Source organism: uncultured Candidatus Kuenenia sp. (assembly GCF_900696675.1).
Lineage (GTDB): Bacteria > Planctomycetota > Brocadiia > Brocadiales > Brocadiaceae > Kuenenia > Kuenenia stuttgartiensis_A.
In genome coordinates this window covers 1-51,392 of the sequence record NZ_CAADGZ010000013.1, presented here as the reverse complement: position 1 = coordinate 51,392, position 51,392 = coordinate 1, and the positions used below count along the sequence as shown (strand labels likewise).

The 51,392-nt window shown below is 40.8% G+C and carries 41 protein-coding genes and 2 riboswitches; of the genes, 23 read left to right on the top strand and 18 right to left on the bottom strand.

Annotated features, from left to right (window positions below):
* Nucleotides 1-114 precede the first annotated feature (114 nt).
* The 6 genes from QZT26_RS03960 to QZT26_RS03935 all read left to right on the top strand — a co-directional run bounded on the left by QZT26_RS03960 (nt 115) and on the right by QZT26_RS03935 (nt 6,409).
* Nucleotides 115-405 (top strand): hypothetical protein, encoded by a 291-nt coding sequence (locus QZT26_RS03960; RefSeq protein WP_157820572.1) that lies wholly within the window; start codon nt 115-117, stop codon nt 403-405.
* 316 nt (nt 406-721) lie between these two features.
* On the top strand, nt 722-2,632 hold the full coding sequence (locus QZT26_RS03955; RefSeq protein WP_295100807.1) for a sulfatase-like hydrolase/transferase: 1,911 nt from the start codon (nt 722-724) through the stop codon (nt 2,630-2,632).
* A gap of 207 nt (nt 2,633-2,839) precedes the next feature.
* Nucleotides 2,840-3,214 (top strand): hypothetical protein, encoded by a 375-nt coding sequence (locus QZT26_RS03950; protein ID WP_099325634.1) that lies wholly within the window; start codon nt 2,840-2,842, stop codon nt 3,212-3,214.
* A gap of 195 nt (nt 3,215-3,409) precedes the next feature.
* The gene (locus tag QZT26_RS03945; RefSeq protein ID WP_157820573.1) at nt 3,410-3,958 is read left to right on the top strand and encodes a CPBP family intramembrane glutamic endopeptidase; all 549 of its coding nucleotides are present in this window, start codon (nt 3,410-3,412) and stop codon (nt 3,956-3,958) included.
* A gap of 215 nt (nt 3,959-4,173) precedes the next feature.
* Complete coding sequence (locus tag QZT26_RS03940; RefSeq protein ID WP_099325636.1) at nt 4,174-5,337, top strand: RCC1 repeat- and reductase domain-containing protein; 1,164 nt, start codon at nt 4,174-4,176, stop codon at nt 5,335-5,337.
* 145 nt (nt 5,338-5,482) lie between these two features.
* On the top strand, nt 5,483-6,409 hold the full coding sequence (locus QZT26_RS03935) for a 3'(2'),5'-bisphosphate nucleotidase CysQ (protein ID WP_295100802.1): 927 nt from the start codon (nt 5,483-5,485) through the stop codon (nt 6,407-6,409).
* A 24-nt stretch (nt 6,410-6,433) separates the two neighbouring features.
* On the opposite strand, the gene QZT26_RS03930 is transcribed toward QZT26_RS03935, so the two are convergent.
* Nucleotides 6,434-6,835 (bottom strand): response regulator, encoded by a 402-nt coding sequence (locus tag QZT26_RS03930; RefSeq protein ID WP_295100799.1) that lies wholly within the window; start codon nt 6,833-6,835, stop codon nt 6,434-6,436.
* A 414-nt stretch (nt 6,836-7,249) separates the two neighbouring features.
* Between QZT26_RS03930 and QZT26_RS03925 the strand changes: the two genes are divergently transcribed.
* Together QZT26_RS03925 and QZT26_RS03920 are read left to right on the top strand one after the other, a co-directional pair.
* Nucleotides 7,250-9,709 carry an ATP-binding protein gene (locus QZT26_RS03925; RefSeq protein ID WP_295100796.1) on the top strand — a complete coding sequence of 820 codons (2,460 nt, stop codon included), beginning with the start codon at nt 7,250-7,252 and terminating at the stop codon, nt 9,707-9,709.
* Nucleotides 9,706-11,097, top strand: a complete 1,392-nt coding sequence (locus tag QZT26_RS03920) for a sigma-54 dependent transcriptional regulator (protein ID WP_295100795.1) — start codon at nt 9,706-9,708, stop codon at nt 11,095-11,097. Before QZT26_RS03925 ends, QZT26_RS03920 begins: the two co-directional genes overlap by 4 nt.
* A gap of 69 nt (nt 11,098-11,166) precedes the next feature.
* On the opposite strand, the gene sppA is transcribed toward QZT26_RS03920, so the two are convergent.
* Together sppA and QZT26_RS03910 are read right to left on the bottom strand one after the other, a co-directional pair.
* Nucleotides 11,167-12,132, bottom strand: a complete 966-nt coding sequence (gene sppA / locus QZT26_RS03915) for a signal peptide peptidase SppA (RefSeq protein ID WP_295100793.1) — start codon at nt 12,130-12,132, stop codon at nt 11,167-11,169.
* Between the two features lie 298 nt (nt 12,133-12,430).
* Complete coding sequence (locus tag QZT26_RS03910; protein ID WP_099325642.1) at nt 12,431-12,838, bottom strand: hypothetical protein; 408 nt, start codon at nt 12,836-12,838, stop codon at nt 12,431-12,433.
* 306 nt (nt 12,839-13,144) lie between these two features.
* Between QZT26_RS03910 and QZT26_RS03905 the strand changes: the two genes are divergently transcribed.
* The 5 genes from QZT26_RS03905 (at nt 13,145) to QZT26_RS03885 (ending at nt 17,889) form a co-directional block, all read left to right on the top strand.
* Nucleotides 13,145-13,630: a TlpA disulfide reductase family protein gene (locus tag QZT26_RS03905; RefSeq protein ID WP_099325643.1), complete on the top strand. Its 486-nt coding sequence runs from the start codon at nt 13,145-13,147 to the stop codon at nt 13,628-13,630.
* 682 nt (nt 13,631-14,312) lie between these two features.
* Nucleotides 14,313-15,386: a tRNA 2-thiouridine(34) synthase MnmA gene (gene mnmA / locus QZT26_RS03900; protein WP_099325644.1), complete on the top strand. Its 1,074-nt coding sequence runs from the start codon at nt 14,313-14,315 to the stop codon at nt 15,384-15,386.
* Nucleotides 15,387-15,448: 62 nt separating this feature from the next.
* Entirely contained in the window at nt 15,449-16,159 is a 711-nt protein-coding gene (locus QZT26_RS03895; protein WP_169703912.1) for an SLC13 family permease, read from the top strand.
* Between the two features lie 145 nt (nt 16,160-16,304).
* Nucleotides 16,305-17,606 carry a hypothetical protein gene (locus QZT26_RS03890; RefSeq protein ID WP_169703913.1) on the top strand — a complete coding sequence of 434 codons (1,302 nt, stop codon included), beginning with the start codon at nt 16,305-16,307 and terminating at the stop codon, nt 17,604-17,606.
* 142 nt (nt 17,607-17,748) lie between these two features.
* Nucleotides 17,749-17,889: a hypothetical protein gene (locus QZT26_RS03885; RefSeq protein ID WP_295100786.1), complete on the top strand. Its 141-nt coding sequence runs from the start codon at nt 17,749-17,751 to the stop codon at nt 17,887-17,889.
* 20 nt (nt 17,890-17,909) lie between these two features.
* On the opposite strand, the gene QZT26_RS03880 is transcribed toward QZT26_RS03885, so the two are convergent.
* Nucleotides 17,910-18,101 carry a hypothetical protein gene (locus tag QZT26_RS03880; RefSeq protein ID WP_295100783.1) on the bottom strand — a complete coding sequence of 64 codons (192 nt, stop codon included), beginning with the start codon at nt 18,099-18,101 and terminating at the stop codon, nt 17,910-17,912.
* A 168-nt stretch (nt 18,102-18,269) separates the two neighbouring features.
* Between QZT26_RS03880 and QZT26_RS03875 the strand changes: the two genes are divergently transcribed.
* The gene (locus tag QZT26_RS03875) at nt 18,270-20,072 is read left to right on the top strand and encodes an ABC transporter ATP-binding protein (protein ID WP_295100781.1); all 1,803 of its coding nucleotides are present in this window, start codon (nt 18,270-18,272) and stop codon (nt 20,070-20,072) included.
* 260 nt (nt 20,073-20,332) lie between these two features.
* On the opposite strand, the gene QZT26_RS03870 is transcribed toward QZT26_RS03875, so the two are convergent.
* From QZT26_RS03870 to QZT26_RS03820, 11 genes are all read right to left on the bottom strand, one after another.
* The gene (locus QZT26_RS03870; RefSeq protein WP_099325650.1) at nt 20,333-21,811 is read right to left on the bottom strand and encodes a pilus assembly PilX N-terminal domain-containing protein; all 1,479 of its coding nucleotides are present in this window, start codon (nt 21,809-21,811) and stop codon (nt 20,333-20,335) included.
* Nucleotides 21,811-22,578, bottom strand: coding sequence for a prepilin-type N-terminal cleavage/methylation domain-containing protein (locus QZT26_RS03865; protein WP_099325651.1), 768 nt, complete (start codon nt 22,576-22,578; stop codon nt 21,811-21,813). The genes QZT26_RS03870 and QZT26_RS03865 overlap by 1 nt, the downstream gene beginning before the upstream one ends.
* 8 nt (nt 22,579-22,586) lie before the next feature.
* Complete coding sequence (locus QZT26_RS03860) at nt 22,587-22,958, bottom strand: prepilin-type N-terminal cleavage/methylation domain-containing protein (protein WP_099325652.1); 372 nt, start codon at nt 22,956-22,958, stop codon at nt 22,587-22,589.
* Between the two features lie 20 nt (nt 22,959-22,978).
* Nucleotides 22,979-23,437 (bottom strand): type II secretion system protein, encoded by a 459-nt coding sequence (locus QZT26_RS03855; protein WP_295100778.1) that lies wholly within the window; start codon nt 23,435-23,437, stop codon nt 22,979-22,981.
* Nucleotides 23,438-23,579: 142 nt separating this feature from the next.
* Nucleotides 23,580-26,114, bottom strand: a complete 2,535-nt coding sequence (locus tag QZT26_RS03850; RefSeq protein WP_295100776.1) for a hypothetical protein — start codon at nt 26,112-26,114, stop codon at nt 23,580-23,582.
* 150 nt (nt 26,115-26,264) lie between these two features.
* Complete coding sequence (locus tag QZT26_RS03845) at nt 26,265-27,059, bottom strand: hypothetical protein (RefSeq protein WP_172953486.1); 795 nt, start codon at nt 27,057-27,059, stop codon at nt 26,265-26,267.
* Nucleotides 27,060-27,074: 15 nt separating this feature from the next.
* On the bottom strand, nt 27,075-27,980 hold the full coding sequence (locus tag QZT26_RS03840; protein ID WP_295100773.1) for a hypothetical protein: 906 nt from the start codon (nt 27,978-27,980) through the stop codon (nt 27,075-27,077).
* Between the two features lie 377 nt (nt 27,981-28,357).
* Nucleotides 28,358-30,091 (bottom strand): pilus assembly protein PilM, encoded by a 1,734-nt coding sequence (pilM, locus tag QZT26_RS03835; RefSeq protein WP_295100771.1) that lies wholly within the window; start codon nt 30,089-30,091, stop codon nt 28,358-28,360.
* A 55-nt stretch (nt 30,092-30,146) separates the two neighbouring features.
* The gene (miaA, locus tag QZT26_RS03830; RefSeq protein ID WP_099325658.1) at nt 30,147-31,106 is read right to left on the bottom strand and encodes a tRNA (adenosine(37)-N6)-dimethylallyltransferase MiaA; all 960 of its coding nucleotides are present in this window, start codon (nt 31,104-31,106) and stop codon (nt 30,147-30,149) included.
* A 340-nt stretch (nt 31,107-31,446) separates the two neighbouring features.
* Nucleotides 31,447-31,980, bottom strand: coding sequence for a CvpA family protein (locus QZT26_RS03825; protein ID WP_295100770.1), 534 nt, complete (start codon nt 31,978-31,980; stop codon nt 31,447-31,449).
* Between the two features lie 38 nt (nt 31,981-32,018).
* Nucleotides 32,019-32,912, bottom strand: a complete 894-nt coding sequence (locus QZT26_RS03820; protein ID WP_164995531.1) for a tetratricopeptide repeat protein — start codon at nt 32,910-32,912, stop codon at nt 32,019-32,021.
* Between the two features lie 335 nt (nt 32,913-33,247).
* Nucleotides 33,248-33,327: riboswitch (cyclic di-GMP riboswitch) on the bottom strand.
* A 213-nt stretch (nt 33,328-33,540) separates the two neighbouring features.
* On the opposite strand from QZT26_RS03820, the gene QZT26_RS03815 reads away from it, so the two are divergent.
* On the top strand, nt 33,541-33,771 hold the full coding sequence (locus QZT26_RS03815) for a hypothetical protein (RefSeq protein ID WP_164995530.1): 231 nt from the start codon (nt 33,541-33,543) through the stop codon (nt 33,769-33,771).
* 318 nt (nt 33,772-34,089) lie between these two features.
* Nucleotides 34,090-34,169: riboswitch (cyclic di-GMP riboswitch) on the bottom strand.
* Nucleotides 34,170-34,253: 84 nt separating this feature from the next.
* On the opposite strand, the gene QZT26_RS03810 is transcribed toward QZT26_RS03815, so the two are convergent.
* Entirely contained in the window at nt 34,254-36,743 is a 2,490-nt protein-coding gene (locus QZT26_RS03810) for a DNA internalization-related competence protein ComEC/Rec2 (RefSeq protein ID WP_295100768.1), read from the bottom strand.
* A 93-nt stretch (nt 36,744-36,836) separates the two neighbouring features.
* On the opposite strand from QZT26_RS03810, the gene QZT26_RS03805 reads away from it, so the two are divergent.
* On the top strand, nt 36,837-37,166 hold the full coding sequence (locus QZT26_RS03805; protein ID WP_230405704.1) for a DUF433 domain-containing protein: 330 nt from the start codon (nt 36,837-36,839) through the stop codon (nt 37,164-37,166).
* Nucleotides 37,156-37,395 (top strand): hypothetical protein, encoded by a 240-nt coding sequence (locus tag QZT26_RS03800; RefSeq protein WP_099325664.1) that lies wholly within the window; start codon nt 37,156-37,158, stop codon nt 37,393-37,395. Before QZT26_RS03805 ends, QZT26_RS03800 begins: the two co-directional genes overlap by 11 nt.
* Here QZT26_RS03800 and QZT26_RS03795 read toward each other — a convergent pair.
* Nucleotides 37,377-38,024 carry a transaldolase family protein gene (locus QZT26_RS03795; RefSeq protein WP_099325665.1) on the bottom strand — a complete coding sequence of 216 codons (648 nt, stop codon included), beginning with the start codon at nt 38,022-38,024 and terminating at the stop codon, nt 37,377-37,379. The two genes, QZT26_RS03800 and QZT26_RS03795, sit on opposite strands and share 19 nt — an antisense overlap.
* 401 nt (nt 38,025-38,425) lie before the next feature.
* Here QZT26_RS03795 and QZT26_RS03790 point away from each other — a divergent pair, with 401 nt between their 5' ends.
* Complete coding sequence (locus QZT26_RS03790; protein ID WP_295100764.1) at nt 38,426-41,245, top strand: radical SAM protein; 2,820 nt, start codon at nt 38,426-38,428, stop codon at nt 41,243-41,245.
* A 107-nt stretch (nt 41,246-41,352) separates the two neighbouring features.
* On the opposite strand, the gene clpX is transcribed toward QZT26_RS03790, so the two are convergent.
* Nucleotides 41,353-42,615: an ATP-dependent Clp protease ATP-binding subunit ClpX gene (gene clpX / locus QZT26_RS03785; RefSeq protein WP_230405703.1), complete on the bottom strand. Its 1,263-nt coding sequence runs from the start codon at nt 42,613-42,615 to the stop codon at nt 41,353-41,355.
* A gap of 379 nt (nt 42,616-42,994) precedes the next feature.
* Between clpX and QZT26_RS03780 the strand changes: the two genes are divergently transcribed.
* The 5 genes from QZT26_RS03780 (at nt 42,995) to moaA (ending at nt 50,955) form a co-directional block, all read left to right on the top strand.
* Nucleotides 42,995-43,582, top strand: coding sequence for a 4Fe-4S dicluster domain-containing protein (locus QZT26_RS03780; RefSeq protein WP_099325668.1), 588 nt, complete (start codon nt 42,995-42,997; stop codon nt 43,580-43,582).
* A gap of 165 nt (nt 43,583-43,747) precedes the next feature.
* A complete protein-coding gene (locus QZT26_RS03775; RefSeq protein ID WP_230405702.1) occupies nt 43,748-44,704 on the top strand; it encodes an Mrp/NBP35 family ATP-binding protein in 957 nt (318 codons plus the stop codon).
* Nucleotides 44,705-44,993: 289 nt separating this feature from the next.
* A complete protein-coding gene (locus tag QZT26_RS03770) occupies nt 44,994-48,575 on the top strand; it encodes a PAS domain S-box protein (protein WP_157820580.1) in 3,582 nt (1,193 codons plus the stop codon).
* Nucleotides 48,576-48,589: 14 nt separating this feature from the next.
* Complete coding sequence (locus tag QZT26_RS03765) at nt 48,590-49,972, top strand: sigma-54 dependent transcriptional regulator (protein WP_099325671.1); 1,383 nt, start codon at nt 48,590-48,592, stop codon at nt 49,970-49,972.
* A gap of 11 nt (nt 49,973-49,983) precedes the next feature.
* Entirely contained in the window at nt 49,984-50,955 is a 972-nt protein-coding gene (gene moaA, locus QZT26_RS03760) for a GTP 3',8-cyclase MoaA (RefSeq protein WP_295100754.1), read from the top strand.
* Nucleotides 50,956-51,392: the final 437 nt, after the last annotated feature.

Here is a 51,392-nt window from a genome sequence, read left to right as displayed (position 1 = left end):
GGCCGCGATAACACTGAATAGTTATAATTATCTTTTTGAGTAAATACAAACTGTATTACAAGAGGAGAAGAGCCGATCGCAGATAGAGATATATTTTAAAGTATTAAAGAGCGGTTGCAAGATAGAAGAGCGCCAATTGGAGACAGCGGAGCGTATCAAGCCGTGTATTGCTCTTTATATGATAGTGGCATGGGGGGTATGTTTGTTACCATGTTTGTAAGGGAATGCCCGGATTTGCCGTGTACAGCACTTTTAGAGGATGATGAATGGAAACCCGTGTATATGATTGCCAAAAACGAAGCTCCACCCGAAACCCCGCTATCGCTCGGAGGCTTTACCGTAATGGTACCAAGTCTGGAAGGATACTTAAATCGCAAATGCGATGGCCCACCAGTAAATTTTTAAAATCAGGTTTATTTGACTATAAGCCACAGATTAGGATAAGATTAAAAAGTTTTTTTATGTTTGCTAATCTGCAAAATCTGCGGAGAAAAAGTATTTTCAGGTGAAAGCTTCTGTATAATATTTTATATTTTTTGGCAGTAACCGTCATCCTGAACGGCGAGACCAGAATATCTCTTTCTTACGAATTGAAAAGGTTGGTTATGAATTTTTCGTGGCTACATGTATCGGTGCGTTGGATTATTTTTGTAAAGACCGAAGCGGGAGCAGTCCTCATTGCTGCAGTGCCTGTCTGCCTTTTTACGCATTCGGGGAAATCATGAAGAACAACCTGAGCGCAAAAAGAGTCTTATGGAGGTACTTTACTCTTAGTTACATCGCAGTACTTTTCAACACCCTGTTTTATCTGAAACAGATCCATTATAATGACACGGTCACGATCCTCTTTGGCCTTTCGATGTATCTCTTTTACAGTTTTTTGTACCTTTTCTTAGTATTCATTCCCGTCTTAATCCTTGAGATACTTGTACGAAAGGTGTTGAAAAGGCATGATCGATCACTTGTCAGAAAGCAGTGCCTTGCGGTTATTTTTGGAATTACCATCGTGTTGTTTACCTTGGTGCAAATCCTGATTTTTACCGACAAGCAACTCTTTCAACTCTACCACTTTCATATCAACGGCTTTGTCTGGAACCTTATCACCACACCGGGCGGTATAGAGTCGCTTGGCAGCAGCGATTCAACCCTTATCAGTATTGTAATGATCTTTGCCGGATTTTTTGCCCTGCAGGTGGCGCTTTTTGTCATGGCCAGGTCTGGGGTTTTGCAAAGGGTTTCTTTCGTCTCGTTAAAATTTCGCTATCAAATATTATTTCCCATTTTTCTGATTTTTCTTTTCGGCTTTCAGTCCTTCACATACGGTATTTGTCATCTGCAGGCCAAAAGTGCCGTTTTGAGTGCGTCAAATGCCTTTCCACTCTATATCCCGGTCACCTTCAGGAGTTGGGCCAAAAAATTTGGCATTTCACCGAAAAGAACAGTTCAACTGAAGTTCAATGAAAATGAAAATGATCTCCAGCTCCATTATCCTTTACAATCAATGCAATACACCTGGGATGCTCCGGACTATAACATCGTGTGGCTTGTTGCTGAATCATGGCGGGCAGACATGCTTGACCATGAGATCATGCCGCAAACTATGGCCTTTGCGAAAAAATCAACGTGGTTTCTCAACCACTATAGCGGAGGCAACGGCACACGAATGGGTCTTTTCTCAATGTTCTACGGACTCTACGGCAATTACTGGTTTGAATTTTTGCATCATCGAAAAGGCCCTGTATTAATTGACAGGCTTATTGACCTCGACTATCAGATGGAGTTGTTTACCAGCGCAAAATTTTCTTATCCGGAGTTTGACAAGACCCTCTTTGTCGATATCCCCTCGAAAAACCTGCATGAATATACCAAGGGGCTGAGCGGTTGGGAAAATGATCGCAGGCATGTAACGGCAATGATCGATTTTTTAGAGCACAGGGAAAAAGGCAGGCCTTTTTTTACATTCATGTTCTTCGAATCGCCTCACGCACAGTACTATTTTCCGGAAGAGTCGATCATCAAAACCCCCTTTCTTAAAGACATGAACTATGCAAGGATGGATCTTGAAAATGATATAACGCTTATAAAAAACCGTTATATCAACTCATGCCATCATCTTGATTCACAACTCGGCAGGATAATACATTATTTGGAATCAAATCAACTGCTTGAAAAAACCATTGTTATCATTACGGGCGACCATGGTGAGGAATTTATGGAAAAAGGACATTGGGGACACAACTCCGCCTATACGGAAGAACAGATCCGGGTACCTTTAGTACTCTGGCTGCCAAAGGGACAGCCTCAGCTCGTTACAAAAATGACCAGTCACCTGGATATCCCCGCAACCATAATGCCTCTCTTCGGTACGACAAATCCTGCGAGCGACTATTCGCTGGGACACAATCTCCTTGAACCTACCGGGCGAACATACACTGTTGTTTGCGATTGGGATAGTCTTTGCTATGTTAACCATGACTACAAGGCTGTTTTCCCGCTGCAATCGTATAATTTTCACAAACAAACCACTACCACCAGAACAGATCAGGAAATAGCAGACAAAAAAAGATTCTTTACGTCATCTAAAAACGATCTTGCACTTTTGATGACGGAAATCAATAAATTCAATCAATAAATTAGGCCTCCGGCAATTTTTTCATGTAGAGCGAAGTGTCATTTCACTCGTGACGAAGCAATCGTTTCGTCCTACAACATTGAAATTCCTAAACGTTAAATTAATGAGAATAGCTCCGCTATTTCAAAAGCGGTTCTCTCCATGGGTAAGTATTTTATTCCTTTTTCTTATGCTACTATTCCTTGGTTTTGAAGTATACGCCATGCTTTGGTATCACTTCAAAGGACACGAGGAGCTATCCCAGCTATCCGGAAATTTTTTGCACGTCAGAGAAGAATTGATAAGGGAAAAACCGAAGGAAGAATTCCGGTTTCCGTTATCGGCGATACGAAAAGTGCGGGCACCTTTGAGAAGATTGCCAGGGAACTGCGCGAAGAGCCCTTATCGTTCGTTGTCTTTCCCGGAGATTTTGTGCGTAGAGGCACAGAAGGAGAACATCGTTATTTCAAGGCGGAGTTTGCAGCCGAATTTGCATTTCCCTTTTCAGCATCTTTTCTTAATAGAATACTTTTCGCAAGCGTTGTCTGGTTAGGTATTGGGGTCGCCTCCCGACTATTGACGATGTTTGCACGCAATGCATAGTCAAATGAATCTGTTTTCCGAAAAACACCACAGACAAGAAATGTTGTATCTGACAGTAGATTATGGTGGAATGACATTAACAGAAACAGAGCAAAGGTAGTGCAGGGGCGAAGCATTTGCTGTAAATTGTCATAAATGCATTTATACCCAAACGTGTAAATGCTTCGTCCCTGCTTTTGCACGAGTGATTATGAAATGAAAAGATCAAAATTATTATTCTTTATTTTTATTACTGAGGGTTTTGCATTACTGTTGGCACTGGTTCTTGCAAAATATCTAAGAATTCAATTGTTGCCTCTGACTGAAAATATTTTACGTGATACTTTCACTGGCACTATTGGGGCTGCTATTCCTTTCTCTATCTTTGTGCTTCTTCTTTCGGAAAAATCGGGGAAGATGCCTTTCGCAAATTCACTGAGGCAAACGATACTGCATGACCTAAAACCTCTGTTTTCTCATTTAACGCTCCCTGATATGTGTATAATTTCTCTTTTAGCGGGATTTTCCGAAGAATTACTGTTTCGGGGAGTACTGCAAAATAAACTTGGCATTTTTGCAGCAAGCGTGATTTTTGGGCTACTCCACTTTATCTCACCGGCATATTTTGTTATTGCATTTTTAATGAGTATATATATCGGATTTTTATGTTACTATTTACAAAGCCTGCTTATCCCCATACAAATACACTTTGTTTACGATTTGTGCGCATTGATCTATCTGAAACATTTCAGGAGGTTTAAATAAAGGCAACACTATTTAGTTTTTAGAAAAAAATCTGCCGATAAGTGATAGGATTTGTAGTGCGACGAACCTGGTCGTACTACATTGTTGGAATTTTTCAAAAAACTAAAGTGTTACGAAAATTGAGACAAATATTTTCGATCAACAAGGGTGGCACGGACAAACTCTGTTTGTCCGTGTCATCCTTGCAATGAATTTTATTTAAAAGGAATACGATTATGAGAAATATTTTTTCCCATTTTATCTTCTCCGTATGTAAACTGTTTTTGTGCCTGGTTGTTGTGTTTCTCGTTTCAACACTGGCGGTCAAAACTTCCTTTGCTGTTCAGGTTGCGCCCAAAATAGCGGCTGGCGCATTTCATACCCTTGCGCTAAAACCAGACGGCTCTCTCTGGTCGTGGGGAAAAAATGAATACGGCCAACTTGGTGACGGCACCATCAAAAACAAACATTCCCCCGTGCAGGTAAAACACCTTAGCAGTATTATTGTAATCGATGGAGGAGCGTGGCACAGTATTGCTTTAAAATCCGATGGAACAGTGTGGGCATGGGGAGGAAATTGGGCGGGTCAATTAGGAGACGGTTCCTATAAAAGCAGCAACATTCCTATTAAAACAAAAGAATTAAGCGGCATTATCGCCATTTCCTGCGGAGGACAACACAATCTGGCGCTAAAATCTGATGGAACGGTATGGGCATGGGGCATTAATGACAAGGGACAGCTCGGCATTGGCGATGCTAAAAACCAACAGATTCCCATCCGGATACCAGGACTAAACAATATTGTTGCTATTAGCGCCGGGGGGTATCACAGCCTTGCCATTAAATCTGACGGGTCACTGTGGGCATGGGGCTCAAACAATATGGAACAATTGGGTGATGGAAGCGCTACCAACAGGTGTAGCCCTGTCCATGTAAGCAATCTTCGCGACATCATTGCCGTGAACGGGGGAGGCGATTTCAGCCTTGCATTGAAATCCGACGGCACAATCATGGCATGGGGGTCAAATGGCTTGAGTCAATTGGGCGATGGAACAACTACAAACAGAAACACACCCGTTAACGTATCTGATGTACGGGATATCATAGAAATAGCTGCTAAAGGGAATCATAGCCTTGCGCTTACCATTGAAGGCAAGGTTTGGGAATTTGGCAGCATAGGAGCGACTCCCACGGAAAAAGAAGTTACATTGCCTGCCTATCGCCCTGTTTTAGTAAACGAGATAACCGATGTTATTGCAATAGCATGCGGAGAATTCCACAATGTTGTGCTTAAAAACGACGGCAGTTTGTGGGTGTGGGGCATAAATAATTTTGGTCAATTGGGAGATGGCACTGTCGGCAGCAAAACAAAACCCGTTTTGATCTGCAAATGGTATTGAAGAAACATTCCCGTTGGCAGTCTACTGTCGGCAAATTGCAGATTGTGGACTGTGGGCTGGGCTAAGCCATGAGTGGCCGTTTACTGGGAACATATGTCGTCATGTATAATTTACAACGCACAAACCTTTCTTTTTATAAAAGACTATGAACACTATAAAATATTCCCAACATCTTTTCACCGCTCTTTCCGCCGCCGGTAAAGCGGGACGCGCAATCTTAGAAGTGTACTACACCGATTTTGCAGTTGAGCACAAAGACGATACATCTCCTTTGACGCTGGCAGACAAGCATTCGCATGAAGTTATTACAAAAGACCTGAAAACCCTGACTACCGGCAATAATTCCGGCAATGCCAATGCTGTCTCCTCACTGCCTGTATTAAGTGAGGAAGGGAAAGAGATACCCTATACCGAGAGGAGATACTGGGAATCTTTTTGGTTGGTTGATCCGCTTGACGGTACCAAGGAATTTATTAAGAGAAACGGCGAATTTACCGTAAACATTGCCCTTATCCATAAAAACAGGCCTGTTTTAGGTTGTATTTATGTGCCGGTCACGGATGTTCTTTATTTTGCATGCGAAGGATTAGGGGCATATAGGCGGGAAAACAATCAAGGCATAGCAAATGTTTTATCATTAAAAGAACTTGTTGATAGTTCGGAAAGATTGCCATCACGCCATACTCATAAAAAGAATGTTGAAAACAATCGTTCCCCGGACGAAGATGGAATTCATCTGACGGTTATCGGAAGCCGTTCACACCCTTCAGAGCAATTTGCAAAATTTGTGGAAAGTTTGCGTGGTGAAGGGCGGAAAATTGAAATCATCTCCGCAGGGAGTTCTCTGAAATTCTGCCTTTTGGCTGAAGGCAAGGCGGATATTTACCCAAGGTTTGGCCCAACAATGGAATGGGATACGGCGGCAGGACAAGCAATTGTCGAGCAGAGCAATGGGAAAATAATGGATGCAGAAACCAATATGCCTTTGAAATATAATAAGGAAAATCTGGTCAACCCGTTTTTTATAGGAATGGGAGAAAATAGTCCCTTACCACCCATTACAGGGCAATAGTTACCAAAATTCTTAACCTTCATGCTATGTACTAAAGATTTCGCTTACTTTATGAAATAATTTATCAGGAGTCATCGGTTTTTGCAGAAAATATACCCTCCCATCCCGGAGGTCTTTGTTTGTTAAAATATTTTCTGAATATCCGCTCATAAATAATGTTTTAATATCGGGTTTGATTTTTTTAGTACGGCCATATGCATCCCTGCCATTCATTCCCGGCATCATGATGTCGAACAGCCACATACCAATGCAGCCTTTATGACCCTCAAATTTATTTACCGCATCCTCACCGTCCACCGCTGAAATCACCTTGTATTCCTTGTTTTCAAGCAGTTTTTCCATTATTTCCCTCACGGCATATTCATCTTCGGCCACAAGGATTGCTTCCGGCTTTTCGCTGTCTGCGGCATACATTGTTTCCGGCACGTCTATTACCACTTTTTTGCAAAATACAAAGAAACTACTGATTAGGTATTATTGTATCAAACGATCGCTCCCGGTTCACTAAATTATTGTAGTCAAAATCATCAGATATTATTGCAGAAACATCTGCCTCCGGACGCATCCGTTCACATTCTATTTCCGCGAACGGCGACCGGCCTTCCCGCTACAATAAAGAATTGCGGCTTGATGTTCCCCATACCGTATAGTAAAATCAGACCCGGTATGACATTGTTTCCCAGTAACAATTAAAAACACTCGTTCCCAAGTAGCGGCAAGGTATGTCTTGCCGCTACTTGGGAACGAGCGCGTAATGACTAAATGATTTAAAATGCTAAACAAGCACATCTTTCATATTTCGCATCTCGAATTTCACCATTTCAGTCCGGAAAGTAGTGTATGATAAAAGGCGTCACCCTCTTTAGCGGCATTGGCAGAAAGCTATTCTGCTGGTTTTTGCTGTTATCTATTTTCCCCATCATAGTTGTCGCTACACTTACATATCGGTATGGTAAGGAAACTATTAAGAATGAACTCCTCAAAGAGGAAGCATTCATCGCCGAAGGGATCAAAAACCACATACTTACCATTCTTGACGCGGGTGAATATTCGGCACAATTTTTCGCATCTGACGAGTTTATCCGAAGGCATTTAGAGATGCTTAATCACAATCCTGACAACAAAAATGTCGTAAAAAAATTTAATGATTATCTGGTGTACAAGACGAACCTGAATAAGGATTTTTATGAAACCTTTGTTTTAAACCCATCGGGCATAGTTGTTGCCTCAAGCGACGAAAACAGTATCGGAAAGAAGGAATGCGATGTTGATTATTTTATTTATGGCAAAAATGGTCCTTATATTAAGGATATCTACATAGACAGGGATACGGGAGAGTCTTCTATGGCCTTTGCGTCTCCTATCATTAGGAAACGCGGACGAAAATTCCTGGGAGTTTTAGTGATCCGTTATAACGCAACGAAGTTAAATGAGATTACCACTGGCAAAAAGCTGCTTATAAAAGATTATGGCGGCACTTTCCTCAGAAGGGGAGAAACCAGCGAGGCATATATTATAAATAAAAACTATTTGATGATTACTGAATCAAGATTTAAAACGAATGCTATTTTAACGCAATCGGTTCCTTCTGAACCGGTCACTGCTGTATTTTTAAACGGGCATGAGTTTGTAGGGGTTTACAAGGATTACCGGGGTGTTAGTGTTATTGGCGCCGCACGGTACTTAAAGAGAATGGAATGGGTTTTACTGGTGGAAACAGATGCATCGGAGGCATATTATCCGATCTATAGATTAAAATACCGCGCAATCACCATGGTTGGCATATGCATTATCGGCGTGATATTTGTATCATTATTTGTTTCACGGGGGATTATCAATCCCATCCTCATGCTTGTTAGGGGTATGAAAAGAGTGGCAGCAGGCGATTTGGATTTTCGGATAAAAAACAACCTGAAAGACGAACTGGGAGAATTGACCGATTCGTTTAACAAAATGACGTATTATATTAAAGATTCCAGTGAAAAGATCCTGAACCTAAAGGAGTCCCTTGAAGAAAAAAAAGAATATTTAGAGGGCATTTTAACGTTTGCAAATGAATTGATCTTTATGCTCGACGCACAGGGCAATTTTACCTTTATCAATCCTAAGATAAAAGACTGGGGCTACGAAGAAGACGAGCTGATAGGGCGGCATTTGATTTCTCTTTTATTCAACAAACAACAAATGCAGGTGAACCAGATTCTTCATGCCGGTTCCAGCAGGAGAGTGAAAGTCGAAGCGGTGGATAAACAAAACAATGTACGAAATGTATTGCTCAGCACTTCCCGGATAAAAAACAAGGAGGGACAATTAATAGGCATATTGGGGGTTGCCAGCGATATTACTGAACTAAGAAGTCTGGAGCATAAACTTGTGCAATCGGACAGGCTGGCGTCCATCGGCCAGTTAGTGGCGGGAATTGCCCATGAACTAAATAACCCTATCGGCGTAATATACCTCTATAGCACAGAAAGTCTGAGGCTTTTTGAAAGGATTACCAACACTTTTAAAGAAAGCAACACACTTTCCATCATTGAAGATACACAGCGGCTGATCAAGGTTCTTTCTGCCATTGACTGCGGGTCGTTTGTTAATAAGGAACTGTTTGAACAGGAATTGTCCTCCATAATTGAAAACCTGAAAAATAACAGCAGGAGATTTGAGGAGACCTATAACGTTATCAGCAAAAACAGATTTCATTTACATGAATACCTTGAGGGTTCCGCAAAGGAATCCATTCGATGTAAAGAATTAATTGGCGGGTTGCTGGATTTTTCCCGGCAGAAAGAGCCGAGAATGAGCTGGTCAAATGTCAATAAGTTGATCGACAATATACTCAATATTGTGGAAAAGCAATACCGAAAAGAGAAGATTGACGTTGTGAGAAATTTTGATCCCCGTATCCCTGATACGATGATGGATAGCAGCCAGGTAGAGCAGGTTATTATTAACATTGCCAACAATGCCGTCTTTGCAATAAAAGAATCTCTGAAAGAAGCCTTGCGTGAAGACGTCCGCAAAAAAGGGATACTGACAATTGGCACACATTTTCACGCAGATAAGGAATCGATAGAAATATGCATAAAAGATAACGGCATGGGCATCAATAAGCATGATTTGGGGAAGATATTTGATCCTTTTTTTACGGCAAGAAAAGATGGAAAGGGGACGGGACTGGGATTAAGCATCAGCTACGGAATTGTAAAAATGCACGATGGAAGTATTGAGGCAGAAAGTATGGCGGGAAAAGGTACAACATTCAGGATATTCCTGCCGGTAAAGGGGAAAAAACCAAAATGAACAGAACTAAAATATTGGTCGTTGATGATGAAGAGGGATACCGAAAGGTGCTTTATAACGCACTCACCGAACGCGGATTCCAGGTCAAAACAGCAGCATCGGGAGAAGAGGCGCTTGCGGAATTTAAAAAAAACTCGTTCTCTCTCATTGTTATCGATATGAAACTTCCCGGCAGCATTGACGGGCTTGAATTGCTTCAAAGGGCAAAGGAAATGAATAATGCTTCCATCCTGATAATGACCGCCTACGGCGGGATAGACACTGCCGTAGAGGCAATGAGGCGAGGTGCGTTTAATTACATCACAAAGCCCTTTAGCATTGATGAAATCATGCTTAATATTGAACGCATGATTGAGCAAAATAAAATTATTGAAGAAAACAACTATCTTCATTCCGAGCTGGAAAAGGCATTTGGGCGAAAAACCATTATCGGGAATTCGAAAGAAATACAGAAGGTTATGGATATGATTTCCAGGGTTGCATTTAGCTCCGCCACCGTTTTAATCACCGGCGAGAGCGGCACAGGTAAGGAACTCGTGGCGCGGGCAATCCATTTTAACGGCAATAGAAAGCATAAAAAATTCGTAGTAATCAATTGCGCCACCCTGTCTGAGCATCTTTTGGAAAGTGAATTGTTCGGACATGTCAGGGGCGCCTTTACCGGCGCTATAAAAGATAAAAAGGGCCTTTTCGAAGAGGCAGACGGCGGCACCCTCTTTATGGATGAGATTGGAGATATTCCAACACCGGTTCAGGCAAAAATCCTGCGCGTTCTGCAGGAAGGGGAATTTATCCCGCTGGGAGATACCGTTGCACGAAATGTAGACGTCCGGATTATTGCTGCGACAAACCAGCACCTGCTCAAAAAAGTACGGGATAAGGAATTTCGCGAGGATTTATACTACCGGCTGAATGTAATCAATATAAAAATGCCTCCGTTGCGGGAGAGAAAAGAAGATATTCCGCTATTAATAAAACACTTTATCGAAAAATATAATAAAAAAGAAAACAAGCAGATAAAGGGGCTTTCTCCCGAAACGGAAATGGAATTATATAAATATCACTGGCCGGGTAATGTGCGTGAACTTGAAAACGCAATAGAAAGGGCCGTTACCCTTACCAATGAACCAATCATTCCGCTACATGTTATTTTACCCATTGTACGGAAAGAAGACGGCAACAACATGCTCTGGGACGACCTGCTTTCTCATCCTTACAAAGAAGCGCGAAAAAAGGCCCTTGATGTCTTTAATACTAAATATGTAATGAATATCATTAATAAAAATAGTGGTAACGTAACCAACGCAGCAAGAGAATGCAAGATAGAAAGACAATATTTGCAACGCATGTTGAAAAAATACGCTATCAAATCAAGGCAGATAATATAATTGCCAACCTACAGTCGACAATCAGCAAATTGCAGATTGAGGATTGGGGATTGGGGATTGCTACAATAACTAAGGCATCCATATATACATAAACGAAGGGGCGACGGAATGGATAAACGTCTTTATATCAATGTTGAAAAGATTAATGTTTCCTGCGCCTGCGCCGGTTAATTGAGAATATATGTTGTTTTTATATGACCCGGGTCTGTGGTAAAGAATAACTCGCGCCTCCGTAAGATTAGTTTCTTTTTTTGCGATTGAAACCGCGTCATCCAGATACCCTATTTGATCAATCAGCCCATTCTCCAGCGCCTGTTGAGCGGAATAAATCCTTCCGTCCGCAAGTTCTCTTATCTTCTCCATCGAAATGCCCTCTCTGTTTTCCTCAATGACGCAAAGGAATCTCTCATACATAGCATTAAGTATCTCTGAAAATATCCTCCGATCCTCTTCTGTCATCTTCTTCAAAGGAGATCCCATATCCTTGTGTTCTCCGGTTTTAACAGAGGCGTCGGCAATTCCAACCTTCTGCAAAAGCCCTTCTATGCTAAGGTTGATCATAATGACGCCGATACTTCCTGTTACCGTTGTCGGGTGCGCTATAATTTTGTCTGCAGAAGCCGCAACATAATAACCCCCCGATGCACCAATATCCATAATACAGGCAATAACCTTTTTCTTCGTCTCCTCTTTAAACCGCATAATTTCATAATACATCATGTCCGATGCTGTAACCTTCCCGCCCGGACTGTTTATGCGCAGCAGAATTGCCTTCACTTGTTTGTCCATCTTCGCCAGCGTCAACTCTTCCTTAACACGTGAAACCATATCCAGCTCTTCCGTTAAACCGGGAAAGCCTGCCTTTTTTTCATCAGAAATAATTCCTGAAATATCAATAATGAGTATTTTGTCTTTCCCCCTTCCCGAAACGGTCTTTTCACTAAGCGGACCCACCGTAGGCACCAAAGAAACCGTTATAAAACTACAGCCTGAAATCAAAAACATGAGACAGGAAAGAAAATAAGGAAGTAACATGTGACAATGATTGTTTTTCATAATTGATTATGGGGACGATTTTTAATAATAATTTATGTACCTTAATAAAACAGGAGTATTACTGATTTTTTGTGACTTCCGCCATGTTTTAATAAAACGTTGCAGTAGTGTTAACCCTGACAGGGTTGTTTCGCCATAACCCCATTAACGGTTACAAAAAATCGGGAATGCACACTAATAAAACAGATACCGGTAACTTCTCAATAAATTGTAGTCCACAGTCTCCATTCGGCAATCTGCAATTTGCCGATTGCCGAATGCACAGTATTCCCCATTATCAGGGCAATACCGTCCAGCTTTCTTGTCCATTCGTAAGTATCACCTTTTTAATACCAAATCTTCTTAGCGTTGACATCATATCTTCCTGGTGTTCAAGCAATGAGACGGTAAAACGCTTCATATGCTCCCATTCCACCTTCAGACAGTCTTCCTCTTCATTTTCAGGAATCGATAACTGGATTTCGTATCCCTGTTCCGATATTTTGCGCTGGAGCAACGAAACGAACTCTTCCTTATCTTCCGCATTTGTTAAAATTTCCTCCAATGAGAGGTCGCCAATTTCATCGTAAAGAAACAATTCCTTATCTACAAAGGCCATAATAAAAATTATCGCCGTAAGAAGGGCTATTGCTCCAAGGATTATTACAACATCTTTATATCGTTCTTTTTGTTTACGTTTTGCCATAGTTTATGCCTTTGCGTATTTTATTTCTAGTCACTATATTGCGAAAGCGGGTTTTTAATGCATACATTTGTTCTTGTCAAAAATGTATTGAATCTCGCATCATCATGCATTACAGTAAACCTTATGATTTCTTAACCCCCACAACAGGCCGGAAGAGAGGTGCAAGGCAGTCTTCGCTTTGCATTTATTGATTGCCGGTAAGTTTGAAATTCACTGTATGTGCCGGCATAAATGAGAAACAAGTATAAATTTATATCATTGGGTAATAGACAAAAACAACCATAAAATAATTAAGGAGCAGAAATAATGAACAAGCAAAAATGGAACTATGTAGCGATTGTATGTGTGGCGGCTATTTTTTTTACCTTTAAAATGTCGATTGCCTCAACCGATACCGTGGAGCCAATAACAGTATCTGAATTAAACACCCTTTTGCATAATAATAAGGGGAAAATCGTAATAGTTGATCTATGGGCAACCTGGTGCCCTCCATGCAGAAAAGAAATACCGGGATTTGTAAACCTCTATAACAAATATAAAAACAGCGGGTTAGAGATTATTGGTATCGCCTTTGATGAAAATGGACGTGAAGTGGTGCCTGATTTCGTAAAAAGCAACGGCATTAATTATCCCGTTTATCTTGCGGGAAACGAAATCGCTATTTCTTACAACCTAAGGGCATACCCAACCACCATTATTTACGACAAAAACGGAGACGTTGCAAATAAACACATTGGATTTGTGACGGAAGACGCATTCGACCAGGAAATTGCCGCTCTGCTGAAAAAATAGCCCTCTGGCAGGCTTGCCTGCCAAGGCGGTGCACACAGCAGGCAACCTGAAATCAAGATGTTTGTTTGAATAATGGCGTCATGTACCGCGGTAAAATTCCAACAATGTAGTGTGACGAGGTTAGTCGCACCGTATTCAGTGCAGAGATAGTCGTAAAAAGACCGGCTTTAGCAATGACTTTAGGCTATTTCATAACCCTGTCATGGTTAAAGCCCGCCATTCTCCACACAGCGAAATGCATGGGGTTAAGCCTGGACTATGCGGCAAACATCGCTACTATTGGAATTTTTCAAAAAACTATAGCGTTATAAATATTTCTTATCGATTGAATGGAAGCAGGAGCTTCCATGACACGTACATTCCCAAGTCGGAACTTGGGAATGAGAATGGAATCAGGCCACCTTTGGCAACGACTTTATTCTGTTGTGGATATTAATGCAGAGACGCATTGCATGCGTCTCTACAAAAATATTGAAATTCCTAAGCTGGCATAGCCAGAAACAAACAAGTACAAAGCACGAAATACTAAACAAATTCCAAAATCTCTTCCCCCCTATCCCCCCTCTCCAAAGGGAAGAATGTCTCACGCTGGCGGGGGTGCAGGTGGTGGAATTAAATATTTTGCCCAAAAATGCAAAGAAATTACCGATAAGGTATCAAACATCAAGTATAAAGAATTACCATGAATACAAAGGTTATTATTGCCATGAGCGGAGGTGTTGACAGCAGTGTTGCGGCACACCTCCTGGTGGAGCAAGGATATGAAGTCGTCGGACTTTTCATGCGCCTAGGACTTGAAAAACTGGACGCCATGACGAAAACAAAGGTGTGCTGCAGTCTGGAGGACGCCAATGACGCGCGAACTGTTGCCGAGCAGCTAGGGATTCAATTCCATGTCCTGAATTTTAAAGAAGCCTTTGATCACATTATAGACCATTTCTGCACTGAATACCTGAACGGAAGAACGCCCAATCCCTGCATCATGTGCAATCAGGAACTAAAATTCGGAAAACTGTTGAATTTTGCAAAGATGCTAAACGCGGACTTTGTCGCCACGGGACACTACGCAAAGGTAGAAAAACACAACGACAGGTTTTTATTGAAAAAAGGTGATGATCTCAATAAAGAGCAGTCATACGTTCTCTTTTCACTCAACCAGGAACAACTCTCAAAAACCCTTTTCCCCTTGGGAACGCTGACGAAAGAATCCGTCCGCCGGATAGCAAAAGATTTAAACCTGAAAACAAAAGACAAACCTGAGAGCCAGGATATCTGTTTTGTGCTGGACAATAATTACCATTCCCTTCTTTACGAGAGATATGGCAACCATATTATTCCAGGCCCCATCAAGGACAGGCAGGGAAACATCCTGGGAGAACACCAGGGGGCGCCGTTCTTTACCATCGGACAGCGAAAAGGTCTCGGAGTTGCTTTTGGCTCGCCACGATACGTAGTCGATATAAACCCACGTGAAAATGCAGTAATAATCGGCACGGACAAAGATCTCGAGGAAACCGGACTGATTGCCTCCTCACTAAACTGGATTTCCGTTCAGCAACTGGAATTACCCATGGAAGTGCAGGCAAAGATACGTTATCATCATATGCCGGCGCACGCTACCGTATCCCCCTTTGGAACAGACAAGGTTAGGGTACACTTCAATGAACCGCAAAAGGCCATCACCCCGGGACAGGCAGTGGTCTTTTACGACAATGACACTGTTGTGGGGGGGGGATGGATTGACAGGAAAGATTAATCGCACGTAGTTTTATATTCATTATTCAACAAAATGAAAAGGAAAAAAGACAACGACTATTCTTGTCCTTTCAAATGTATTGCTGGCTTTGTGCCTGGCGTAGTATTTTTCTTTATCATGCTTATCATGCCGGCGCCGGAAGGTATGTCCCCGTTTGCCAAAAAACCGCCGCAGTAACCTTGTTAATGGTGTGCTGGTGGATATCGGAAGCGCTCCCCATCTTTGTCACTGCTTTGACGCCTCTTGCCCTGTTTCTGATCCTGGGGATTATGAATGGCAGGGAAGTTGCAATGCCCTATGCGGAAGACGCGGCATTCCTCTTCCTCGGAGGATTCTGTATTGCAATATCCATGCATAAATGGAACCTGCACCGGTGCATTGCCCTTTCTATTATAAAGATAATTGGCAATAAACCGAGGCAGCTTGTGCATGGTTTTATGATAGCTATAGCCTTTTTGCCTATGTGGCTTTCCAATACGGCAACAACTATGATGATGCTTCCCATCGGGATGGCGTTGATTACCCATTTTTGCGGTAGTCAACACGGCCAGAAGAGTAAAACACTTTGGCACTGCATTGATGCTGGGTATTGCTTACAGCGCAAATATTGGCGGCATATGGACGCTTGTTGGAACACCTCCAAATCTTGTTTTTGCCGGACAGCTAAAATCCTGTTTCCCCATGCGCCGGAGATTGGGTTTTTTCAATGGATGAAGGTTGGTGTTCCCCTTGTATGTACATTTATTCCCTTAACAAAGGTTGAAAACTCATAAACTAAAAGGGAACCTCAGGGATTATTATATCTTTTTATAATGGAATTTATAGAATTGTATTTTGAAGATTCCGCTGAATTTGTTAAATTTGCGGAAGAATTTCGTGAGAGTATAAAAAATATTATGAACAAAATATTTGATACAGATGAATAGACAAAATATGACCGGTTACAAACAAGTGCTTACAGAAATATCAAAAACAAGGGTTGTTTTTGCCGAACTCGATGATTTTTTCCGCAAGGCAGATGAAAATATTTTCCATGACCCGGATGACCTGCGGGACGGAATCGGCCGCCTCCCTGGCCCTGACCGGTTGATGCTCCTCATACCCTGTGTTTTCAACCGCCTTGAGGAAGATATATCTAAGTGCAGAGAATGTGAAAATGTCACAATAATCATAGAAAGTTTACAGGTGTTAAAAGAAGGCATAAATAGTATATTGACCTATTATCTTCGGGATGATGTTGAAGACGCAATCAATTTACTCAGTAACGTCCTGTCAAAGATGGACAAGCTTTCCTCCCAAAAATCTCAATCCGGCATCCGTTTCCTTAGCGACATAGCGAGAATTGCGCCAGACTTTCAAATTTTCCTTAATATGCTTGAAGGTTTCAGGGAAAACAGACGAATAAGACCCAGTGAACCGGAGGCCGATACATCGTGGTCGCCTGAATGCTGGCTGGATTATTACATGGAACAAGCCAGACTAGAAGAACCCATCATTGCTGTGGTTGACGCCGAAGGACTTTCAGTGGCAAGCCTTGAAAAAGGTATGCAACTTATGATGGAAGAAAGCGCACAAAGGGACAAGATGATGGAAAAACAGTTCATCGCTTATGAACTGATGAAAAAGAGGGACGCAGCCTTCAACCCCGAACACCCGGAAAGGTTTTTAGACATTTCATTGATTCCGGACATAAGAGAAGAGGATGGTGATGAAGATTATGAAGTCAGAGTTGTAGACCTCCGTTACGAGGAAATGGAAGAAGAGCCACCTGAACCGTGGGCTAGTTCCCTGCCGGAACTATGCGATTGGAATAAATTCACACATGAATCGTCCTTTGACGATTCGGAATTTTACCGCAAGGATTTTGAAGACGATCCGGTTTACAGTCTGCTTAAGCCTTTTGTACACAACCTTTTTAAATGCCTGAAACAGGACTATCTCCGTCAGGATAAAGAAAGCAAAAAAGAAGAACATCAAATGCGTTCTCCTCTGGAGCATTATTTAATACTTCTGGCCCTCAAGGCGCAGGTACGAATATCATCTTGTGAAGTATGGGTTGAAAGCGTTGGACACGAAGCGCCGAGAAAAGGGGTTTATCTGTTTGCGATGGAATGTCTGGGACGGATTGCTGAAGCCATAGAAAGATTCTCACCGGAACATCATTACCATCTTGCTACCGAAGCAGGAAATATCAAAAAACAGATTGAAAAAATATTTTAATCGCAGAGGACAAGGAAATATCCGGTTTATTCTATTAAGCCAGTCAAAAACAAATGGTGAAATCCGAAATGCTAAATTTCAATCCTCCCCCCTACCCCCCTCCAAGCCTGATCATAATACGCGCTTAACACCGGGAGTGAAAATGTTTATACTGTTCACTATGAGAATATGTGGACAAGAATTTTCTATTGGAATCCTTGATCGAATAGGTACAGCGATTGCCGGGATGCCTGACATTTCCAGGCGGGCCCTGTCGTGGAAGGTGTGCGAGTGGCTCAACTGACGTTCCTCCAACGGTAAACTTCAGGAAGGGGAACTGCCGTAAGGCGCGGAACAAACTGCAGCAACAAGGCATACAGAGCCTTCCTGCGGCAGAGAGCATAGCCGGTTTTCAGCAGGCAAGGCAACGTTTGGACATGAAGTGAACGAAAGCAACGATAGAGCGGATAAAAGAACATAATGTATGCCATTTTCAAACATATTCCTCTTCCTCATAAACAATTTTGTCCTTTCTCCGTCCCGCCCCTCCCTGAACCCACGGCGTTTGGAGTGGTTAAAGGTTAGCGTAAACGTGGAGGGAAGGGGTGGAGTGTAATCCAATACCAGTTGCCGAAGGTCTAATTTATTGTTACAAAATATTTTATTTAAAAGCAATACGTGAATATGCAAAATAAAGACTATTTCAGCAAAGACAGGACGCCAACGAGGGGTTTTAACAGGGTTGTGATAAGAAAACTGTTTTCTTATATTTTACGCTATAAGGCATTGGGCATATTATCGCTCTTCATTGTTATTGCAGGTACAATTCTTTTTTTAATGGGACCGTATCTTTTTGGTTATACGATTGACCATGGTATTGTCAATGGGGATATATCGCTATTATACAAAATGGCAATTGCGTTGTTTGGAATAAAAACGGTACGGCTATTGTTAATAGTAATTCAGAGCTATAATTTACAAATGATTGGGCAAAAAGTAACAATGGATATGCGCATGGAACTCTTTCGCCACATCCACTCATTGCCGGTCTCGTTTTTCGACAAAAATCCTGTGGGCAGAATTGTTACGCGGTTGACAAATGACATTGCTTCCATCAGCGAGCTTTTTTCTGTGGGCGTTATCACCGTAATAGGAGACCTGTTCATAATAGCAGGGATTATTGTCGCAATGTTTCTCCTGGATGTACAGCTTGGGTTGTTGAGTCTTTTGGCATTTCCAATAATGATAATATTGGCATGCTGGTTCGGCGCCCGTATGAAAAATTCGTTTCGTGAAATACGCCGCAAACTTGCGCAGATAAACTCTTATCTAAATGAAAATATTACGGGGATGAAAGTAATTCAACTTTTCAACCGGGAAGGGAAGAATTATAAGATATTTGGAGAAATCAGTGCTGACAATTTGAAGGAACAAGCAAAATACATTACATACTTTGCAATTTTTCAGCCATCAATTCACATGGTGAGCGGCTTTACCATTGCCATTATTTTATGGTATGGAGGAATGAGATACCTGGATGGTGTTCTTACTTTGGGAGTTTTAGTGACATTTCTGACGTATGTTCAAAATTTGTTTGATCCGATAAGGGATATAATTGAAAAGTATAACATTTTTCAAGGGGCAATGGCTTCTTCGGAGCGTGTATTCGGTTTAATGGAAGAACAGCAGGAACCGGATTATAGTATTGCAAATCCCTACAGGGAAATCCCAAAAAAGGAATTTAAGGGAGATATAATCTTTCGTAATGTCTGGTTTGCTTATAACGACAGCGATTTTGTATTGAAGAATATTTCCTTTCAGGTAAAACATGGCCAGTCTGTTGCGTTAGTAGGCGTAACCGGAAGCGGCAAAACGTCTATTGCCAATGTGTTGACACGGTTTTATGAAATTCAGAAGGGGGCGATTTTTATTGATGGGATTGATATTAAAAAAATTGAGAAGATTGGGTTGAGGTACATGATTGGATATATCAGTCAGGATGTTTTTTTGTTTTCGGGCACGTTGCGGGAAAATATTACGTTGTTCAGGCATATGGAGGATTCCGAATTGTTGTCCATAATTAATTCTTTAGGTTTAATGCCGTTTATTAATCGAATGCAAGATGGATTGGATACGAAAATTTCAGAGCGGGGGGCAAATCTTTCGGTAGGGGAGCGGCAATTTATTTCACTATCAAGGATTATTCTGTACGACCCTCAAATTATCATTCTGGACGAGGCGACTTCCAGCATGGACCCCATTTCAGAAGTTTTTATCCAGGAAGCGATGCATAAAATTACAAAAGGCAAAACATCTATTTTAATTGCACACCGGCTATCAACCATACTTCATTGTGATAAGATAATTGAATTAAACAGGGGAGAAATTATAGAAGAGGGTACTCATGAGGAATTATTAAAAAAAGACAGCCTTTATCGTCAACTCTATAAACTCTCTTTAAAGGGAAAATTTGTGGAATCCCGGTGAAAGTAGAGATGCACGGCTGTGCATCTCTACAGCAAATTCCCCTATTGGGGATGGGACAGGGGTGGGTAAAAATGGATACCGTTGGGTTTTTGTCTTTTAAAAACCCAACCTAATTTAATGATAAGTAAATTCAAGGTTGCAATTGTAGAGCGACGAGCCTCGTCGCTCTACATTGAGAAAGCCGCCAAAGGCAGTCTAATTTAAATAACTAAGCATGGAGTCCCCGGAATTCCGTCCAACGTGATAATCATGAAAGGCCCTCAATTAATTTCGCTCCAGGAAATAATTTCATAGCCTAAAACAGGATACCCTTCCAACCTTCCAAAAGCTTCATCGTAATGGAATTTTGCGTTTGAACGGCTCTTTATGTATTTTCCCCTGATTGCTCCCAGCGAATCGGAATTTGAGCTAATGTCAATTGCAGCGTTAGGGGCATAGATAGCGCCGGTTATAGTAGAATTTGAGCTTATGCTGATCTTATAGTCACTGTTACTGGAAGATGCGGCAGAAGAATATATCATAAGGTCTGTCGGCGCCCCCGGATTAACAATGGTATTGGATGAGATATCTAACTCGCCTGTAACATAAACAGCCAACGTTGAACCGCTACTCAATGTCAAACTGCTATTGCTAGCGTCTTCAAAGTCCCCGCTTACATAAAAAGTTACACTTCCATTTATGGTTAATGTTGAATTGGAATTGAGTTCAAAACTGTTGAAATGATAATTCCTGGTCTGTCCGGGACTTCCAAGAGAAAACGCATCGTTACTACTAAGGCTGAATGCCTTATTAGATGAATTATAAGGATTGTTGGTGGAAAGATTGACTATCTCAGCATTGTTATTGCTGTCCACAATATCATCTGCTTCATCAAAAATAGTCGCGGTATCTAATGGGTCACAATCGGTGGGTGGATTATTTTCGGTGGGGATTCCATAAATAACGGCATTAACGCCGGTGGTGTCCGGAGAGCCTCTATATCCGGTAAGATTTGCCGGGGTTCCCAGTCCAGTTACAGGAGAACCCGTTCCGGATGCCCCAACATATCTTGTTGCCCTGGCATTTCCATGTACCTGTGCATTGCCATCGACAGTTATATCGGCACCGGCATTGGCGGTACCTACATTTCCTTTATCCCTTGCCCATGCATTATTTTGGTTGTCCTTCCTGGTACCAACGGGAATTACCTGTGAATCATAAGTTCCAAGGTCAGAATCATAACTATCGGTAAAACCATTGCTTTCTATTGTTACACCGTCGCATCCCTCCAATGCCTTTGTGAAAGGAAGCGCATACACGAGGCGAACAACAGCTTCTATTTGCTTTATTGAAGACGAGCTGGAACCCGTTGATGTAATCAGAAAAAGGGGAGTGCCTCCGTCATCCGTCACAACACTGCTGTCAATAACCTGATGTGTTACGGTGAAACTATTGTTAAAACCGGTAGAAGAACCTGCAACGTTCCAATCCGGGTCTGTCTTTGCTCCATCATCTGATATGTTGCCATTCATTAATCGGCCAATTCCATCATATATCCCCGCCTCCGCCACATAGAATGCCTGGACGCTGGTCTTGTAATTTCCGCTTATTTTAATATCTGTTGTGGTTGTGTAAACAGCGACTGTGCTTACTATGGCTAAAATTGCTATTAATGCAAGAACAACAATAAGGACTAATCCCTTGTCCTGTCCACCCATCACGTTTAGAGAAAACTTTTTTTTGGATTGTTTTAATTCCATTATTGATTTCTCAATTTAATAATTGATGTGAGAGTTCCGCGCCGATAACCGTCTCCGGAATAATTTGGATCGATGTTAGCAGTACGTCCTGTTATAGCAATGGTAACGGTGTTTGTAGCTCCTGTGACGGTATTTGTACCATATGTTAAACTAATAAATTCAATATTTTCTGCAAGTGGCTGACTATTTCGATATATCTTTAAATTAGCCGTGTCATGACTAAAAGTAACATTTTCCACGGTACGAACGGTAGTACTCCCTGCAATGTATGAATACAATAAACCTGAGCTTAAATAAATCGGGTCTGGTTCACCTACCAGATGACTGGCGGAACTATCAGAAGGAATAACTTCTGTACGGTTTCCATCGGAAATATAGATATAATCAGTGCTTGCTATCGAATAATTACTATCTGGCGTTAAACTAACGAAAACTACGGTTGTTCCTGCATTGGCATTAGTAACAAGGGTGGCGGCAATGTCGCTATCAATATCGCCCAGGAAAGTAATTGTGCTCGTGCCAGAAGTCCTGATTGTGCTTGTACCTGTTACCATACAACCAGCCATTCTGATCTCGCGGGTCATTATGTCCATGGCTGACCGGATATATTGCTGCATCTCACTTACCTGCTCCTGGACACTAAATGCCTTCCGCTGTGAAATAAGTAACTTGACCGCTGTACTCAGAATAATAACAGTAAGGACAAGACCTACTAACAATTCAACTAACGTAAAGCCATATTCATTATCGTTGCGAAAAACTGACATTGGAATTCCTATTGTGTAAAAATAGTTTTTAATTGAACATTATGTACCGAAGTACTTGTTCCAGGATTCCAGTAGACGCTTACTGCTACGGTTTTTGTGTTTACGATAGGAGTGTCATTGCCAACAGTTACTTCCAGATAATAGTCAGGATTATTGTATATGGTGTATGTGCCTGTAATTTCATCATAATCCATATTCCTGAAGTCCTCTAACTTATCCTGCGCTAAGGTTACAGCCGTAGTTGACTTGTTGCTGTGGGCATTCCCTTTTACTACTATGATGAGTACGCTCATTACCGCAAATAATCCAATGGCAATGATTGCGATAGAAATCATTATTTCGATTAAAGAAAAACCTGCATTATCATGAGGATCGAGCATTTTTTTTATTTAAAAAAATATTAATTAATTTTAACCCGGCCGGTACGTGCAATTGTAAGAGATTTTTTCCCATGAGGATTTTCCAGGGTTATGGTAATACCGAAAGGCCAGTGCAATAAACCATTTGTGCCGAATATAGGATTTTGTGATGGGACAGGATTAAAGGTTATTCCGGGATATTTTCCATTTAAATCTTTTGTTATTATTTTTTCATTTAAATCTGCAGTTCCATTACTATTATCGTCATCTAAAATCTGATATTGGTACTCATTCAAAAAAATTATCCTGTATCTGTTGTTTTGACTGACTGCCTGCATTCTTGCCCACATAAGATCTCCCATTACCTGTCTTGCCGCACCATTCAGCCTTATTTGCGGTTTCATATTATTATAAACAGGCACTGCTATCCCGGTGGCAATGCCCATGATAGCCATGACAACGATCAGTTCGATAAGAGAAAACCCTTTTTGGTTTTGCATAATAATTACCTCAAGCGGGTTCAGGGTTGCAACCGGCATCGGCAATCTACAATCAGCCGTCGGCAGATTGCAGATTGCCGATTGAGGACTGGAAACTGCCGACTAAGAAAGCATGCTGAGAAGTTGCGAAAATCCTCGGCGCCTACTGCCTTTTTGTCTTTGAAACAGAAGGTACATAGGATTTTTCATTTGTCAGATGGAGAAACCTTTCCTGTTCCTCCTTAATGATGATTGTTGGTTTTAGCAAGATGATGAGATTCGATTTATTTCGTGTTTTCTGATCACGGGTAAACAGTCTTTTAATGATGGGTATTTTGGATAATACCGGAACTCCGCTTGTCTCATCCTTATTACTGAGAGAACCCAGTCCACCAATCATGAGTGTGCCTTTATCCGGCACATATACGGTCACAGACACCTGAGAGACATTTAACCTGGGAAGCTGTATTGTCTGTTCTGGAGGTATGTAAGTGGTGCCGTCGCCTCCACCAACACTCACCCCTTCTGATAATCCGCTAAACGTAAAGGATTCTATTTCTTCAATAGCAAAGACAGAAGGGGTTACTTCCAGGTAGACAAATTTTCTGTCAGCGCTTACGATAGGCCTTACGTCAAACGTTGTGCCTTCCGGCACTGTGCCGATAACCGGAGTGACTATCCCGTCTTCAACCGTGGTGCTCTGAATGTAATTTCTGGTTTGCAGTACGGCGATATTCCCGCGCTGCGTGTTTGAAAGCGTTATTCGCGGCGAGGTGAGCACTTCCGACCCTTTACTTTCCTGCACCGCCTTCAAAAAACCTTTTAATGCAGAATTTCCGAATATGGCAAAGTTGAGGTCAATACCACTGCCTAAGTCTCCCGCAATATCAGCTGCACCTGTACTGACGGATGTATTATCACTGAAAAACCGGGTTATATCTGTACCGATATCCTCTAAAAACTCATCCGTTACGGTAATAAAACGCGCCTCTATATTTACCTGCAGATTTTGAGAGGTTCTGAGCGACGCCAGCACGTCTTCAATTTGTTTATGAATGAACGTTGTGTTCACTACTACCAAATCTCCAGGTTGCCCCATTCGGGCGGTGATGCTCCCTTCTCCCTGCCCGCTTGTCCGGATGCTTCGTTGTACTCCGGTAGTAGGATTTCCAATAATTCCGGCATTGGCAGACCATGAAGAAGGTTCGATTGCTGTAACAAGCATCTCTATTAAATCCAATACTCTTTCAGAAGGGTCTCTTACCCTGGCAGACTCACCCCTTGTCATGCTTAACTGGCTGGATGTTGCGGCAGTGATATCGAATTCAAGGGGTTCTTTATCGTCGAGGTTGATTAATATGTCCCTTACATCATAAACCCGCAGCTCCATTTTCTGTTTGTATATATGCAATATGTCGCCTTCAACGAGATACTCATATCCTTTCGGAAGCAAGTAGTTCAACGCGGTTTTTACAGACACTTCGTTTAATCTTAACGTAATGGGAACATGCCCCGTATCTGCGTCAAATACCATATTTATGTTTGTTTTTTCCCGAATGAATGCAATGACGTCCTCTAATGATGTATCAATAAATTCAAAGGAAATAATGGTGTTTAAGGCGTCTTCAATTTTTTGTGAAAATTGTATTTCTGTGGGATTTGGTATTGTTCTCAGGAGTTCAGTCCTGGCCTTGTTTTCCTTTACCGATGCCGATAATTCAGGGAGTTTGCGGTTTGAAATACCGTCCCACTGTTTTTGATCCGGGAAACGAATAATATCCTGGTAGGGAACAGATGATTCCTTGAGATATTCCTTGCTTCGTAGTTTTTCCTGCGAATAGATTGCTTTAAGATTTTCATAATTCGATTTGTGCTTTGTTATATTTACCTTTTCTTTGTAATACAAAGCTTCTTCATTGTAAGGTTCTATTTCATCGAGTTCTTGTTCCAGATGCCTTCTGTTTTCTATAGAACCTAAAGCATATTGTTTCTGTCCGGTAATCATATCTCCGGAAAATGTTTCGGCAATTTCCAGGGTTTCTTCATAGGGCATTTGCAATAGTTCCTTATTTTTGGCAGCAGCGGAAACAGTTTGTGTGGAAGTGGTTTCACCTTCTTTATTAAGCAATTCAGGACGTTCGTTTTTGACGCTTCTGTCTATCGCTTCTTCTGCGTTTCTCTTTGTGACTAAAGGGTCTTTTTTCTCCGGCGTCACAGCGGGTGCTTTTTGTTTTATTTCCATCAGCCTCTTTTTAAAGTACAAGGCTCTTTTATTGTCAGGTTCTGTTTCAAGCACCTGTTCTATCAGTGCTGTAGCGTCATCGTAGCGGTTGTTTTCTGCCGCAGCACGTGCTAGTTTCAACAATTCTGATGTATCAATTGTTTTTGCAGGAACGGATGTTGCCGCCTTCGTTGTTTCGGGCAAGACGGCATCTTCTTTGAGGCGCGAAATGGCTTCATTTTTAAGTGCTAGCGCTTCCGCGTTACCGGGGTCTAATAAAATAGCGAGCGTCAGTTCATTAACAGCCCTTTGATAATTATTTAATTCAAGGTGTTTTTTTGCGGATTTAAGATAGTAATTGTCTGTGAGAGATGAATTATTTTCAGCGCTATCGTTATCTTGCGACCATGTTTTATATGTGCCAAGGGGCAAAAAAAACAAAAGGGCAAAAGTGGTAAACACAAATACACTTTTCATGTAGTTTCTCCTTTACCAGCGTGATGTATATGGGATTTTATTCTTTGACAACACTTAAGTTTTTTGAAAAAACAAAAACGCTCGTTCCCAGGCTCCAGCCTGGGAACGAGATCAAACCTGTTTCTCCTGTTGTACTCAATTAATTGCCAGTCATTGTATTTCAGAAAAACCGGTTGATACCGTTTCTGTCCCTAAATTTATCAATTCTCCCGCCCAAAGGTTGTACAGTTCTCCGTCCCTGTTTTTAAATAAGATACTGGATGATGTAATCATATGCGGTTCTTCCATAATGGTTGTTCCTACAAATTCGCCTTTTTCATTTTGTTGAAGAATGCGTCTTTTTATGATAATCGGTTTTTGAGCGGAGGGGATAATTTCCACAAGTTTGCAACGGGTATCAAAAGGTATAGTTTCTTTCCCGATGATCCTCTTTTCACCGATAGACATTCCTTTTGAAACAGTAAAGCTGCTTTCTTTCCAAACATCCCGATATAATTTTCTCACCTGAATCAAGGCGAGGTCTTCTGTGCCGCCTTTATAAATAAATTCCGTATCACCTTTTTCCGTTACCGTCAGACGGGAAGCGTCCTGATAGCGTCTCTTTTTTAGCAAATCCCTGAGAGTAATACCTTCACGGCGGTCTTTTATTGATGGAGTAAAAACAAACGCCCGTTCCAATATTTTTGGCTGGGGAGGCGTGGTAAAGCGTAATTCCATTTCCCGCGCGTTTGTTAATGATATTTCTACTTCAGGCGGTTTGCTTGTCAAAGGTTTTCTTTCAATTGCTTCGGATGACGCTTCCAAAGATGATACCATTTTGTGTGTTTTTGCATTCAACAGAACAAATGTGTGAAACATCGTATAAGAAAGACAAAACACCATGATGCCTGCAATACATTTTCCGCTATGTTTAATCTGTAAATTTCTTATATCCATCGTACTCAAAAAAATGTTTGCTCTTTATGTTTTAAAGTCAATCACATATGCATCAATAAGAATAGAAATTGTTGGCATTGCCGCTAAAGTATCCTGATTTTCTATCGGATTGCCGTCGTTTTTTCTGTAATTTATGCCGACTGTTTTTTTGCCGGTGCTTTCAATGTTTATATTTTCAATAACAAATGGAATACTGGCAGTGAGGAGATCATTCAATAAAAATGGTAAACGTTCTGCTTCAAGCGCTAATGAAATAGTTAAGGGGATGGTGGAATAAATCGGCAGGTGGGTATCGTCTTTGTTGTTAGGCGCAGTTTTGAAATAGATTTTTTCCAGATTTATTACGCCCGTATTTTTAAGAAGTGCGTTGACCAGCGCTTCAAGTATCCAGAATCTTTTTTGTTCGGGCAGGATTTCATCCCATGTAGGAATAGTGGTTCCCCAATCATAAAATGGCAAGGCGGATCCATGAAAGCCGATAGTGCTTTCTTCTAATTTTGCAAATAACCGGGAAACCTTTTTTAAATATTCCTGTCTCCATAAGGCTTCATCTTCAATCTTTACTATTCCCTTTCCTGGAATGTTCTTTAAGAAAAATGTTTCCAATTGACTATCCATACGATGTATCAGGGCGCGGCATTTTTCAATTTCCTCATTATATTTATCCGTCTCTGCCTCTTTTGCCTGTATCCATTTGCTATTGTACGTAATTTTTGACAGGGCATACCTCTCAAGCATGGATGACATATTTTCCAGGTCGTGGTGAATAGTAGCGTGTTGTTTTAAAAGAGAGTAGTTGAAAACAAAAAGAACAATTACCATCGCAAGAAAAACAGCGCCAATAATTGTCCAGAAATTGTACAGGGATGAAAGAACGCTTTCCGTATGTTTTTCACCTTTTGCAAGATTGTCGTTTATGCCGGAATCCATACAATATTTTTCACGTTTAATTGTTTAGCAGTTATTATTTACCAATACAGCTACATTTTATTCTTACGTCCTGCACAAAAATCGGCACGGCATTAACCCTGACAGGGTTGTTCTTTCATTTTTCAAGGGTTAGGCAGATTTGAAACCTGCCTATATCAAAAAATTGCTGCAGCATCTGAAATAAAAACGTCGCAGTAGCGATACTTTGTAACAGTTTGGATTTTAGAAAAAGCAAAAATGCTCGTTCCCAGGTAGCGACAAGGCATGCCTTGTCGCTACCTGGGAACGAGCGGTTTTTTTTATAGAACTAAAGTATTACGATACTTTTGATTCCGCCTTTTTACAATTTACGATTCAAAATCCCAAATCGTAAATTGTTACATTTTTTCCGATTCTGCGATAATTTCTTCCTGTGATTTTACCAGCCATCGTATTTCAAAGCTGATGCACTCTGTTGCTTCGGCTTCAGAATATACCTGACGGCAGGAGTTGGGGACAAGTTCTACATTTTTAAATGCCGCGATTTTTTGTCCGGAAAGCGTTAGATTCTTAATCGGTTGTAAAACATGCTCTTCGATATAACGTATGCCAGGTTCTCTGCTTTCTCCTCTTATGCCCATAAGAAGACATTTTTTCACGATACTATCCTTTTGATTTTTCTTCGCTTTGCCTTCGCCGATATTTAACGCATCAGGGTCTATCCAGGAAGATTGCAGGGAGTTTATCGAGACATTGTCTGGAATTGACGCCAGTAATTTTTCCGTTGATTCAATCCAAAAAAATCGCGCGGGGTCTATGGATGATATAAATTCCAGTTCGGACTTTTTTTCATTGAAGATTTTATCAGCGTTCTTATAAGTGTTTTCAAGGTTTTTCACATTTTGCAGCATCGCCTGGTGATAATTGCGTGCGTTGTTAAGTTTGGAAATATGGGTGCAAAGCCCAATGTATTGAATGGCTATTAACAGCGCAAAACATCCAAGGGCTACGACTGCATAGGGTTTCATTTTTGCAATTTGTGCGGCTAGTATTCGCTCTTTAGGCAGTAAATTAATCGCTGTTTTTCCCAGTCCGATGCCTTGAATGGCTAGCCCCAGCGCAACACTTAATGAAGCACAATTACCGGAGAAAAGGGCTTGATCAACTGTGCGGGAAATTCTTATGTTATTTAAAGTATTTAATAATTCAACCTTATAGGTGAAATTGTCCTGAATGGTTTTTTGTAATAACGGATCATTTGATTTATTCCCGACGAACAGGAGTTTTTCGAAATGGACAGTGTCTGTGCTTTTGCTCAAGGATTTATAATATTCCATAGACCGTTGTATTTCTTTTACAAAATCTGCATTTACCTCATGTAATGGAATAGTTCTCAGCCAGAAGTGCGCGTGATCAATAATGATAAGGTCGGTATTTTCTTCCTCTCTGTTGACGATGATGGTTGGGCCTTCCACGTGTTGATCGAAAAGAACCAGATTATATATTGCTAACGGTGAACTAAGTATGCCGGTCAGGTTGAACTCCGGGAAAGAGATATTGTTTATAATGGAATCAAGCGTTTCCCGTTTTGACGCAAAAAATCCAATTTCGATGCCTTCTTCATTTGGAGTTCGCCCGGATAATCGATGATAATCCCACACAACGTCTTTAAGGTCGAACGGTATCTGCTGTTGTGCTTCAAAAGAAACAAGGCTTTTTAATTGCTTTTTGCTCACTAAAGGAATAGTGCTGAATCTTGACAAGGCAAGCTGTCCGGGAACGGAGACCACGACGTCCGTTTTTTTACTGAAAGTATGCTTTGACAGAAAGATTTTAATTGCATCTCTGATGTGATGGGATTCCAGTAATTTTGTATTTGGCAGGGCAGCAGGGTACTCAATGATATCAAAGTCCACAACGGTTACTTCATTATTTTTTTTAATAATCTTTACTGCCTTTAATGCATTGTTACCAATATCAAGCCCCAATACTGTTTTTATATTGTGCTGTTTAAAGAGGGAGGGCCTTTTTTGCAAAGCAGGTTTACACGTATCAGCGTGTTTTCGTGATTTCAATAAATGCATCATTTTCATATTGCCCGGTAAAAACCTCGTTTTTGCGCTTTTTTTCATTGTGGACTCGGTGTGCTTTGTGAGTACAATCTTCAAAAAGATATTTTTTGTCTTTTCAGCAAGCAAGCGTTTTCTTCAGTGCAGGATTTTTCAGAGCAAAGTAATCCAGGATGTTTTCTGCAAGGGAATCGGCATTTTCAGGTGAATCTGCCGTGACCCAGTGAATATCGGAGAAACTTCTAAACCAGGTCATTTGCCTTTTTGCTAACCGGCGCGTGCCTTGTTTGATTGCATTGACTGCATCCGGAAGCAAATAATTCCCTTTCAGTAAATCAATAACCTCCTTGTATCCAAGCGCTTGAGAAGCTTGTTTACTTAATCCCAGGGGGTTACTTATCAAAGCTTTCACTTCATCAATAAGACCCCGCGAAAACATATCATCCACGCGCGATTCTATACGCCGGTACAATTCTTTGCGATCATGCATAATCGCAACAACAATGCAATGGTACTTCGGATTTTTATTCCCAAACTGGGTTTGGTAAGAAGAAATGCTTATCCCCGTTTGTTGAAAAACCTCAAGCGCCCTGATTATCCTTCTCTGATCATTGGAGTGTAACCGGCTGGCGGTCTTTGGATCAATTGTTTCAAGCATATGGTATAAAGACTCTGTTCCTTGTTCTTTTGCGATTGTTTTTAACCGGTTCCGATATTCCCAATTTGCCGGAGGACCGTCAAATAAACCATCCATGATCGCTTTAAGATAAAGCGCCGTGCCGCCGACAACAATAAAGGGTTTTTCCTGTTCATAAAGATTATTCGTGATGATTTCAAAGTCTTTTATATAATTTCCCACACTGTATTCTTCCCACGGTTCCCTAATATCTATTAAATAATGGGGAATTTTGGTTCTTGTCTCAGCGCATGGCTTTTCCGTCCCAATATCCATGCCACGATAAATTAGCATAGAGTCGGCGGAAACAATCTCTGCCCCGGTTTTTTCAGCTATTTTCAGGGCTATTTGCGATTTTCCACTGGCAGTGGGGCCGGTTAGTATGCAGATTGTATGTGACATAAAATTTTTATTTTCTGTTATCAAAAGCCAGGATGTTTTTATTATATTTTTTAGGGGACAGCCGTAACAGCATTATACAAAATGATTTATAATAAGCAAAATAAATGTAATTCCGGCTTGTTCCCAAAATTCGTTCTTCTAGTTCCTACGCCCTGCGTCACATCAAAGTAAAGGCCATCGAATAATATGAAGCCTGTGCCACCAGACATAAAGCGTCTTGAATTCACACCTCTCCCACGGTAATTAATCAACCTGGGTACTTTCTGACAAAAAAAACACTTTAAGAGTTCTGACATTAAGAGCAATAACCGAATAAAGTTGCTACCAAACCCAGCCTAATTTAAAATTCCGTACCCTTTGCCATTTTTGCATTGTCTGATCCTCTGTTTTTCTTTAACGGGTCAAAAAAATTGTTTGAGGTAATTGCTGCTACATTTTGCATTCCATTTCCCATTACCGTTGCTATTTTCGAGGTGCAAACCATTTCGCATGCCGGCATGGAGCATAAATTGAGGATGCCGAAGATGATCACACCACAGAGGATTGTCCCTTTAACAAATCCTAATACCGCGCACAATACATTATACCAACCGCCCATTTTCAAATTGTCGACCATGTTTTTGGGAAAATCTGAAATAATTGTGGTTATAAGCGCTGCAAGGCCGAACAGGATGAAATAACTCAATACATTGTGCAATGAAACCGAAAACACATTGCAGAAGATGTTGCTTATGACTGCATGGTAAAAAAGCGCCACACAAAAAGAGAGAAACAAACTACAGATTCTAAGAATTTGGCATATTGGTCCGTCAACAAAGCCAAAAATCACTGAAATACAAAGGACTACAGATAGTATTATATCAATCCAATTCATTTATAAAAATCCCCTCTGAACTCGCCAAAATGGTATTGCTAATTCAAAGCGTTTAAAATTTCCCGGCACATTTTATTATAGGAATACAATGAAAGGACAAAATGGATTCTGAGGATAATTTCCTCTTTTTTTGCTGTTTCGGGATTTGAACAATACTGTAAATATTGAGCGTGTATAATACTCACCTGTACATCCTCCTGAAACGGGTTTGATGCAATGGATTGTTTTAAGGCTTGTTCTGCGGCAGAATAATTTGAAATGAATAAATACATTTCCCCCAGTTTGTTGAGGATTATTACTTCCTGCGGATTCAATTCAGAAGCCCGTTTCAGAAGCATGATAGCCTCATTGCTATTCCCTAATTGGGCGTAAAGACTTCCCAGATTAAACATTGCCTTTACATAATGAGGGTCTTTTCCCAAAACAAGCTCATATTCTCTTATCGCATCGTCAAACATGTCATGTGTATCATAGAGAACTGCCAGGCAGAAATGCGGAAAAATGGCATCAGGGTAGCGTGCGATAGTCTTTTTATATTGTTCTATTGCTCCGTTGTAGTTACCTTCCAATTCCAGAATTTTAGCAATATTAACCAGCGCCTCAATATTTTCAGGATTTATTGTTAAGGCTTTTTTGTACATTTGTTTTGCGCTGGCAAACCGAAACATTTTTTCATAAACATAGCCAAGATTGTTAAGTGTTTCTGCGTTATCAGGTTCTAATGAGGCTGCTTTTTGCAGATAATGGAGCGCCTCGCCGTAATCGTTTCTGGCAAGGTAGATAAATCCCAGTTTTACATAGGCGTCAGTGAAGGCACTATCACTCTTAAGGCTTTGTTTGTAAGCATCTATTGCTTGTTCCGAATTGGGGAAAAGGCGGTCATATTTTTTCCCTTCCGCAAACAATTTTCGTGCTAATATTTTCTTGTTCATTGTGGTAGACATGATAATAGAGTAGTAAAAAAATTTACCGAAAAGTATGCAGCATACTTGCTGCCGTACCGGTATGATTTGATAGTATTCAGCAGCATATTAAAATCATTTTGCGGAAAAACCTCCTTTCATCAAAAGAAAAAGACCCGGGGCAGATATTGGCATCTTACGTCCGGGTCTTAGTTACACAATGAGAAGGTAAATACCTTATTATTTAAAGTTCATAGATCGGGTATTGCCGGATTCATTGTTACCGCCGCAATACCCGCGATAAAGCATACAAAAGCTATGCAAGATATGTTGTGAACATTAAATAAACTCTTTTACCGACTGAATTTGGCGACCTGGCATTCTTCTTTCCTGAAGACCCATGGCTTTGCGTCCCAGCCTCACAATTGGTTTGCCTTTTTTCAAATTGTTTTTGTTTTTTGTTACATTATATTTTTTTACAAGTATGTTTCATCTCCTTATCTGATAGTTGCAGTTATTGGAAGTAATCGGTAAACAATCGTAACGATTTAGTCTTTTGAAAAAGTAAAAACGCCGTTCCCAGATTCCGGCTTGAGAACCAGGGCTGAATCCGCTTGCCTTTGGCAGCGGCTTTGTTCCGTTGTATATGCTAGTCCGGTTGGATTTTAAAAATAAAAAACCAACGGCTTTTGTTTTTACCCACCCCTTAGTCCTCTCCGGGAAGGGGATTGCGGGAGGTTCTCCCAAGAGAGGACTTTCCCAATTTCCCTTATTGGCAGAACAAACGTTTACGCTTGTCATCGCAATGCCAGGCAAGTATGCCAGGTCTACCACAGGGGCAGGGGTGGGGTGGAGGTTGTTTTTTCACCAAAAAATCGTAACACTTTAGTCTTTTGAAACTGGAGATAATTATTTGTAGTGCAACTAGGTTAGTCGCATTGTCTTGAACATATACTATGCCTTATCGCACTGCTTTTTTTTGGTGCGACGAACCTCGTAGCACTACATTGTTGTAGTTTTTCAAAAGACTAAAGTGTTACAAAAAATCTGAAACAATTACACACTAAATATCCTTCTCTCCTTCAACCATAAAAAAAGACCCATGGCAGATTTAATATCTGACGCATGGGCCTTAGCATTTTTTTTACTTTGCAAAAAATAAAATAGCTTTACCTTTTAACAAAGCAAAAGTTCCTTTTACGCTAAATCTGGCAACCTGGCATTCTTCTTTAAGAAAGACCCATGGCTTTGTGTCCCAACCTCACGATTGGTTTACCTTTTTTCAAAATTGTCTTGTACTTACCCGTAGCTTCTATCACAAACAAAAAAGCAAATCAAGCAAAAAACTATAATGCTTTTATTGTCAGGGAATTAATTCCTGTAAACAGAGTACATTATACCATTCTTGTTTAGTAAAAATGTTATAGCGCCATCCCGATGTGTTTGAGTTGTTACGACATGGTAATCATTTAATGTATTGGTTGTCATGTGGGACACCGTATTATGCTGCGAGTTGATAAAGGCATATGACGGCTGAACCCTATTGATAAACTGCGGCAGGTTTACTGAATAAGAGCCGTGATGCGGTATCTGCACAATGTCTGACCTGATGGCCTGCTGTTCTGATAAGAGTGTGTTTATCCCTTGCTTTTGAATATCACCACATAAAAGAATGGAATGCCCGGAATATTCAATCTTCACTACGCAGGAATTATCATTTGTTGATAAAGAAGATGAAGGGGAAAAAGAGGGATGGAGTATCTTTATCGTTACGGGTTCAAAACCTTTTATCTCTAATCCATGGGAAAGCGCAGCGGTATGAATATTTTTTTTATGGAGACGTTCGTGTATTATACGGCCTGTTTCCGATTGGAAAAAATATGGTTGTGAATACACTCGTTTTACGTTGAATCTTTCGATGATTGAAGGCAAACCGCTCCAGTGATCATTGTGTTCGTGGGATAAAATTACCAGGTCGATTTTTTTGATTTTTTCACTCCATAAAAAAGGCGCGACGATTTGTTTTCCCACATCATAATTGTGCCATGTACCTGCATCGTACAGGATGTTTTTCCCGTTGGGGAATTGAATAAACAGGGCAGCGCCATGCCCAACATCTAAGCAGGTCACTTTTAAAGCATGTGGCCTGGATTTTATTATACCGGAGAAGGTGAGAACATTAGCGCTTATCAGCCCCCATAGTACAATATGAAGATAGTGTATTGATAAATACGTGCGATAAAGAAGGAAGAAGAGCAGCAAATAATAGACGAAAATCCCTGTTAAAGAAGGCCCAATCACATAAAAATGGGAATACGGCAGGAAAGACAACGTTGAAACAATTGATTCCAATGCGATATCAGTGGCAGACGCCAGCCATGCAAAAACCGAAGCGAATGGAGGAAATATGGTCCCGAAGAATAACAAAACAATCCCGCTGACAATGATAATCCAGAATAAGGGAAACACTATGATGCTTATTACGGATACGTATGGCGTGAAAAGATGAAAGTAATATGCGGTGAGTGGCAGGGTGGCAATCCACGCTGCCAGAGAGACGCAAAGGAGTTTACGTACATATTTTTTTATAAAAAATAACCTGCCTCGTTCTTCAGGCGCCTGTAATTTTTCTACAAACAAAGCAGTCTTAAATAACACTGCCTCAATCTTTGGCGCACCATAGACGATGCCCATCGTTGCCATGATTGACAACTGAAACCCAATGCTAAAAAGGTCTGATGGATTTTGCAGGAGAATAAATAATATTGCCGTAAAAATACTGCTGGTGATGTCCCATTGCCTATGCACCAAATAGCCGCAAAAGAAAACAATGGCCATGATGCCCGCGCGTTGCACCGGTGGGTTAAAGCCCGTTAAAAGTGCATAGAAAATGGTAACGAACACTATTATACCTATGGTCGCTGTTTGATTGACGCCCAGGGCACGCAGCGGCAACAGCACGGTAACTATTACTATTCCAACATGAAAACCGCTGATGGCGATGAAGTGGATGATCCCTGTTTTTGCAAAAGTATCAATTGTTTCTACCGATAACCCCGCCCTGTTGCCTAATAACATGCTGCTGATTAACGGAGCACTATTACTGAAAGCGTGAGTGTAAATGGTGTTGTTTAAGTAATTTCTTAAAGCGTATATAAAACTATAAAACCGGCTGCGGAACGCGGGGTCTGCTATTTTTATGTTATTTATGTGTAGTATGGTCATTAAGGAATTAATAGACGGTTTTTGCCTCTTTAGATAATTTTCATAGTTAAACTCTCCGGGGTTGCCCGGTGTTTTGGGAAGATATGCGTGGCCAAGCAATTCCACTCGTTGACCGTAGACTAATTCTTGTAATGTGATGCCTGAAAGTAATTCCTCGTCCTGCAGGTATACGGTAACCCTGATGTGTCCAAATATTTCTTCCCATCCGGATACGGTTTTCATCTCTTTTGCCTGCAGTATGAAGGATATTTTATGGTGAGATTTTTCACCAAAGGTATTTGATTGGCGATTCAGAAATAGTTTATTATGTGCGTTTCCCTCCAAAATAATGGGAGGTTTGACAATTATTCCCCTTACGCGGAGTAAAGATTTTTGCGTACCCAGCGCGTGTTCAATGTGATTGCGTGGGATAAAATCATTACGGCAATCGTAGTAGGCAACGGCAAGGATAATGATAAAAATACACAACAATGGCAGCAGGAATACGCAACTTTTGTTTAAAAATAAGGTGAAAAAACATACTATCCAGAAGAACAGGCATATTCCAAGGGTTATGGAGAGGGGAATTTTTGTCTGAGATCCAAGATAAATACCGCAGAGAAATAAAAGTGTAATGGGGATGATAGGTCTTTGCATATTTTTGGATAAGGCAGGTTAATAACGGTAACACTTTGGTTTTTTGGGAAAAGTAATTGTTAAATCATTGCGTAAAGCTTTATTTAACGAAAAATGTTAGTTGAATGCTTGATTAATGTCAACGTAATTGGTTATATTTACGAAGGGTTAAATTGTAACGGTATTGTAGGTATTTCATTTATCGGGGAGGCAATAGCAATGATTTATAAAGGGAAAATAATAACAGATCCGGCAATAATGCTTGGTAAACCTATAATTAAAGGGACGCGAATAACCGTTGAACATGTTCTGAGAAAGCTATCGGAAGGTATAACCGTAGAAGAATTATTAGAGGTATATCCTCATCTCACAAAAGAGGATATCCTGGCTGCTCTTTCATATTCCGCAGACGTAATTGAACTGGAGGAATTAATTGCCACTTAAAATCCTTGCCGATGAAGATGTTGATTTTCGGCTAATAAAAAATTTAAGGACTACTGGAAATGCCCACCCCAAATTGCTGTTCGGGAACGTAACGGCGCCGGAAACTACATCTGCGGGTTCAGGTTACAAACCTGGACCCGCCTGGAATCTTTTGAATGACAAATCCGTTTCAATCCTTTCAATAATTTCAGAAAGCTTCTTATCTCTTATTCATTTTACTTCAATCTGAATCCCTGTTCCCCCTGAGTTGAACTGACGCACCGCTTCTTCCGAATGTTCATGAATGCACAATGTGGATAATATGTTAAAAGGCAAGGTCAGATGGTCGGCGCCGCAAAGAAGCGAGCTGCTTGCTTCTTCAGAAGATTTGATGCTTGCCGCCAGAATTTCCGTGGTGCTACCGTGAAGTATCTTTGACATTGCATTCAGAAGCGCAAGCCCGTCTCCTATCAACTTTGTTGCGCGGTTAACATACACCGCAATGTATTGTGCGCCTGCCTCACTTGCCACTAATGCCTGTGATACGCTGTATAGTGCAGTTACGCAACAGGGTATTTCTTTTGAAAGAGAATAAACTGCCTGAAACCCGGCGGCAACCGGAGGGATTTTCAGTACAAGCTGGTCGCCTGCAATCTCTTTTGCCATACGGGCTTCCTTATGCATGTCTTTACTATTAGATGAAATAAGCTGATAAAACAGCTTTCCCATATTGAGTTCTGCAAGTTGTGCTAATACGGATTCAGCCTTCCTGCCTGCTCCGGCAAGGAGCAAGGGATTTGTCGTAATTCCTTTAACCCATCCGAAATCCTTTGCTATCTTTGCTTCTTCCGGAGTGGCGGTATCTATAAATATTGACATAAATGATGTATATTAAAAACTGGGAACCCAAGGCTGGCATAGCCAGAACCAAACAAGTGCGAGATAAAAAATACGAAGCACGAAATACGAAACAAATTCCCAAATCCTCCCCCTTGCCAGCTCCAAAGGGGGAGAATGTCCCCCGCTGGCGGGGGTGCAGGGGGTGGATTCGTATTTAGCATTTCGTATTTCACCATTAAATATTTTGCCAAAAAATGCAAAGAAATTACTGCTAAGGTACTAAAAAGGGGGGCTGAATCATGGATTATTCACGTTACAATTCAAATCATTGTAAAATCACTGCCTATCAGATACAATGCCATATCATACCTTTTATACACTGTTGTGTAAACAATCACATAATTTTTTAATTTCTTTCACTGCCCACTATGTTTTGTACAATGCCAGCAGATTGTCTAAAATCTTCTTCTGAAATCCGTCAGTGGTATGAAGAGAAGTATTACTCTCTTTCTATTGCAGGTCTTTGGTTAAAAGGCGGGGAGCCTAATACTATGTCCCCAGCCCTGTTTTCTGAATCTGAAGTGCGATTTCTTATATGCCGCCTGTCAACATACCGCGATGTGTCTGCTTCTATCTCCCACGCATTGATAGCGCAAATAGCACAGGAAACCGAAGGGGTCTTTACCGACTTTGCCTTTCTTCCGCCTCCCAAAGACCTGAAAATAATGATCGATGCAAAAATTCCACTTTGGGTGGGAACCACCACAAAGGAGCCGCCTTGTGCTTTTGACGTCATTGGTATAAGCAACTCCTTTGTGCTGGAAATGCTTAATTTGCCCAAATTATTGCTCTTTTCAGGCATACCCCTTTATAAAAGCGAGCGCATTGATCAAAATACTATTCCTCTGATTGTGCTGGGAGGCGCTAATGCTGCTGTTACCCAAACACTACACGGAACGGTGAATGAACAGGGCGGTAAAAATCATTACGGACTTGTGGATGCTGTGTTTATTGGCGAAGGAGAGTACGCCGTAAAACAATTCCTTGAAATAGTAAAACAAGGAAAGGCACTTGGCTGGACAAAGGCAAGGATATTAAAGGGATGCCACGGCAAAGTAGACGGGTTTTATGAACCCGATAAATATGAACACCGCTATAAAACAATTGTACAAAACAATCTATCGGCACAGGAATTATCGGAAATTGCCCCGAAGGCGCCTTACGTATCCTGTCCGGTAAAGAGCGCCATAGTATATGACCTTGATCAAACACGGACGCTGGAATCAGGCCCGATATGGTATGACCCTGAAGATTTGGGCAGCGGTAGTATACAAATCAGCAATGGATGCCCATGTTTTTGCTCGTTCTGTGCGGAAAGCTGGGAGCGGAAACCGTACAGGGAAAGATCGCTGGCAAAATTGTCAGAAAGTATGAAAAAGGCAAAGGCGCTTCAGGGGCTGGATACCATAAACCTCATGAGTTTTAACTTTAATACCCACACGGAACTCTATCCCATGATCCTGTCGTTTTACCGGGAAATCACCAATGTAAATCTGAAAAGCCAGCGCTTCGACCTCCTCTCTACAGATAAATTCCTCGCAGAGGTGCAAAGAATCATTGGCAAGACTACGGTAAGCTGTGGTATGGAAGGCATCAGTGAACGATTGCGCCGTTACCTGCATAAGAATCTTACCGAAGACCAAATATATACTGCCTGTGAATATTTATTCGAAAATGGTATGCGGGAACTCAAGATTTTTTTGATTTACACAGGACTTGAAAACAAAGAAGATCTTGAGGAATTCAGCAGATTTGTGGAAAGCCTCGCCGATTTAAAAAACCTCTCTCATTGCAAAACAAGGGTTATTTTCAGCCTGACGCGTTTGTACTATCCGCCACACACTCCACTCCAATTCGATATTTGCAAGACAGCGCTTGAGGAAAATAAAAAGATATTTATTGCAATAGAAAATACATGCAAAGTCAACGCTATGGAATTTCGTGAAAGCGCCTCCCATGAAGATACCTGGCTGATGCAGCTCCTGGCAATGGGTGATCGCAGATTAACCCCCGCCCTTATACGTTCATCGATTGCCGATGATTTTATTTATTACAATACGGTTCCCAAACAAGTGAAAAAGAACTGGAAAATATATTTAGAGGAGTCAGGTCTTTCAGAAAATGACTTTTTTCAAAAAAAGAGCGAAGAGCGGATACTCCCCTGGGATGAAATTGATACAGGCATTACTAAACATTTTTTATGGAAAGAATACGAACGTTCCATAAATTTTACCGAACAGGATTACTGTTTAGGCAGGGAGGGTATTGAAGTAAATTGTACTGGCTGCGGCGCATGCCCAACGGCAACTCATAAAAAAAGCCTGACCCAACACACCACTTTTCCTCCCTTTTTGCGGGAAGATATTAAACATGTTGCCGACGGCAAAAAAAATCAGATTACACTGCGGGTTATTGCCGAAATCGACCCTGTCCTGCGTTTAATCCCGAAACGTTTTATAGGGGTAGCTATTGCGCGTTCTCTTATGATGGCGCTGCCCCACATTACCCCTTATTATTACGCCTTATCAGGGTATATAGGAGAATTTATAGATGGAAAACCGGCGGTAGATTTTGCTTATGGCATAAATATCTATCACCTTTCTTTCCTTTCAAATGCCATCACAGAAGAAGCATTACAACGGGAAACGCTCGCCGGGAAAATTGCCGGTATACAAAAATATTGTTCCGGCTTCAGCATACATGAACTCATACCTGAACCAACAGACAAATCAGACGTAAAATTCATACTTTACAAAATGCAATTTCCACCGGATATTTCGGAATCCCTTATTGAACAAACATTGGGGAAATACCTTCATGACACCTATGTAAAACATACCTTATTGAAAAGAGGCGGCGGCATTATATTTAAAGTAAATGAAAAGAGTAAAAAAAAGGCGTCTGTTATTTATGCCAGAATTGATGCATCCACAGCGGGGCATGAAAACGGATTCCAACTCATCATGCTCGTAACACAACGCTTTGATTTCAGATCGTTTCTTGCGGCATGCTATGGGTTTGAAAGAAGGAGGGAAATCATTCGTACAAAGATTGAAGCGTTAGGATATTACCGTAGAAAAATTGATCTAATAGAAAACAAGAAATGCGTGGTATGCAACAGTTTTATACATGAAGACACCTTTGCAGGTAAATCAGCGAAAGAAAATCAGTGTCTTGTTTGCAGTATAGATGCGGATTAAATGCCGCCTAATGAAAAATAATTACCTTGGGTTTTAAGGTACTATGTTTGTAACTACACAGAGGGGGACGTTCAGTTGTTCTTATATATATCGGGGCGGGAAAATTGTCACGCCGTTTTCTTTAATTCCTGGGCAATCAAAGGTATCTTGCCATTCACAACGTCAGGGGTAACTAAAAAGGTTGAACCATTTTTACAGTCAGGCAAGTGATACATAGGATCTAACATAAAACTTTCAAATACAGAACGTAATGCCCTTGCGCCAGTTTCTTTTTTCAGCGCTATTTTACTAATTGCCATCAGTGCCTCATCGGTAAATTCCAGTTTAGCATTTTCCATTTCAAAGAATTTTTGGTATTGCTTTACCAATGCATTCTTCGGCTCAGTCATTACCTTGATCATATCCTGTTCCGTAAGCGGCAATAATGATACAATTACCGGCAATCTCCCCATAAACTCCACAATCATGCCGTATTCAATAAGGTCTTCAACTTCAACCTTATTCAGAAGAGCGCCCAGGGATGTATCATTATCGGAGGTTTCGTGAGTACTTTTTTTTGTATCAAATCCAATACTCGCCTTGCCAATCCTCCTCTTAATAATCTCATTAACGCCGCTAAAAGTTCCGCCGCAAATAAAGAGGATGTTTTTTGTGTCTATCTGTATATATTTTTGCTCCGGATGTTTTCTTCCCCCCTGGGGAGGGACATTCGATACCACACCTTCCAAAATCTTTAATAATGCCTGCTGTACCCCTTCACCTGAAACATCCCGGGTAATGGAACTGCTTGCATTCTTTCTTGCGATTTTATCTATTTCGTCTATGTAAATAATTCCCTGCTGTGCGCGCTTTACATCAAAATCCGCATTTCTTAACAAACCCAGCAAAATATTTTCTACGTCTTCTCCAACGTATCCTGCTTCTGTCAGAGTTGTTGCATCTGCAATAGCAAAAGGAACATTGAGCAGTTTCGCGAGTGTGCGGGCTAAAAGCGTCTTGCCGGAACCTGTAGGGCCAATTAACAGGATATTGCTTTTTTCTATTTCAACCTCATCATCCTTGCCTCTGTTGCTTGTTAGCAATCGTTTATAATGATTATATACAGCAACGGCAAGTGTTCTTTTTGCCTTTTCTTGTCCTATGATGTATTCGTTTAATTTATCATTTATTTCCATCGGAGTAAGAATTTTGCCCGCCGGCCTAACATCGGCGACGGAGGCATGCTCTTTCTTAAACAACATGTAGCATGTGTCAACACATTCATTACAAATAAAACTGTTCGCATTCCCCTGTATCAATCGCCCTATGGCTTCACGATTTCTACCACAAAAGGAACAGGTCATTTTATTATCAGCGGTCTTTTTTGCCACTTTAAAGCTTCTCCATAAAACGAAAAAGGTATATATGATACATAACGCAACTAAGCTGCAATCAGAAGGAGTTTTACCACGAAGAGTACGAATGGCGCGAAGAAAAACTTATAAAAAAAGTAGTTTTGTCGGGTAATACTATGAATGGTGAATGTAACAAACAATCAAAAAAGATGCAAATTTATTTTAATGGGTTAGTGGGAGAGATATCGTAACAGAAGGTGTTTATGGTTAAAGAATTCTTATTCCCCCACTTTTTTTGGCATTAGATTATGATAAGGATTTGACCTTGACAAGATATTTTAATTGAAGTAGATTCATTTTAGGATTTATCATTAACTAAAACTTCTCATTATTTTTGATTGTTGCGGGATTTGAAATGGGCGACTCTGATAAAATTGTTGACAGGCGACAGTTCTTTAAAGACTTATTTTATTATGTTGGCAACAAAGCCGCAGATTATACAAGCAAAAAAATCGACCGGATAATGCCAAAAGGGGATTATTTGCGTCCTCCAGGAGCAATAGAAGAAACGGAATTTCTCTCATTATGCACCCGTTGTGATGAGTGCATAATGGTTTGTCCCGCAAAGGCCATTAAGCGATACGAAGGGTTTATGGATGTGGCGATTGGCACTCCCGTTATAAAACCAAAGGAAAGTCCGTGTGTATTATGTAACGGGTTATTGTGTATTGAGGCGTGCAAAGACGGCGCATTAAAGCCCGTCGATACTGTTACTCAGGTAAAAATGGGGATTGCACGTATCAATAAGTCACAATGCTTTGCATGGGACGACCAGGATTGTCACCTGTGTTATATTAAGTGTCCTTTACAGGATGAAGCCTTGTATCAGGAAGACGGCAAACCGGTAATTAACGAAGAAAAATGTGTCGGTTGTGGTATTTGCGAATACGTATGCAGTACGATAAACAGTACGTGTGCAATCAAGACGCTTCCGCAGGGTTAACGTCCGTAAAAAATATCATACCATTAACACACACTATGTTAGAAAAATGCGGAGAAAGATGCGGTATTTTTCTTTATTGGAACAGGTAATTTTTTCATCTCACACCAACAAATACGTTGTGCCATTTTTGGCGTCAGCGATTAGAACAAACTTATGAAAGGGGTAATGATGTCTGACTGTAAGATACCGTTTACTTGTGAACTTTGTGATAAACAGTCTTCCTGCCAATTAGACCATATAGAACACAATAAATGGGCAATCGCCCAACGCATGAAGGAGATTACCTACAAAATCGTTGTAATGAGTAATAAGGGCGGTGTGGGAAAAAGCACCGTCACTACAAATCTTGGCGTGACATTGGCTTTGAAGGGATACAAGGTAGGCGTTGCCGACGCGGATATACACGGGCCAAATATACCCATGATGCTGGGAGTAGAGGGACAAAGACTTAAGGGGACAGAAGAAGGCATACTACCGTTAGAAGTGCTCCCAAATTTAAAGATTGCCTCTCTTTCCTTTCTCATCGAAGATCCCGCGCTTCCCACAATATGGAGAGATGCCGCAAAGTGGGATTTTTTATGTGAATTAATGGGAAGTATCTGTTGGGGAAAACTGGATTATCTGCTGGTTGATTTACCGCCGGGCACAGGCAACGAGGCCATTTCAATCATTGAACTTATTGGCAAAGTGGATGGTTCTGTTATTGTCACGACGCCCCAGGATGTAGTTTTGCTTGATGTAAAGAAATCGGTTTATTTCTCGAGAGACAGCAATGTGCCGGTCATTGGCGTGGTAGAGAACATGAGTGATTTAGTATGTCCCCACTGCAAAGGGCACATAGAAGTGTTTAAAACGGGAGGCGGCGAAAAGATTTGCAAAGAATTAGGATTGACATTTCTTGGCAAGATACCGTTGGATCCTGAAGTCACAAAGAAATGTGATGATGGCGAGGCATTTGTAACTGCTTTTCCTGATTCGGAAGGAGCAAAGGCCTTTAGCGAGATAAGCAAAAAGTGTGAAGTATTTGTCAGAAAACAAACAGAAGAAAACACGGAAATAAGAGAATACAGGGAAGTCCCTTTTTTGGGTAAAGTACCTGTAGACCCTAACTTTGTTGAATAAGGAATGCTGTCTGAGTAGTTGTTTATAATGACTCCGCCCATACTATTCAAATAATAAGCGTATTCCTCACAAAACATACTCCGCTAATAACTGCCCGCCGCAAAATAATGTTACCCTCCCGCTGATTTTAACCAGGATAACGTAGGAGGGGTTTCTTGCCCGACTTTCAGGATTAACGTGTTGCAAAAAACAGGTGTTTTTTCATATTTTTCTCCCGATCCATCTGAGCGTCACGATCATAAAAAGAGAGAGAGATAACGGATATTTTAAAACAAAAAAGAGACCTCTTATGTTTCGTTCTATCAGAATAAAATTAATATTTTTCTTCCTGCTGGCTGTCCTTACTCCATTGTTGGTGATGCGTCTTATCGCTTATCCCACTGCACGAAAAGCTATCCATGAAACGACCATTAATAATTTACAACTGATTACCTCTAAAAAAGCTTTTCTGTTGAATGACCGGTTAAAAAAAATACGGCGAGATGCGGAACATCTCGCAAAAAACCCTTTTATGGCTGCTGCTGTTTGTTTAGCAAAAGCAGATAACACTACCACCACACGATTCGTTTCTCTCCTATCCACGGAAAACAATTTACATGAATTTATTATCAGTGACATTGACGGTAATATTTGTGTGTCAACTGACGGTAGCATTATAGGGTTAAACATTGCCGGCAGTAAGGGTTTTCTCCAGGCAGGGGGTGGTGAAATATGTTTTTCAGAAACACCTCCTATAACTACATTTGATACACTTGAAGCACAAAACTGGCAGGCAATTTTTAACACATTATATGCCTACATACCAATAAAAGAAAATGGGCATATAGTGGGTATAGTAGTATTAAAATCAGACCTCTCTTTCCTCAGTAAAGAGATATTAGAAATACCACATGGAGATAATTACGCAGTACACATTATCAATAGGGAAGGGCAATTTATTGCCGGATTGGCTCCTGGAAAACTCCTCCACACTACAGGAAATTTTGCCAAAGAAATGCCACTAAAAACCCTCCTGACAGAACCGGGAACAAACCAATTTACCAGGAGTGTAAAAGCATGTTTAGCCGGCGCTAATGGATATGACATGATTGGTTATGTTAATAACGCCGGAAAAACCGTACTGGGGGCATGGCATTGGGTTCCCGAACTGCAGTGGGGTATTATTGTCGAAGTTGATGCAGATAAAATATCTCTCGTTATGAATGAACTTAAGAATTCTATATCAAAAATACTTTCTTATTTGACCGTTGCAGGCATTATTATGGCGATATCGGGGATCGCATTTGCTTTTATAACCGGCCAAAAAATAGGCACCCCCATTCTTACCTTAACAAAAGCAACTCGTAAAATGTCTGCCGGAGATTTTTCGCAACGCGTGGAAATAAACACACGGGATGAAATACAGGAACTGGGAGATGCGTTTAATGTCATGTCAGCATCCGTTCAGGGAAAAACAACAGCACTGGAAGAGGCGACAAATTTCTTAAAAAGCATTCTGGTCAGTTCTACGGAACATTCAATCATTGCAAGTGATCTTTGTGGAAATATTCTGGAATTTAACGAAGGCGCAACAAGAATGTTTCAATATGCGCCGGAACAAATGATAAACAAATCAAATATAAAAATGTTATACACCAGAGAAGAAATACTGTCCGGAAAATTTCAAAAAATACTTAAATCTGCATTATTTACCGGCAGCTACAAAGATGAAATGAAACTGGTGCGTAAAGATGGAAAAACATTTACCGGATATACAACCATCACCAGGAGGAATTCTTTCAGCGGCTCACCAACAGGTTACGTAATAATCATAAGGGATATTACCGAACAAAAGTTACTGGAAGAAGAGGTCAATAATTATACGGTTCACCTTGAAAGAATTATCGAAGAAAGAACACATAAATTAATCATCTCTGAAGAAAAATATAAACGTTTGTTCGAATCAAGCAAAGACGTCGTTTTTTTCTGTGATATAAATTGTCAGTTTGTCGATATTAATCAGGCCGGCATTGAATTGTTTGGTTATGACACAAAGAATGATATTTTACAACTCAACCTGATTCATCATTTATTTTACAAAGCGTCAGAAGGTAAAATAATAAAAGAAACCATAAACAAAAACGGTTATGTAAAGGATTTCGAAATAGCGTTAAAAAGAAAGGACGGCAGCAAAATTCCCTGTATGATGACCGGCAGCCTGAGAAGGGATATGCGGAACAACATCATTGGCTACGAAGGTATTATTATAGACCTGACTGAGTGGAAGAAGATTGAGCAGGAAAAAGATATCCTGAATAATATAAATAAAATATTAGCCTCAAGACTGGATATCAGAGAGGTTTATAAGTCCCTCAGCGAAGAATTTCACAAAGTAATTGCTTTTGACCGCTTAAGCATTGCATTGCTTGATGAAAAGAGGGTTGAATTTTTGACTTTCGCCGTTTCGAAAGATTATCGTTTTTCTGAATTGGAAGAGGGGGTGCAGTATTCTAAACAGGGTACACTGGCGGGAAAGGTGGTGGAAGACGGTGAGTTTTTTGTCGTTCACGATACTTCCAGAGGCCCGTTTTCAACAGACCCTATTTTATCAAAGGAAGGTATTAAATCCCGCCTGTCGGTCCCTTTAATTTGCAAGGGAGAAATCATAGGAAGCCTTAATTTCGGAAGCAAAAAGGTAAACAATTTTACAGAAGCACACGTGGATGTTATTAATAAGATTGTTCCGCAGCTAGCTATTGCAATTGACAATACACGCCTATTTGATAGAATCAAATACTCTGAGGAAAAATACAGAAATCTGGTAGAAGATATAGAAGACATCATCTTCCGTCTTGATAAAAACGGAAGGTTTATGTTCCTCAACAATGCATTAAAAAATGTAACGGGATACCTCCCCCAGGAGTTTTATGATGCACCTTCTTTAGCATTTAAAATAATCCACAAGGATGATGTTGCATTGGTTAAGCATATAACAAAAGAAATCATTGGCGGCAGAACAAAGGTATTTAAGGGTCTGGAATACAGGGTTTATTGCAAAAACGGCAAAGAACTCTGGTTTTCTCAAAACACATATCCTATAAAAAATAAGAACGGATGTGTGATCGGTGTTGAAGGCATTATACAAGACATTACTGAAAAAAAGAAAATAGAAGAGCAAATACGCCGTTCAGAGCGGCTGGCGTCCATTGGCGAATTGGCGGCTTCCATTGCCCATGAAATAAGGAATCCGCTCGGAGCAATATCAAATTCCGTCTGCATGCTGAAGAGAGATTTGGTTCTTAGCGACGATGATAAAAACCTGTTCAATATGGTTGTTGAAGAGACCGAGTGGCTGAATAATATAATTTCCAATTTCCTTACCTTTGCGCATCCCGCCGAATACCATTTTACCAAAAGTGACATTGCAAAAATGGTTGAGGAGACATTAATTCTTTTGAAAAAAGACGCCAGGTTCAACGGGAATATCAGGATTAAAAAGAACTATAGCAAAGCCCTTCCAAAGATATTTCTGGATAGAATCTGGATAAAAAAGGTATTCTGGAATTTATTGATAAACTCTATAGACGCCATGCCAAATGGAGGTGAAATCTCCATTAGCCTGAAAAAAACCGGAGTCCCGAATGATGATAAAATAGAAATTATCATTTCCGATTCAGGTATCGGCATACCGCCGGAAAGAATTAAAAAGATCTTTGAGCCTTTTTTTACCACAAAAAAATCAAGAGGCACCGGATTAGGGCTCTCCATCGTACACCGCATTTTAGACAATCATGACGGTACGATCGATGTAAAAAGCATACAAAACAGGGGTACAATATTTACAATCAGGCTACCGTTAAACAATAAGAAATCCCGCACCGTTTCCGTTTGAGGTTTTTAAAAATTATGTATACTATTCTTGTCGTTGAAGATCAAAAAAATATGAGAGAATCTCTTGTAATTGCTCTGAAAAGGGCTGGTTACAAGGTTACAGGGGTTGATAATGGCGAAATGGCCATACAACAGCAAAAAGAAATTGGCTATGATTTAATTATTGTGGACCTGAAAATGGGAATTATGGACGGACTTGAAGTGCTGTCAAACGTAAAAGAAATCAACCCCTCAACGGAGGTTATTGTCATGACTGCATTTGGCACTATTAACAGTGCTATCCAGGCGATAAGAGACGGGGCATACGATTACATCACAAAACCCTTTCATCTGCCCGATATGCTTTCCGTCATTGAGCGTGCACTGGAAAAGAAACGTTTGTCTGAAAAGGTTAATAATTTACAAAAAGGCACAAAAGAACATTACAAATTTGAAGGTATTATTGGCAATTCTCCGGTAATGATGCGAATACTGAATATACTGGCAGAACTGACGAACAGTGAAAGTACGGTATTAATAACCGGAGAAAGCGGGACGGGGAAAGAACTGGTTGCACGTTCCATACATAACAACAGTCCAAGAAGCAACAAACCATTTGTGGTAGTGAACTGTGGAGCACTGCCTGAATATTTGCAGGAAAGCGAATTTTTCGGGCATGTTATGGGTTCCTTTACCGGTGCGGTAAAGGATAAAAAGGGGCTGTTTTTTGAGGCGCAGGGGGGGACTTTATTTTTAGACGAAATTGGCGAGGCGTCGCTTTCCACCCAGGTTAAACTACTAAGGTTTCTGCAGAACGGAGAAATCCGCAAGGTTGGTGATAATAAACCTGTATTCCTTGATGTACGCGTTATTGTCGCAACGAATAAGGATCTTGAAGAATCTACTAAAAACGGCGGCTTTCGAAAAGATTTATTCTACCGGTTAAACGTCATAAGAATTCATGTACCGCCCCTTAGGGAAAGAAAAGAGGATATCCCCGCCCTGGTGAATTATTTTGTAAATGCGTGTTCACACAAACTCAACAAGAAAATACCTGAAATTTCCGAAACTGCGATGAGTACACTTTTAAACTACTCATGGTACGGGAATATCAGGGAATTGGAAAATGTGATTGAACGGGCAATTACATTATCAAAAAATGGCCGCATCATGCCGGCAGACCTTGCAATACAGGAATCCCTTTTTCATGATTCTATCGACATACTTCACGATTCCGGAGGAATCAGAGCCGCATTAGCCCAACAGGAAAGAAAAACAATTGTAGAATCCTTAAAGAAATTTGCAGGAAACCGCAAGCAAGCGGCAAATAATTTAGGAATTTCCACCACCACTTTGTGGAGGAAAATGAAGGAATACCACATCATACCAAAAATAAATTATAATGTTGAAAATGGTTGAGGAATAACTTAATGGCTATTACGGACTCATATTCCAGGCAGATAAACCGGCTGCGAATCTCGGTAACAGAGCTTTGTAATCTCAGGTGCACTTATTGCAGGCCGGAAGCCGGCATTGCGCTTATGGAACATAAGGATATCCTTACTTATGAAGAAATAATAGCTATCATACAATCTGCCTTAAAATTCGGCATAACAAGTTTTCGATTAACCGGCGGAGAGCCGCTTGTCCGAAGGGGTATTGATTCATTTATCAGAATGCTGGCAAAGGTAGAGGGCATAGAAGACCTTGCAATGACAACAAACGGCATTTACCTGAAAGACTATGCAAAAATACTCCGGAAAATTGAGGTGTTTAGGCTAAACATCAGCCTTGACAGCATTCAGGAAACAAAATACAAACAAATCACGCGCGGAGGGAATTTAAGTGATGTATTGGACGGCATAGAAGAAGTCCTTCAATTACGATTTAAAAATACAAAAATCAATGTAGTTGCAATGAAGGGCATTAATGATGATGAATTTGAAGATTTTGCAAGACTTACACTGGAACGTGATATCGAGGTGCGTTTCATTGAATATATGGCGATGAATAAAAGCAGCCTGACTTCAGAAAATAAATTCATTTCCTCCTCTGAAATAATAAGTACTATCGAAAAAGATAATGAACTGATTCCTCTACCTAAACCAGTGCTTGGCAGCGGCGCCGCACGAGTATATAAAATAAAAGGGGCTCTCGGCACGATAGGATTTGTTTCCGCTGTAAGCCAGCCTTTTTGCGATTCGTGCAACCGGCTTCGGTTAACTTCAGAAGGAAAACTTCGCTCTTGTCTTTTATCGGGAGGAGAGGTTGATTTGAAGTCTATACTGCGGAACAATTTCAGCGAAGAATTGCTTCAGGACGCCTTTATCCGTGCCGCACATTTAAAACCCCGCAAACATTCCGGCAGAGGGCATGTGGTTATGCACAAGGTAGGCGGTTAAGAGTAGAGTAGTATCCCCCCCAACTCAACTCAACGGGAGCATTCCCGATTTTTTGTAAAAATGCCATTAGCAGGGGGGAGGGGAAGAATAGTAACTCAAGCTTCCAGCTTGAGGGTAAAATACCACAAGCAGTCATCATGTTGCATTTGCAACACCCAGAAACGATGAAAATGGTTTTATAGCCATATCATATTGCGGTATCTGTGCTTGAGCTATTTTTTGTAGTCTTACTTTCGAGTCGGAAACATCTGGCATTTCTGTTTCTGTACCGGTTCAAATGTATAGGGCCATCCAAAAGGTCTCTGCTTGTCATTGTAGGGGGGGGCTCAGCTTGTCATTGCGAGGGTCTTTTCCGAAGCAATCAATATACTACGAGATATTTTGTGACATAAGAGGCCCCATATCGCGGGAGAAAGAAGCAAATTAAGGGTGGCTCA

What these genes read in the sequence shown, in the direction of transcription:
- QZT26_RS03810 (WP_295100768.1), bottom strand. Translation starts at nt 36,743, where the DNA reads ATGCAAAGACCTATCATCCCCATTACACTTTTATTTCTCTGCGGTATT.
- QZT26_RS03855 (WP_295100778.1), bottom strand. Translation starts at nt 23,437, where the DNA reads ATGCAAAACCAAAAAGGGTTTTCTCTTATCGAACTGATCGTTGTCATG.
- QZT26_RS03790 (WP_295100764.1), top strand. Translation starts at nt 38,426, where the DNA reads ATGCCAGCAGATTGTCTAAAATCTTCTTCTGAAATCCGTCAGTGGTAT.
- moaA (WP_295100754.1), top strand. Translation starts at nt 49,984, where the DNA reads ATGGCTATTACGGACTCATATTCCAGGCAGATAAACCGGCTGCGAATC.
- QZT26_RS03935 (WP_295100802.1), top strand. Translation starts at nt 5,483, where the DNA reads ATGAACACTATAAAATATTCCCAACATCTTTTCACCGCTCTTTCCGCC.
- QZT26_RS03780 (WP_099325668.1), top strand. Translation starts at nt 42,995, where the DNA reads ATGGGCGACTCTGATAAAATTGTTGACAGGCGACAGTTCTTTAAAGAC.
- QZT26_RS03805 (WP_230405704.1), top strand. Translation starts at nt 36,837, where the DNA reads ATGTTAGTTGAATGCTTGATTAATGTCAACGTAATTGGTTATATTTAC.
- QZT26_RS03940 (WP_099325636.1), top strand. Translation starts at nt 4,174, where the DNA reads ATGAGAAATATTTTTTCCCATTTTATCTTCTCCGTATGTAAACTGTTT.
- QZT26_RS03875 (WP_295100781.1), top strand. Translation starts at nt 18,270, where the DNA reads ATGCAAAATAAAGACTATTTCAGCAAAGACAGGACGCCAACGAGGGGT.
- QZT26_RS03925 (WP_295100796.1), top strand. Translation starts at nt 7,250, where the DNA reads ATGATAAAAGGCGTCACCCTCTTTAGCGGCATTGGCAGAAAGCTATTC.
- pilM (WP_295100771.1), bottom strand. Translation starts at nt 30,091, where the DNA reads ATGAAAAAAAGCGCAAAAACGAGGTTTTTACCGGGCAATATGAAAATG.
- QZT26_RS03880 (WP_295100783.1), bottom strand. Translation starts at nt 18,101, where the DNA reads ATGAGGAAGAGGAATATGTTTGAAAATGGCATACATTATGTTCTTTTA.
- QZT26_RS03955 (WP_295100807.1), top strand. Translation starts at nt 722, where the DNA reads ATGAAGAACAACCTGAGCGCAAAAAGAGTCTTATGGAGGTACTTTACT.
- QZT26_RS03850 (WP_295100776.1), bottom strand. Translation starts at nt 26,114, where the DNA reads ATGAAAAGTGTATTTGTGTTTACCACTTTTGCCCTTTTGTTTTTTTTG.
- QZT26_RS03870 (WP_099325650.1), bottom strand. Translation starts at nt 21,811, where the DNA reads ATGGAATTAAAACAATCCAAAAAAAAGTTTTCTCTAAACGTGATGGGT.
- mnmA (WP_099325644.1), top strand. Translation starts at nt 14,313, where the DNA reads ATGAATACAAAGGTTATTATTGCCATGAGCGGAGGTGTTGACAGCAGT.
- QZT26_RS03840 (WP_295100773.1), bottom strand. Translation starts at nt 27,980, where the DNA reads ATGGATTCCGGCATAAACGACAATCTTGCAAAAGGTGAAAAACATACG.
- QZT26_RS03770 (WP_157820580.1), top strand. Translation starts at nt 44,994, where the DNA reads ATGTTTCGTTCTATCAGAATAAAATTAATATTTTTCTTCCTGCTGGCT.
- sppA (WP_295100793.1), bottom strand. Translation starts at nt 12,132, where the DNA reads ATGTTACTTCCTTATTTTCTTTCCTGTCTCATGTTTTTGATTTCAGGC.
- QZT26_RS03775 (WP_230405702.1), top strand. Translation starts at nt 43,748, where the DNA reads ATGATGTCTGACTGTAAGATACCGTTTACTTGTGAACTTTGTGATAAA.
- QZT26_RS03885 (WP_295100786.1), top strand. Translation starts at nt 17,749, where the DNA reads ATGTTTATACTGTTCACTATGAGAATATGTGGACAAGAATTTTCTATT.
- QZT26_RS03765 (WP_099325671.1), top strand. Translation starts at nt 48,590, where the DNA reads ATGTATACTATTCTTGTCGTTGAAGATCAAAAAAATATGAGAGAATCT.
- QZT26_RS03910 (WP_099325642.1), bottom strand. Translation starts at nt 12,838, where the DNA reads ATGGCAAAACGTAAACAAAAAGAACGATATAAAGATGTTGTAATAATC.
- QZT26_RS03860 (WP_099325652.1), bottom strand. Translation starts at nt 22,958, where the DNA reads ATGCTCGATCCTCATGATAATGCAGGTTTTTCTTTAATCGAAATAATG.
- QZT26_RS03920 (WP_295100795.1), top strand. Translation starts at nt 9,706, where the DNA reads ATGAACAGAACTAAAATATTGGTCGTTGATGATGAAGAGGGATACCGA.
- QZT26_RS03865 (WP_099325651.1), bottom strand. Translation starts at nt 22,578, where the DNA reads ATGTCAGTTTTTCGCAACGATAATGAATATGGCTTTACGTTAGTTGAA.
- QZT26_RS03905 (WP_099325643.1), top strand. Translation starts at nt 13,145, where the DNA reads ATGAACAAGCAAAAATGGAACTATGTAGCGATTGTATGTGTGGCGGCT.
- QZT26_RS03795 (WP_099325665.1), bottom strand. Translation starts at nt 38,024, where the DNA reads ATGTCAATATTTATAGATACCGCCACTCCGGAAGAAGCAAAGATAGCA.
- QZT26_RS03820 (WP_164995531.1), bottom strand. Translation starts at nt 32,912, where the DNA reads ATGAACAAGAAAATATTAGCACGAAAATTGTTTGCGGAAGGGAAAAAA.
- QZT26_RS03945 (WP_157820573.1), top strand. Translation starts at nt 3,410, where the DNA reads ATGAAAAGATCAAAATTATTATTCTTTATTTTTATTACTGAGGGTTTT.
- miaA (WP_099325658.1), bottom strand. Translation starts at nt 31,106, where the DNA reads ATGTCACATACAATCTGCATACTAACCGGCCCCACTGCCAGTGGAAAA.
- QZT26_RS03825 (WP_295100770.1), bottom strand. Translation starts at nt 31,980, where the DNA reads ATGAATTGGATTGATATAATACTATCTGTAGTCCTTTGTATTTCAGTG.
- QZT26_RS03890 (WP_169703913.1), top strand. Translation starts at nt 16,305, where the DNA reads ATGAATAGACAAAATATGACCGGTTACAAACAAGTGCTTACAGAAATA.